Here is a 42,676-nt window from a genome sequence, read left to right on the forward strand (position 1 = left end):
GACTTGGCAAACTGGCACACGGGAGCACCGGATGCGATTCCTGCAGTAGGTGGTGCGATGGATTTAGCTGTGGGTGCTAAGAAAGTATTCATCACTACAGACCATGTGACCAAACAAGGTGAACCGAAGATTGTGGCTGAGCTGAGCTATCCAGTGACAGGCAAGAAATGTGTTGACCGTATTTACACCGACCTGTGTGTGATTGACGTGACTCAAGATGGTTTAAAGGTAATTGAGAAAGTGGAAGGTCTTAGCTTTGATGAGTTACACGCTTTAACGGGTGCAACTTTGATTGATGCGACTCAAGGGTAAGGAAGTAGGGAAATGACATTAAAAACCGCTTATATCATCGATGCCATCCGTACTCCATTCGGCCGTTATGCTGGTGGTCTTGCTCCTGTCCGTGCCGATGACCTGGGTGCTGTGCCGATTAAAGCCCTCATGCAGCGTAACCCGAATGTAGATTGGGAACAGGTCGATGATGTGATCTATGGCTGTGCCAACCAAGCCGGTGAAGACAACCGTAATGTTGGTCGTATGTCAGCACTGCTTGCAGGTTTACCATATCAAGTACCAGCAACCACTATTAACCGTTTGTGTGGTTCATCACTCGATGCGATTGCCATTGCTGCCCGTGCCATTAAAGCAGGTGAAGCGAACTTAGTAATTGCTGGGGGTGTAGAAAGCATGAGCCGTGCACCCTATGTAATGGGTAAGTCAGACAGTGCTTTTGGCCGTAGCCAGAAGATTGAAGACACCACCATGGGCTGGCGTTTCATTAACCCTAAACTTAAAGAATTGTATGGTGTAGATACCATGCCCCAGACTGCCGAAAACGTCGCTGAACAGTTTAACGTCAATCGTGCAGATCAGGACCAGTTTGCCTTGGTGAGCCAACAACGCACCGCAAGCGCGCAAGCCAAAGGCTTTTTTTCTAAAGAAATCGTGGCAGTTGAAATCCCTCAGCGTAAGGGTGATGCTGTTGTGATTGATACCGATGAGCATCCGCGTGCATCGACCACCCTTGAAGGTTTAAGCAAACTTAAACCTGTGGTTAAAGCAGATGGCACAGTAACAGCGGGTAATGCTTCAGGCATTAATGATGGTGCAGCAGCTCTATTGATTGCTTCTGATGATGCAGTTCAGGCTTATAACCTAAAACCACGTGCCAAGATCATTGCTTCAACAGCAGTGGGTGTGGAACCACGTATTATGGGCTTTGCTCCGGCACCAGCAATTAAAAAATTACTTAAACAAGCCAACCTGACTTTAGAGCAGATGGATGTGATTGAGCTCAATGAAGCGTTTGCTGCACAAGCTTTGGCGGTGACCCGTGATTTAGGCTTGCCAGACGATAGCAATAAGGTAAATCCAAACGGTGGTGCCATTGCTTTAGGCCATCCGCTTGGTGCATCAGGTGCACGCCTCGTGACGACAGCCTTGAACCAACTTGAGCAAACAGGTGGCCGTTATGCCTTGTGTTCAATGTGTATTGGTGTGGGCCAAGGCATTGCTTTGATTATTGAGAGAGTCTAATCATGAGCCAGTTATATGCCAGCTTGTTTTATCAAAAAGACGTCACTGACATCTTTAGTGACTCATCTTTAATCAAATATATGATTCAGGTTGAAGTTGCGTTAGCTCAAGCACAGGCAAAAGTTGGTGTGATTCCTCAAAATGCGGCTAATACAATTGCCCAAGTAGCTGAGCAGGCAATAGAAAAGTTTGACTTTTCAGCTTTGGCTGTCGCAACTGGCTTAGCTGGAAATATCGCAATTCCATTTGTAAAACAGCTTACAGCAATTGTTAAAGATGTTGATGAAGATGCTTCGCGTTATGTGCATTGGGGTGCAACGAGTCAGGATATTTTAGACACAGCTTGTATTTTGCAATGTCGTGATGCGTTGAACATTGTGGAAGCTCAACTTCAACAATGCTATGCGACTGCATTACAGCAAGCCAAGCAATATCGCCATCAAGTCATGATTGGGCGTACATGGTTACAGCAAGCTTTACCCATTACTTTGGGGCATAAACTTGCTCGTTGGGCTTCTGCATTTAAACGTGATTTAGACCGTATTCAAGCAATGAAGTCACGTGTACTGACTGCTCAGTTAGGTGGTGCTGTGGGTTCATTAGCTTCTTTACAAGATCAAGGTTCACTTGTGGTTAATGCATTTGCGAAGCAACTGAATCTGACTGTACCGACAAGCACATGGCATGGTGAGCGTGATCGTATTGTAGAAATTGCAAGTGTGCTTGGCATGATTGTCGGGAATACGGGCAAGATGGCACGGGATTGGTCACTCATGATGCAAACTGAAATTGCAGAGTTGTTTGAGCCAACCGCCAAGGGGCGTGGTGGTTCATCAACCATGCCTCATAAGCGTAATCCAGTTGCGGCGGCATCCGTATTAGCCGCGGCGAATCGTGTACCGGCACTTATGTCTAGCATCTATCAAAGTATGGTGCAGGAACATGAGCGTAGCTTAGGTGCATGGCATGCAGAATGGTTAGCAGTTCCAGAAATCTTTCAGCTTTGTGCTGGAGCATTAAGTCGTACTGGTGAAGTCTTACAAGGTTTTGAAGTTAATGCTCAGCATATGCAACAGAATCTTGAATGTACGAATGGATTGATTATGGCAGAAGCTGTAATGATGGCACTTGCTCCTAAAATTGGACGTTTAAATGCTCATCATTTAGTTGAAGCTGCATGTAAAACAGCGGTAGCACAAAACCAGCATTTGTTTAATGTTGTTAGCCAACTAGAAGAAGTGAAAGGACAGTTTAGCCAAGCAGAAATACGGGATATTTTCAAACCGGAAAACTATTTGGGCAATATTCAGCAACAGATTGATGCAGTTTTGCAAGAAGCACAAGGAGAGTCAAAGTGAATCAGACTATTAGCAATCGCCAAGGAAAACAGCTAGCTGTTTATATTGACGGTTTAAAAGATGCTCCTGTGCTTGTGTTCTCTAATTCATTAGGCACAGACCATGGTATGTGGCAGTCACAGGTAAGTGAATTAAAAAGTCATTTTAATGTCATTACATACGACACACGTGGTCATGGTGAAAGTGATGTAATTAGTGACACCACATTGCAAAACTTAGCTGAAGATGTGGTTGATATTTTAGATGCCTTGAGTGTTGAAAAAGCTCATTTTTGTGGCATTTCAATGGGTGGAATTACTGGGCTTTGGTTGGGTATTCATCATCCAGAGCGCTTTTTAAGTATTACTGTTGCGAACTCGGCAGCCAAAATTGGTCAGGCGGAGGCTTGGTTGAGTCGTGCTGACTCGGTAGAACAAAATGGTTTAGCTGAGTTAGTTAAAACCACGCATACCCGCTGGTTCAGTGAAAAATTCGACTATCAACATAATGTTGTTGCGCAGACGACGATTCAAAGTCTTGCAAACACACCAGCACAAGGTTATGCAAATGCATGTCGTGCTTTAGCGTATGCCGATTTAAGAGATGAAATCGCACAAATCCAAATTCCGGTACTGCTGGTTGCGGGAACAGAAGATCCGGTGACTACAGTAGCAGATGCTGAGTTTATGCAGCGCGCTATCAACAATAGTCAGATTGCTAAATTGGAAGCATCTCATCTTTCTAATATTGAGCAACCGCAAAGATTTACTCAGGAATTGACTAGGTTTATTCAGCAAATCTAATAGCTTAGTGATTTAAAAGGAATTGGCCTTAAGGAGGCAAATATGGCGTCTCAGGATTACGCTGCACCAAATAAAAGTATCGATGCTCAAGCATTAATTAATGATGCTCCACTCAGTAAGTATCAATGGATGATCGCAATCATCTGTTTCTTAATTATTTTTACTGATGGTATTGATACTGCTGCAATGGGTTTTATTGCACCAGCTTTGGCACAAGACTGGGGAGTTGATCGCTCTCAGTTAGGACCAGTGATGAGTGCTGCACTTGGTGGAATGATTATTGGAGCTTTGGTTTCTGGTCCGACAGCTGACCGTTTTGGTCGCAAAATCGTACTGGCTTTTTCGATGCTTGTATTTGGTGGCTTCACCTTGGCATCTGCTTATGCAACTAACTTAGATAGCCTTGTCGTTTTACGCTTTTTGACAGGTATTGGACTTGGTGCAGCGATGCCAAATGCTACCACATTATTTTCTGAATACTGCCCAACACGTATTCGTTCATTACTCGTGACCTGTATGTTCTGTGGTTATAACTTAGGTATGGCAACCGGTGGTTTTATCAGTAGTTGGCTGATCCCGACCTATGGTTGGCACAGTCTATTTTTACTTGGTGGCTGGTCACCTTTGATCTTAATGATTTTAGTAATTTTAGTTTTACCTGAGTCTTACCGCTTTTTAATTGTGAAAGGTAAGAATCCTGAAAAAGTACGCAAAATCTTAAATCATATTGCGCCAGCTCAGATCCAAAATGCGACTGCATTTCACGTACCTGAAGAGAAAACCGAGACAGTTCAAAAGAAAAATGTCTTTGGAATTATGTTTTCTAAACCATATGCGAAAGGAACACTTTTACTTTGGTTGACCTATTTCATGGGGCTCGTGGTTGTTTACTTGCTTACAAGCTGGTTACCAACGCTTATGCGTGAAACAGGTGCCTCAATGGAGCGTGCTGCATTTATCGGTGGATTGTTCCAGTTCGGTGGTGTGGTAAGTGCCTTGTTTATTGGTTGGGCGATGGACAAATTCAACCCGAACCGAGTGATTGCTATTTTCTACTTTGCTGCAGGTCTATTTGCGATTGCTGTTGGTCAAAGCTTAGGAAATTCAACATTACTTGCAGTATTGGTGCTTTGTGCGGGTATCGCAATTAACGGTGCGCAATCTTCAATGCCTGCGTTAAGCGCTCGTTTCTATCCAACGCAGTGCCGTGCAACTGGCGTGTCTTGGATGACTGGTATTGGACGCTTCGGTGCGGTATTTGGTGCTTGGATTGGGGCTGTACTACTCGGCAATGATTGGTCGTTTACCGCCATTCTTAGTTTATTACTAATTCCAGCGACTGCTGCGGCTGTTGCTGTATTTGTTAAATCAATTGTTGCGCATACCGATGCAACTTAATAGAGGTCTATCACAATGAATGATGAACAACGCTATAAACAAGGCATTGAGGTGCGGACTGAAGTTTTGGGTGAAAAGCATGTTGGTCGGTCTTTGCAAAATCTGAATGACTTTAACCAAGATTTTCAAAATTTTATTAGCCGTTATGCATGGGGTGAGGTGTGGTCTCGTCCGGGCTTACCGCGTCATACACGTAGTTTAGTCACTATCGCGATTTTATTGGCGCTTGGTCGTGAAGACGAACTACGCATGCATTTACGTGCTTGCTTTAACAATGGTGTAACTAAAGAAGATTTAAAAGAGCTGATCTTACACAGTTCACTCTATGCAGGTTTACCTGCTGCAAACGCTGCAATGCATATGGCTGAAGAAGTCTTTAAAGAGTTGGGCATAGAAGTAAACCCAATTGCAGCGAAACAACAGGATTAAGGAGATAAAGATGTCACAACATAGCTGGGGTGCCTACGCCCAACGTAATACAGATGATCATCCACCAGCGTATACGCCAGGTTATAAAACAAGTGTATTACGTTCGCCAAAAAATGCATTGATCTCAATTAATGAGACTTTAACTGAAGTTACTGCACCACATTTTTCTTCAAATCTGTTTGGCCCAAAAGATAACGATTTGATTTTGAACTATGCCAAAGATGGTTTGCCAATTGGTGAGCGTGTTATTGTTCATGGCTATGTTCGTGACCAATTTGGTCGTCCTGTAAAAAATGCACTTCTAGAAGTATGGCAGGCCAACGCTTCTGGTCGTTACCGTCATCCAAACGACAAGTTTATTGGTGCAATGGATCCTAACTTTGGTGGTTGTGGTCGTACCTTAACTGATGAAAACGGTTTTTATATTTTCCGTACCATTAAACCGGGTCCATACCCATGGCGTAACCGTATTAATGAATGGCGTCCTGCACATATTCATTTCTCTTTAATTGCTGATGGTTGGGCTCAGCGCCTAATTTCGCAGTTTTATTTTGAAGGCGATACGCTCATTGACACTTGCCCAATCTTAAAAACGATTCCTTCTGAAGATCAACGTCGTGCCTTGATTGCACTAGAAGATAAAAACAACTTTATCGAAGCTGATAGCCGTTGTTACCGTTTTGATATCACTTTACGTGGCCGTCGAGCGACTTACTTCGAAAACGAATTGACTTAATCGGGAGCACGAGCATGAATAACTGGAATTTTCAGGAACTAAAAGAAACTCCATCTCAAACAGGTGGACCTTACGTTCACATTGGCTTATTGCCACAACAAGCAAATATTGAAGTGTTTGAAAACAACTTTAATAACCAGTTAGTACAAGATCAGACCAAAGGTGAGCGTATTCGTCTTGAAGGCCAAGTGTTTGACGGATTAGGTTTACCGCTACGCGATGTGCTGATCGAAATTTGGCAAGCCGATGCGAATGGTATTTATCCAAGTCAGGCAGATACGCGTGAGCAAAAAGCTGATCCTGCATTTCAAGGTTGGGGCCGTACAGGTGCAGACTTTGAAACGGGTGTTTGGAGCTTTAATACAATTAAGCCGGGCGCGACAGCAGGCCGTAAAGGTTCAACTCAAGCACCTCATATTGCATTAGTCATTTTCGCTCGCGGTATTAACTTAGGTCTTCATACACGAGTTTATTTTGACGATGAAGCAGAGGCAAATGCCAACGACCCGATTCTAAATAGCATTGAATGGGCACCACGTCGCCAAACACTTATTGCAAAACGTTTTGAAGAAAATGGTGAAGTTGTTTACCGCTTTGATATTCGCATTCAAGGCGATGACGAAACTGTATTTTTTGATATTTAAGAAACACCTAAGGCTACACCTGATTATTCAAGGATGCGTGTAGCCTTTTTAAGGATGAACCATATGAACATGAAAACATTATTAAGCTTAAGTTTGCTTGCACTCCCATTTTTTACAGCACAGGTGAATGCTGAGCCTGTTGCTTTAGCCGCTCAAACACAACCTGCCGCTACAGCCGTTAAAACGATTGTTCCGATTACCGCAAAAACCAAAGAACAAGCTTTGGCACAAGCTCAGGTCATTGCAAATACAGCAGATGCTGATTTGGCAGAGTTTCGTATCGATTTACTCAGTTTTGCGAGTGATACAAAACAAGTGATTGCTTTGGGGCATGAGTTAAAAAAGATTTTAGGCAATAAGCCAATGATCGCCACAATTCGTACCAAAAACGAAGGTGGCCAGCTTGAAATTAGTGATGTGGATTATGGTAAGACTTATCAGGCTTACTTAAAGAATCCGTTCATGGACTGGTTAGATGTTGAAATGTTCCGTGATCAAAAAGTAGTTTCAGAAATTGTTCAAAAAGCACATCAAAAGAAAGTGCTGATTGTCATGTCTAATCATGACTTCCAAAAAACACCAAGCCAAGATGAAATTGAAAAACGCTTGTTAAAACAAGATCAAATGGGCGCAAATATTCTCAAAATTGCTGTAATGCCTAAATCTAAACAAGACGTTTTCACTTTAATGAACGCAACTTTAAAAGTAAGCCAGCAAACCACTAAACCTTTATTGACGATGTCAATGGGGCAACTAGGTACGATTTCTCGTGTTGCGACTGCCAATATGGGCGGAAGTTATAGCTTTGGCATGATTGGTCAGGCTTCTGCACCGGGTCAAATTGATGTGACCAAGCTAAAACAGATTTTACAAACCGTTCAACCAACAAACCCATAAATCATAAGGATATGATGAAATGACTACATTACGTTTAACTACCCTTGCATTAGGTTTGATGGTTTCAGGAGTAGCTGCGGCTCAAACTTATGTGGTTGACCGTTATCAAGACGATAGCAATAAAGGCTCTTTACGCTGGGCCATTGAACAAGCCAATGCAAACCCAAGCGAAGCTAGCGACATTTTGATTCAAGCAGTAGGCAAAGCACCTTATGCGATTAAATTAAACAGCGCACTTCCTGAAATTAAAGCTCCAGTTAAAATCATTGGTACACAGTGGGATAAAACTGGTGAATACATCGCGATAGATGGTTCAAACTATATTAAAGGCGAAGGGGCGAAAGCTTGCCCAGGTGCAAACCCTGAGCAGTATGGCACCAATGTACGTACGATGACTTTACCGGGGTTAATACTACGTGACGTCAACAACGTTACTTTAAAAGGTTTAGACATCCATCGCTTCTGTATTGGTGTATTGATTAACCGCTCGAGTAATAACCTGATTCAACATAACCGTATTAGTAATAACTACGGCGGTGCTGGTGTCATGCTTACTGGTGATGATGGTCAAGGTAACCCAACCGCAACCACCACCAATAACAACAAAGTTTTAGACAATATTTTCCAAGACAATGGTGATGGTCTAGAGCTGACACGTGGTGCTGCGTTTAACTTAATTGCGAATAACCATTTTGTTTCAACCAAAGCAAACCCAGAACCATCACAAGGTATTGAAATTTTGTGGGGTAATGATAATGCGGTAGTTGGTAATAAATTCGAAAACTATTCAGATGGCTTACAGATCAACTGGGGTAAGCGTAACTATATTGCTTACAACGAAATGACCAATAACTCGATTGGTTTCAACATGACGGGTGATGGCAATATTCTTGATAGCAATAAAGTACATGGTAATCGTATTGGTGTAGCCATCCGTTCTGAAAAAGATGCAAATGCAAAAATTACATTGACTAAAAACCTGATTTGGGACAATGGTAAAGATATTAAACGCTGTGAAGCGGGTGGTTCATGTGTACCAGATCAGCGGTTGGGTGCAATTGTATTTGCTGTGCCTGCACTTGAGCATGCCGGATTTGTAGGTTCTCGTGGTGGCGGTGTGGTTGTTGACCCATCTAAACAACAAAAAACATGTACTCAGCCAAATGAACAAGGCTGTAATGCTCAACCTAATCAGGGTATTAAAGCTCCTAAATTAACTGCAAATAAAGGTTCAGTTGCTGTAGAAGTCAATGGCTTGCCAAATCAACGCTATCAAGTTGAATTTTTTGGTAATCAAAATGCGTCATCAAAAGAAGCTGAGCAATATTTAGGAGCAATAACTGTTGCTACAGATGCACAAGGGATCGCAAAAGCGAATTGGAAGCCGTCTGTAAAAGTTGCCTCAATTACAGCGAATATTACTGATCATTTTGGCGCAACTTCTGAGCTTGGTTTTACAAGTGTTAAATAACAATAAGGAAAGCGCCTCATATGAGGCGCAGCATAGAAATATAGAAATGATAAAAGGGACTTGAAATGCCAAATTTAATGAAATTGAGTGTTTTAACGCTCGCTGTATTAGGTAGCCAATTTGCGCTCGCGAATGAACCTTGGTCACAAGACCGTCAATGGTTGCTAGGTGACTGGAATGGAAAACGCCAGCAATTAGAGCAGCAGGGCTATAAATTTACAGCTTCTATTATGAGCCAAAGTGCTACAAATTTAGATGGTGGTTACAACGACAGCAATACTTTTGAAAATGCTGCGCAACTTTCTTTAGGTGCAAACCTAGATTTAGAAAAGATTGCTGGGTGGAAAGATACAACAGCGAGCCTAATCGTGACCAAACGTGATGGTAATGCATTAACTCTCGAGCGTATTAAAGACCCACGTTCTAGCCAATTGGGTAATGCTCAAGAGATTTATGGTCGCGGTAAAATCTGGCGTTTATCTCAAGCATGGGTGAAGAAGGGTTTCATCGATAATACTGTACAGGTCAAATTTGGCCGTATGGGAATGTCAGAGGACTTTAATAGTTCTCAATGTGAATTTCAGAACTTATTGCTTTGCGGTGGACAGCTAGGAAAATCAATCGGTTCAATTTGGTATAACTCACCAGTAGGTGTTTGGGCGACAAATGTTAAATATCAGTTTGCACCTGAGTGGACTTTGGGATTGGGTGTGTATGAAGTCAATCCAGACAATATTAAAACCGAATCAAATAGTGATGGTTTTAATCTGGATATGAACAATGTGAAGGGCGCCACCATACCAGTTGAACTTGCATGGAAACCAAAACTTGCTGCCTTTAATGGCTTGCCGGGTGAATATAAAGTAGGTGCGCTGTATTCAACCGCAGAAGCGAATGATGTTAAGACTGCGGGTAAAGTGCATGACGGGAAACAAAGTTTCTGGATTAATGCACAACAACAACTGACGAATAAAGGCGAAGATCCGAAACGCGGTTTATATGTAAGTTTTAATGGCGTTGTAAATGATAAGGCAACGACTTTTGTTCAAAGTACTCAACAACTTGCTCTTTGGTATAAGGGGCCATTTGATAGCCGTCCAAATGATTCGATTGGTTTTGGTATAGCCAATTATGTAGTTAATGACCGTGCTAAAGATAAACAGATCGCAACAAATGAAAGTCGTGGATATTACAGCTATGATTCGATTGCATCTGACTATATTCCAATTCAAGACGACGAACTAAATGTCGAGTTGAACTATACCTATCAATGGTCTCCGGCCGTCATGTTACGTCCAAACATTCAATATATTCATCAACCTGCTGGTGTAAAAGAGGTTGATGATGCTTGGGTGGCTGGTCTTAGTGTGAAAGTCAATTTTTAACAATATTGATGGCTGGTTAGACATAGTTTAACTGGCCCAAATGCTTGAACTATTCGGGTTCAGTATATGTGGAGTAGGATCTATGTCTGAGTCAGATTCTAAGTTTCATATCTTATTCAAAATATGGTGTTTTATATTAGGTCTAGTTTTATTGGCTACTGGTGTTTTTTACATCGTAGGTGGTGGAAAGCTAGTATCTCTTGGTGGTTCTTGGTATTTCCTTATCTCAGGACTGTTTATAACCATTTCGGCAATTAGTATTTTCCGTAAAAAAGCACTGGGTGTCTGGATTTTTGCGGCTGTTTTTGTTGGTACCGTAATTTGGTCATTTGTTGATGCTGGATGGGAATTTTGGCCGTTATTTTCGCGCTTAATGTTTCCTGCTGGTCTTTTTGCTGCCTTGCTATTTACTTTGCCTTCAATCCGACGTTACCAATTTCAAACGAGCTTGGCATCTTCATCCTATGCGGTAGGTGGATTAGTTGTTGTAGGTATGTTGATTGCGCTCTATCAAATGTTCCAACCGCATCCAACAGTAGCAAGTTCAGGTGAAAAACTACCTTTAGTACCAGTTGATCCTGCAAAAAAACAGGTAAATTGGGAAAATTATGGTAATGATGCAGGTGGTAGCCGCTTTGTTGCGCTCGATCAAATTAACCGAGATAACGTTCATAAACTAAAAGAAGCTTGGCGCTTTAGAACGGGCGACTTTACAACGGGTAGCGGTAATGGTGCCGAAGACCAAATGACTCCGCTACAAGTGGGAAATAAAGTGTTTTTATGTACACCACATAACAACATTTTTGCGATAGATGCCGACTCAGGCAAGCAACTCTGGAAAGCTGAGGTGAACTCTACAGCTGATGCTTGGGAACGTTGCCGTGGTGTTGCATACTTTGATTCAACAAAACCGCTTGTACAACCAACTTTAGCTGGTGCAAATGCAGTAACTGCGGTTGCAACCAATACGGCATGTCCACGCCGTGTATATACCAATACACCTGATGGTCGTTTAATTGCAGTGAATGCAGATAACGGTCAGCGCTGTGCTGATTTTGGTGTAAATGGAACGGTTGATTTGCTAGAAGGTCTTGGCGCTGGAACAAAAGCTCCACGTTTTGAAGTGACTTCTGCACCGACTATTGCTGGAACAACTATTGTGGTGGGTAGCCGTATTGCCGACAATGTAGCCGCAGATATGCCTGGTGGTGTTATCCGTGGTTATGATGTGATTACGGGTAAACTTCGCTGGGCATTTGACCCGCGCAATCCAAACCCTAACTATGTTCTTAAACCGGGTGAAATCTATAAACGTAGTTCAGCAAATTCATGGGCTGCAATGTCATATGATCCACAAATGAATACGGTGTTCTTACCTATGGGCAGTTCATCTGTTGACATTTGGGGTGGAAACCGTAATCCATTAGATCACAAATACAATACTTCTGTGTTAGCACTTGATGCGACAACAGGTAAAGAGAAGTGGGTATATCAAACTGTTCATAACGATTTATGGGACTTTGACTTACCAATGCAACCAAGTCTAGTCGATTTCCCTTTAAAAGATGGTACGACGAAACCTGCTGTTGTGATTGGAACCAAATCAGGCCAATTCTTTGTGCTTGACCGTGTAACAGGTAAACCGTTGACTAAAGTAATTGAACAGCCAGTTAAGCCTGCCAATATTCCGGGTGAGCAATACAGCGCAACTCAACCACGTTCAGTTGAAATGCCTCAAATTGGTAATCAGACTTTAACTGAATCAGATATGTGGGGTGCAACGCCGTTTGATCAACTGATGTGCCGTATTAACTTCAAGTCAATGCGTTATGAAGGTTTATTTACTGCACCGGGTACTGATGTTTCACTAAGCTTCCCAGGCTCTTTGGGTGGCATGAACTGGGGTAGCATCGCTTTTGACCCGACTCATCGTTATATGTTCGTGAACGATATGCGCCTTGGCTTATGGATTCAATTGATGGAGCAAACTCCTGAAGATATTAAGATTCAGGCGAATGGTGGAGAGAAGGTAAATACAGGTATGGGTGCTGTACCAATGAAAGGTACACCATATAAAGTGAATAAAAACCGCTTTATGTCAGCACTAAGTATTCCTTGTCAAAAACCGCCATTTGGTACCATGACTGCGATTGATTTGAAAACTCGTCAGGTTGCATGGCAGGTACCATTAGGTACAGTAGAAGATACTGGGCCTATGGGAATTAAGATGGGTTTAAAAGCACCGATCGGTATGCCAACAATTGGCGGGCCGATGGCAACTCAAGGTGGTTTGGTTTTCTTTGCTGCTACACAAGATTACTACTTACGTGCATTTGATTCATCTACAGGTAAAGAACTGTGGAAATCACGCATGCCAGTAGGTAGCCAAGGAACACCTATAAGCTATGTTTCACCTAAAACAGGTAAACAGTATGTGGTTGTTACCGCAGGTGGAGCACGTCAATCACCTGATCATGGTGATTATGTGATCGCTTATAGTTTAGAACAATAATTAAGTTAGGCAAAAGAGAGTATTTCTCTTTTGCCTTTATATTTAATATATTTTTTGTATAAAACGATAAAAGTAATTTCTATATTTTTAACTATATAGCTTTACCAAATAGTAAAAAAGTGCTTGAAGTTGTTGCTAAACTTAAAATAGCTTTATGGCCATTTCATCCTGAACGCTAGGTGTAGCTTAACTATTGATCAGTTTCTTAGGATGTTTTACCTATAAATAAAAGCTTAACTTTTATTAAGTTTTGTTTAACTTAACATTGTGAATTTTAATTAAAAATAAACATTATTGAGCTTTTAATCTTATAAATCAGGTTTTTTTTGTTGGAAAAACGAGCGTAAATATATACTTATATTATATTTATATAATTTATGGTGTTGCGCTAGAATGGTCGACGCAGGTTATTACTACCCAGTAATAATTTGTATTTCAGGAATTTAAGCTTTTATGGCTTAAGGCTCATCGCAAGATGGGCCTTTTTTTATGTGTTTATATAAAATAGCCTAAGTAAAAATAAGGCCCAAAAAAATCACAAAAAATAGTGTTTAATGACAAGAAGTGTATGATTTGATAAATTAAAGCCACTTGATAATAATAGGTGATGTAATGAGATTTTTGGTACTTGCAACTTTATCTAGTTTAGCTTTGATGGGTTGTGCTTCTGTTCAGCAAGCACCGAATACACAAGAGACAATTCGCTATGCTTCTAGCCCATGCTTTGGTGCATGTCCGATTTATTCTGTGGAAGTAACACCTACAGGTTTAATTCGCTTTGAAGGCAAACAATACACTAAAGCTATAGGTGTTAAAGAAATTCAAGGTAGCGTTAAAGATTATCAAAAACTTGCAGATGATCTAAAAACTTATCGCCCTGAAACAGGTACTCAATCGAAAACTGCTGGTTGTCAGCAAACAGCTACTGACATGTCTAGCTATTACATTACTTGGATTCAACCAAATGGTACTGAAACAAAATTAAGCCATTACACAGGTTGTATCTCTCCAGCAAATAATAGATTGAATAAAGTTATGGAAAAGTTACCTGAACAGTTAGGCATTAAAGATCTAATTTAATGATAAAAGCCCCAAAATCTTGGGGCTTTTTCTTGTTAAGAAGAATTATATACTTAAGAGTTTTATTTTAAGTATTTCTAAAAAAATCAGCGTATAATACATATTATAAAAACATATATTGTTGAGAGTGGTTATATGTCAAATATTGTCTATGCCTTTTTGGGTGGTTTATTACTAGGCATCGCAACGGTTGGGTATTTATATATAAATGGCCGTATAGCCGGAATTAGTGGTTTGCTTGCTCAAGTCATCAATCCTACTAAAGACACCTTTAAGAGTTCGGCATTCTGGTTTATTGCGGGACTCGTGATTACACCTTTCATATATGGTTATTTTTATCAGCCTGAAATTGAAATCAAAGCTAACACATTTGCACTTATTCTAGCAGGTGTACTTGTAGGCTTTGGAACACGGTTAGGGTCGGGTTGTACAAGCGGTCATGGTATTTGTGGTATGAGCAGGTTATCAAAACGCTCGATGATTGCGACAGCAGTTTTTATGTTTGCTGGCATGTTAACGGTTTATATCATTCGTCATGTGTTGGGGTAATCTTATGAAAAATATTTTTGCTTTTTTATTTGGTAGCTTATTTTCATTGGGTTTAATGATCTCTGGCATGTCTAATCCAGAAAAGGTATTAGGTTTTCTAGATATCTTTGGGCAATGGGATATCAGCTTAATGTTTGTAATGTTGGGGGCTATTGCTGTGGCATTTATACCTTTTCAAAAGGCTATAGAAAGCCCTAAAACACTCTTTAATGAACAAATTCAATTACCAACGAATACACAGATTGACCAAAGGTTAATTGTAGGCGCTTTTATTTTTGGTATAGGCTGGGGAATAGCAGGTATATGTCCAGCGCCCGCTTTAACACTTATAGGATTAGGACATTTTGAAGCGCTTTATTTTATTGTCGCAATGTTATTAGGAATGTTTATTTATCGAATTTTAAATAAAGGAAATTAAGCCTATGCAACAACCTCTAGTAAAAGATTTTTTTGATGAAAATACTAATACTTTTAGCTATGTTGTCGCGGATTTAGCGACTCGTCAATGCGCTATTATTGATAGCGTGCTTGACTACGATCCCTCATCGGCCACTACAAAAACAACTCATGCTGATCTGATTATTGATTATATCTTGGCTCAAAACTTCAAAGTACAATGGATTTTAGAAACCCACGTACATGCCGACCATATGACTGCGGCTCAATATTTAAAATCTAAATTGGGCGGTACAATTGCAATTAGTCAAAAAATTTCAGTAGTACAAGAAACATTTTCTGCTATCTATAATTTTGATTTTAAGAAATTTAATGAAAATCAGCCTTTTGATTATTTATTTGAAGATTATGAACAATTCAAAATAGGGGAGATAGAAGCTTATAACATTCCTACACCAGGGCATACACCCGCTTGCTTAAGCTATGTCATTGCTGATGCTGTTTTTGTAGGTGATACTTTATTTATGCCTGATTATGGCTCGGCCAGATGCGACTTTCCTAAAGGTAGTGCTGCTGAGCTGTATGATTCGGTACAAAAACTTTATACACTTCCTGACGACATGCGCATGTTCTTATGCCATGACTATAAACCCGAAGGCCGTGATGAATATATCTGTCAAACAGATATAAAAACTCAAAAGCAAAGCAATATTCATTTAAATCGACGAGTTTCCAAGGACTCATTCATCAAAATGCGTCAAGAAAGAGATACTACTTTGGCAATGCCAAAATTAATTTTGCCTTCAATTCAAATTAATATGAATGGTGGAAATTTTCCGGAACCTGAAGCGAATGGTATCCGTTATTTGAAAATTCCTTTCAATTACTTTTAGAAATAGCCTAAGCATTCATTCGGGATCGTTTAATCTATCCAAATAGCCTAAGCAAACAATAAAATTAACGCTATGAAATAGCCTAAGTAAGATTTAAAGAACTTGTCTCAAATCTCGCGAAGTCTCTTGCAATAGAGGCAGAATATGTTGAATTAAATATTCTTCAGTTGTTTTCATAGTTGGAGAAACAATATTTAAAGCTGCAACCACTTTAAAGTCTTGCCCATAAATCGGTACGGCGAGCGCATGAACGCCTAATTCGTGTTCTTCACGCGAATAACACCAATCTTGTTCTCGAATTTCTTTTAATAACTCTAAAAATTTATCATTTTCCACATGCGTATATTTAGTTAGACGCTGAAGTGGATATTTTTGGAGCCAGTCTAATTGTTCTTCTTGGCTTAAATGTGCCAGCAAAATTTTACCCGCAGATGTCGCATGTGCAGGTAAGCGGTTACCCAAGTGCAAACCATATGGATTTACACGGTCAGTTTGTTGGTGGGCAGCACTACGGGCAATAGTAATAGCTTCATAACCATCAAGTACCATCACCGAATAAATGAGAGAGGTTTGGTTAGTTAACAGATTTAATAAAGGCTGGGACACTTTTGGAAGCTGAGCCGCACCTAAATAAGCTCCTGAAAATTTAAGAACTTTTGGGGTTAAATAATAATAGTGGCCATCTGACTCAAGATATCCTAAATATTCTAATGTTAATAAATGACGTCTTGCTGCCGCTCGGGTGAGCCCGGTTTTTTCGGCTGCCATAGAAATGTTTAAACGATGTTGATTACTACTAAAGCTATCTAAAATCGCCATGCCTTTACCAATGCCAGCAATGTAATCTTCATGACGAATCGTTTTTTTGTTGTCCTGATTCTGGATTATACGTTCATCTTTACTCATTACTGATCCTTGTACGATAGAAGCTTAGTAGATCAATTTGCTTTACTGAAAAAGTTTAATAATTTCATGTCGCAAAAATTGATGCCTTAAATTATCCCTTAAATCCTCATGCCAAAACATACCCATTTTAATATTGGTTATCTCAAAAGGCAGAGAATGTAAGCGAATTGCAGCACTATAAGACAAATGCTGCAAAATCATTCGAGGCATAGTAAGTATTGCGTCGGCTTGAGCTCCCAAAACTTGTAACGCTGTTGAGTAGTTTTGACAGCGCATAAATACATTTCTTGAAATTTTTTGGTGTTGATTTAAATAAATATCTTCAAGCAAAGCGCCCGTACGGCGTGAGGAAACACCAATATGCCGACCACTGATGTAAGTAGATAAATCGACTTCTTTAAGTTGACTGCAAATGACGAACTCGTCTGTTACCAAATGATCAAAGATAATTTTGGGTGATAAATATTGTTCTAGGTCAATCACGAAATCGAGCTGCTGTGTCGCTAAGTCAGTCATAATATGTTTTCGATCTAGCTTCATGCTCACAAACTGCAAATCTAAATTAAGATTTTGAAAATGTTGAGCCAGTCTTGGAAGAATAATCGGCTCAATTTCATCATGCACGGCGATTTTTAAGTTTTTTAAGCTTATTGGATCGAACACATGCTTCTGCTGGCTAATATTTTGAATGGTTAAAAGTGCTTGCTTCACAGTTGGGTAAATCTGCTCCGCAAAAGGAGTAGCAGACATTTTATTGCCTACTCGTATAAATACATCATCTTCAAGTTGCTGACGTAAACGCTGCAAAGCATGACTTGCCGCTGACTGCGTAATATTAAGGCTACTTGCGGCATTCGAAATGCTTTTTTGTTCATAAATCGCGATAAAAAGCGGATATAAATTGATATCAATCCGGTGGAAAAAGCTTAGGTCTAGGCCATGTAAGTTATGAATATTATTCATGAGGTATTATTTAATAAAATCATTTCATTCATATTAAGTTTCAAGTTATGTTGATGTAAAGACCAGATAATGATGTGAAGGAAAAAAGAATGTTTGAACTTTCAAAGAAAGCTCAAGATTTTGCTGAGCGAACAAGAAAATTTATTTTAGAAGAAATAGAACCTGTCGAAGCAAAATTTTGGGAAGAGGTTCATGAGTTAAATCCAGATGGAAACTGGAAAAAATGGCAGTGGCCTGAACTGTTAGAAACTCTGAAAACTAAAGCTAAACAAGCCGGTCTTTGGAATATGTTTTTACCCGATGAAAAGTTGGGTGCTGGGTTAACTGTTCAAGAATATGCGCATATTGCTGAATTGACTGGCCGCAGCTTATTGGCACCTACCGTTTTTAACTGTAATGCACCGGATACGGGAAATATGGAGGTGTTATGGCGTTATGGTAATGAACAGCAAAAACAACAATGGTTACAGCCGTTATTGGACGGAAAAATTCGCTCTGTTTTTTGTATGACTGAACCAGATGTTGCGTCAAGCGATGCAACCAATATGCAAGCGACTGCACTCATCGACGGTAATGAAATTGTTTTAAATGGCAAAAAATGGTGGTCGTCTGGTTTAGGTGATCCAAATGCTAAAGTCATTATTTTTATGGCGCATACCCCAGATGAAACTAAAGACCGCCACCATCAACACTCTATGGTTTTAGTACCGATTGATACCGCAGGTGTTGAAATTCAACGTATGTTACCTGTGTTTGGTGACTACGATGCACCGCATGGTCATGGTGAAGTTCATTTTAATAATGTTCGAGTACCTATTGAAAACTTTATTGGTGGAGCGGGTCAAGGTTTTGAAATTGCACAAGGGCGTTTAGGGCCAGGGCGTATTCATCATTGCATGCGCTGTATCGGGGCTGCTGAAAAAGCACTAGAACTGATGATTGATAGAGGCATGTCTAGAACGGCATTTGGTAAAGAAATTTTAAAACTTGGCGGAAATCTCGAACGTGTAGCTGATGCACGGGTAGCCATAGATCAAGCTAGACTTTTAACCTTGTATGCTGCTTATAAAATGGATACTTTAGGAAATATGGCTGCTTTAACAGAAATATCTGCAATTAAAGTAGTCGCTCCGAGCGTTTTAGAAAAAGTAGTCGATATGGCAATTCAGCTACATGGCGGTGCAGGTGTTTCAAGAGATACGCCATTAACGGGTTTCTTTGCCCAAGCACGCAGTTTACGTTTAGCTGATGGTCCGGATGAAGTGCATAAAGGCATGATTGCCAAATTAGAGTTAGCCAAACGTGGTTATGGTCGTCATAAGAAAGTATAAGTTTAAAGGAAATAAATATGTCGGTAATTGATGTAGGCGGTGAAGTACGTGAAGGTGAAGAACTTGATATTGGGGCAGTTGAAAACTGGTTAAAGAACCAAGGTGTTGAGTTGGTTGGCCCAGCAGTCGTTACTCAATATACGGGCGGGGCGTCGAATTGGACTTATCGTTTAAAATATGAAAATACCGATTTAATTTTGCGACGTCCCCCAAAAGGAACAAAAGCGAAATCGGCCCACGATATGGCCCGTGAATATATGGTGCAGAAAAATCTTGCGCCTTATTATCCGGTGCTTCCTAAAATGGTAGCACTTTGTCAGGATGAGTCGGTCATTGGCTGTGATTTTTATGTAATGGAACGCATTGAAGGAATTATTCCTCGTGCAAAATTACCGCCTGAGCTTGGTTTTAATGAAGAAGATGTTCATCAACTTTGTGTAAACGTTATTGATAAGCTCATTGAGCTGCACCAAGTTCCTTATGAGAACACGCCTTTAGCTGAACTAGGCAAAGGAACAGGATATTGCCGTAGACAAGTTGAAGGTTGGGATAAACGCTATGAAAAAGTCCGTACTATTAACGTTCCTTCATTTAAATATGTTCGAAAATGGCTAAACGATAATATCCCTCAAGACTCTACGACTTGTATTATTCACAATGATTGGCGTTTTGATAATGTGATTTTAGATCCAGAGCATCCAACAGAAGTGATTGGTGTATTGGATTGGGAAATGGCGACTTTGGGTGATCCATTAATGGATTTGGGTAGCGCTTTGGCCTATTGGGTCGAACCTACGGATAATATGATTTTTAGATCGACGCGCCGTCAGCCTACTCATCTAAAGGGAATGTTCTCTCGTAAAGAAGTCGTTGAATATTATTTGAAAAAAACAGGTCTGGAGCCTCAAAACTGGGCTTTTTATGAAGTCTTCGGTGTTTTCCGTTTAGCAGTGATTGCCCAGCAAATCTATTATCGCTATTACCATAAACAAACTCGAAATCCTGCTTTTAAAGATTTCTGGATTGTCATTCATGCGCTACATATTCGAGCTTTAAAACTTATCGCACAGCAAAAATTGCAAGAATCTGAATTTGCTCAGCAATCTCTACAGAAAATACAGGGTATTTTAAGAAAATGACCACAATTTATCTGGTAAGACATGGGCAGGCATCATTTGGTAAAAGTAACTATGATGAACTGTCTGAAAATGGTGAGGCTCAAGCGACGTTATTAGGACAATATTTTAAGCAAATATTGAAAGAACAACCTTATGTGGTTGCAGGAACCATGCAGCGTCATGAACAAACCGCACAACTTGCACTTAATGAATGCTTCCCAGATACAGTAATTCATCATAATAATTTATGGAATGAGTTTAACCACCAACAGGTTTTTGCACGTTATGAGCCACGTTTTGAACAGCCTGAGTTGTTAAAAGCTGACGTAGCACAAGAACAAAACCCACGCGCGTATCTTGCCAAAATATTTGAAGGTGCCATTGGGCGATGGACCGATGGTGATTTTCATCATGAGTATGATGAGTCTTGGCCGCATTTTAAAGAAAGAGTCGAAACAGCATTGCAGCAACTTTGTGATGAGTTAGCAAAAACCAAACCTCGTTATGCAATTGTTTTTACATCTGGTGGTGTGATTTCTGTAGCAATTGGCAAACTGCTTGAACTTAGCCCCAATCGAACTTTTGCCTTGAATTGGGCAATTGCTAATACAAGTCTCACGACTTTGCGGTTGGTTGGAAATGAAGCTCAGGTTTTAAGTTTAAATGAACATCATTTTATAAAAGCTGAGCGTCCAGATTTACTGACATGGATTTAAAAATAAGGATAAAAGCATGGCAAAGACAATTTTAATTACAGGTGCAAGTTCTGGTTTAGGCGCTGGTATGGCGCATGAATTTGCAGCCAAAGGTTATAACTTGGCGATTTGTGCACGCCGTTTAGACAGATTGGAAGATTTAAAAACTGAACTTGAAAATGAGTACGGTATAAAAGTAATTGCAAAAAGTCTGGATGTAACTCATTACGATCAGATTTTTGAAGTATTTCGCGCTTTTGAACAAGAATTTGGCTATTTAGACCGAATTATTGTAAATGCGGGAGTCGGCAATGGCCGCCGTATTGGTAAAGGTAATTTTGAAATTAACAGAGCCACGGCTGAAACAAACTTTATCTCTGCTTTAGCACAGTGTGAAGCAGCAGTTGAAATTTTTAGAGCGCAAAATGCAGGTCATTTGGTGGTGATGTCATCCATGAGTGCGATGCGTGGATTACCAAAACATTTATCGACCTATGCAGCAAGTAAAGCTGCGGTCGCTCACTTGGCCGAAGGTATTCGTGCTGAATTACTGGATACACCAATTAAAGTCTCAACCATTTTCCCAGGTTACATTCGCACTGAAATGAATGAAGGTGCTAAACATTTACCTTTTGAAGTAGATGCCAAAACAGGATGTAAAGCTTTAGTCAAAGCGATCGAAAAGCAACCTGTAAAAGCTTATGTGCCACAGTGGCCGTGGTTACCCATGAGTATTGCCATGAAGGTTTTGCCTTTAAAGTTGGTCAATAAATTAGGATAAAAAATACCCCCTAAAATTAGGGGGTAATATTTATTTAGAACTTTTTGGTGTAATTAACAAATAAACGGTCTTCACCAAAGTCATTGCCGTGTTTAACCTTGTAATCAATACGAATATATTGCAGAGCCACGCCTTTTAAGAATGGCTGTTGAAATGCATAGTTTAAAATCACATTAGACTCGGTTTCATGGTTCTTTTCACCATTGGCTGCTTTAAAGTCATTGCCGTAAACATATTTCACCATCGCATTTAAACCCGGTACATAGTCTTTAAAGTCATAGCCATACATGACGTGGTAAGACTTTTCATCTTCTTTAAAGAAGCCCGTAGCATTCCAGTTAATAAAATAAGTTTCTGGTAAGAAGCCATCTGGTAGCGGGTAAGCCGACTCTCCAATAATTTGTTGGTAACCCAAACCAAAGGTATGGTTTTTTAATTTAACGGTTTCAAGTAATCCAATGTTTTCTGCATCAATATCAAAGGTATTGCCGTCATCTTTTGCACTAAAGTACTTAAACTTAGAGGTGAGTGCAAAACTTGGCTGTTTCCACGTATGTTCCAGACCCACATAGTGTTTGTTGTAGAGGTCTTCCAAATTACCAAAGTAATATTCGCCCTTTAAAGACGGCGTAAATTGATAGCGCAGGTCAATGTAGTTCAAGCCATCAGATTCTTTGGTAATTCCATTTGATGTGAAAGAAAACTTTTTAAAGTCTTCTTCATTTCTTGGCGACACTTTTTCCACTCGGCCAATTTCAGCATAGAGCTGATCTGAAAGTTGTGACTTTAAATTGGTTCCCCAATATGAAGTGAGTAACTGACGACTAGCATCTACAGCCGTTACAGGTAAATCTAGCCAGAGTTCACCGACACTTAAAAGTGTTTTGTCATAACCTAGCTTTAAGGTCGCGCCGTATTTTAGATAGTCAGATGCTTGAGATTGCGTTTCTTTATTAAAAGGCAAAACTGTATCCGCAACATGTTTGTCTGAACTTAAGCGCACGGCGTATTGAACAGAAGCATCTGCCCCAATCGTAATTGGTTTGTTTGCTATGACTAATGGAGTGTCATGCATTTTCGATTTATAAAATAATGATGCTGCCTGAGACCAACTACCAGTATCTTTAAGTACATCATTATCAAAATCACGGTTGATATAGGCATTTTTTAAAGTGAATTTCCATTCATCTTCAGTTTGCTGATTTGGATTTGCGGCCCATGAGTTGCTACACATCAGTAATAAAGTGGCAACAGCTAAAGTGTGTGGTTTAAAACGGTGAAATAATTCCATAATCCATTTTCCAGATGTATGCCAATCCTCGGCACTACGCAATTTTGAGTATTTTGGTACTCTCTAAGCGTTTAGTTAGAGAGTACATTTGGTGAGACCTATTAATTTAATTTTTCAACCTTGATGCTTTCACTAAAGAATTTGCAGCCTTTAAAAAGCAGAATTAGAGCCAGTACACACGACAGACCACCTACAATAGATAAAGAAGAACCCACCATTAACGGACTACCAAAAACTTTATCTGTGATAATGGCCACCAATGTTGTACCAATGCCGAGCCCAATTAAGTTACTCACCAAAAGGAAGAGGGCAGAAAGGCGTGCTCTAAATTGGTTTGGGGCTAACATTTGCAAAGCAGTTGCTGAAATTACTAGAGGGAAAGATGCAAAGAACATTGCAGGAATCAGTAAGCTAACTGAAAGCCAGAGTTGATCTGTTTGGGTAAAAAATGCAATTGGAATAATCAGTCCAACAATACCAATTACACCAGTGAACATCGGTGCATCTTGGCGACCTTTTTTAATAAACCAGTCATTTAGCCAACCTGCACAAAATACGCCTAATGTATTTGCGACTAACAGAATGGTACCAAGCATATAGCCTGTTTCAGTCGGCGCGAGTTGAAACTTACGAATATAAAATGCAGGTGTCCAGCTAGTTAGGCTATAGAGTGCCATTGCATAAAAGGTAAAACCTAAATAATGACAAGCAAATGTTTTCGAATGTTTTTTAATAAACTGAAGGCATTGTGTGAATTTAACTTGGTCAACTTGTCCATTTTGGTTGAGTTGCTGGCCTTTACGTGCAGGGTCTTTAACGGTGAGGATAAAGAGCAAACCAATAATAATGCCGGGTAAACCCACCACTAAAAAGGCAATTTGCCATGCTTTAAGGGCACCTAATAAAGGAACCTCAATGAGTGTCACGCCTTTAAGCAGGTTAATCACATAACCGCCAACTAAAAAGGCGATACCTCCACCTAAGAAAGCGCCAATTGAATAGACCCCAACAGCGCGGCCTAGTTTGTCTTTACTAAACATGTCACTAAACATTGAATAAGCTGCTGGAGATAAAGCCGCTTCACCGACACCTACCGCCATACGGCTTAAGAACAGTTGAATAAAGTTTTTACTTAAACCACAAGTTGCTGTTGCCAGACTCCAAACAATAATCCCGATTGAAATTAGTTTTGGTCGTGAAAAACGGTCGGCAATGTAGGCTAATGGTAAACCCATCACCGCGTAAAACAGTGAGAAGGCGAGGCCATGTAACAAACTAAATTGGGTATCTGAAAGTTGGAGATCTGCTTTGATGGGTTCAATCATCAGTGCCAGAATTTGGCGGTCAATAAATGAAAATATATATGCCACCATACAAAGTATGACCACATACCATGCATATGCATTGCTTTTCTTCTGTGTCCTTTCAACAGCGATATTACTTTGGTTCATACACTTAATCCTTATGTATAAAACGCTTAAAGAAATTGATATCTAACTTTTATTATTCCTCTAAAGTTTTCGATATTTCCCCCTTTTAGATAAGAATAATAAATAGGCTAGAAATGAGTAATTTGGTCTCGTACAGACCGGAAGAGTGCGTCTAAACCCAATTAGGAGTTAATGGGATTTTCAAGATCATGGAATTATTATTTTCTTTTTATATGTAAAATTCCATTACTTATTGAGTATGTTAGAATACCTAAAAAGTATGTTAAGTAATTATATATAGATAAGTTTGCGATATAAAAAATTGATTTTATTTATTTTTATTGTTTTAACGAAAGAGCAGTTATAGAAAAAGAAATTTTTAACTGCTCTAAGAAAGCTAATTTATCATAATGAGAAATATTTAACTGGATGGCATCAGGTCAAATAATTTTTTTAACTGGTGATTTAAATTATGTAGCTCGTCTTCTGAAAAAGCGTTAAGGATGCCTGCCAAGGTAACCACACTAATCTGATTAATCTGTTCAACCAGATCAACACCTTTGGGAGTTAATTTCACCATCGAGATGCGTTCATCGGAAGTAGAAGAGTAGACCTCGACAATTCCATCTTCTACCAAGCGATATACCGCTTTGGTTGCCGTCGTTAACTTTAAAGTAGAAAGATTGGCGATGTCGGTGATACTGGCTTCCCCAAGGGCATTAGTGCTTAAAATAATTTTACGACGCGTATTATCAATACCTAGCTTTTTTATTGATTTTTCAATCAGTTGTGAATACTTTCCATTCACTTGGGAAACCCAAAAAAAAGGGAAATTTTGAATACTCGACGGTTCTTTATTAGGAAGAAATTGTTCTAAATGATCAAGCATAGCTAAGCAATAACTTAGTGAAAAAAGGGTAATCCTATTATAAACAAAATTTTGCATATTTCCTTGAGAACAAATTATAAAAAATACTTGACAATTCCATTAAATTTTCCCATATTTTGATTAATGAATAAAAATACATGGAAAAGTGAATGAATATTGTTAGCCAAAGCGTGCACAAAGGAAGTGGCAAGCTCAAGGTGATGGTCAAGGACACAATTGATATTCAAGGTCTGAAAACCATAGCTGGTAGTCGAGCTTTATTAAATGTTGAACCTGCTCAAGATGATGCTGAGGTGGTTAAAAACATTTTAAAAGCAGACTGTGAAATTCTTGCGAAAACAAATTTGCACGAATTGGCTTTCGGTATTACAGGCATTAACCATGCTTTTGGTACACCCATCAACCCTAAATATCCTGAACTTATTCCAGGTGGCTCTTCGAGTGGTTCGGCTGCGGCAGTTGCTGCTAAACAAGCTGACTTTACTCTAGGTACCGACACTGGCGGCTCTATCCGTATGCCCGCTGCGTGCTGCGGAGTTTTTGGTTTAAAACCAACTTTTGGTCGTGTGAGCAGAAAAGGCGTATATCCGCCGTCAAGTTCTTTAGATTGTGTTGGCCCTTTTGCAAATTCAGTCGAGATGATTGAAAAGGCCATGCAAATTATTGATCCAACTTTCAAACCTATTCAATGTACTAGCGCACCAAAAATTGCTGTTCTCGATGTAAAAGCAGATGAGGTTGTTTGGAACTGTATTCATCAAGCACTTCAAAAAGCCAATTTACAGACCACTTTAGAAAAAGTTGAACATTTTGAAGCTGCTTATGATGCAGGCATGCAGATTATTAATTATGAAAATTGGCAAGCTTTTGGTGAGTTAACTCAAACCGGCTTAATTGGTTCTGATGTAAATGGTCGTTTATTAAAAGCGGCACACACCACTTTAGAGCAAGTAAAACAAGCGGAAGCGGTGAAAGAGCAACTCGTCCAAGAACTCGATGCTTTATTAGAAAAATATGATGCATTGGTTCTACCGACACTTCCACAAATTCCACCGAAAGTTTCTGAAGCTGAAAACACGGTCGCTTTTTTGAATCTTACAGGTTTAGTTCGACCATTTAATTTATCAGGACATCCAGCCATTTCAGTGCCACTTGAAACCAGTGACGGGTTACCCGTGGGTCTACAGATCGTATCAAAGCATCAAAAAGATGAGCAATTATGTGCAATAGCTAAATTTTTTATTGATGCAATGCAATAAATTACAAGGAGTTAGATAATGAATAAGTTGTCTAAAATGGAGTTTGCTTTTCAAGACAAAGCAGTTGACTTAGACGCTTTGTGTCAAGAAATTCGTGAGCGTGCCTGTACAGGTGAATTTGATAATCAGGCATATGTGAGCCAAGACATTATCGAAAAACTTAAACAGATTGGCGTTTACCGTGCATTGGTGCCTAAACGTTTTGGTGGTGACGAATGCTCACCACGTCAGTTTTGTGAGTTGATCGAAACTTTATCTAAAGCTGATGGTTCAGTGGGTTGGGTGGCAAGTTTCGGTATGAGTCCTGCGTATTTAGGAAGTTTGCCTGAAGAAACACTTAAAGAGTTGTACCAAAACGGACCAGATGTCGTATTTGCCGGAGGTATTTTTCCACCTCAACCAGCTGAAATTACCGATGAAGGTGTAGTGGTTCGTGGGCGTTGGAAATTCTCAAGCGGTTGTATGGGAGCGGACATTGTTGGTGTGGGGATTTCACCGCTTAAAAACAATGAAATGCAAGGCTTACCACGCATGGCAGTGATGCCTGCCAAAAAAGCAAAAATCGAAATGACTTGGGACACCGTTGGCCTAAAAGGTACAGGAAGCCATGATTTAGTCGTCGAAGATGTATTGGTCGAAAAGAAATGGACCTTTGTACGTGGTGAACCTTCGAAACTAAGTGAGCCATTTTTTAAATATCCATCACTGTCTTTAGCTACGCAAGTATTAACCGTGGTGGGTATTGGTGTTGCAGCTGCCGCATTAGAAGAATTTGAAAAATTAGCCCCGGGTAAAGCATCGATTACAGGCGGGTCAGAAATTGCAAACCGCCCAGTGACTCAATATGAGTTCGCTCAAGCTGATGCTGAGTTTCAGGCTGCAAAGTCTTGGTTTTATCAAACCATGGATATTGTTTGGAATGAAATTATTGCTGGTCGTGAAGCAACTGCTGAACAAATTAGCGATATGCGTTTGGCATGTACCCATGCAGCGCGAGTTTGCGCCAAAGTGACCCGAAAAATGCAAATGCTCGCGGGTATGACAGCAATTTATACCAACAATCCATTTAGCCGTTTTGTGAATGACACCAACGTGGTCACTCAGCATGCTTTTATGGGCGATGCGACCTTACAAAATGCAGGCTCAATCAGTTTCGGGTTAAAGCCAACCCCAGGTTATTTATAAGTTTAATTTTTAAAAGGATATTGAGATGGAAGCTAAAAAATCATTACGCGTTTTGTTCTGCATGGGTATTAACCAAAACTTTTTTGATGCAGAACCTGCTGAAGCAAAAGCAGTTTGGGCAGCGTTTGGTGAAATGTGGAATGGCATTCATGACTTACCGGGCGTACATGTTTTTGGAAATCTTGATGATGACCAAAGCATGGTTGGCCCAAGTGCTGGCTGGCCTTGGACTACGTACTTGCTTGCAGATGTTCCGGATATTGAAACCGTACACGTGGCTTGTAACTTGTTTAGAACTACTGTGGTGGGTGAAGGGCCATACAAACTTTGGAAATATTGCAAAGTTGAAGCTCGTGTTGGGCGCGAATTGATTATTCAACGTTAAGGCAATGACAATGACTGACAAAGTGAATATTGCAGAAATCATAGAGCGACTAGAACAGTTAGAAGCGCACAACGCTATCCGTAACTGTCTGAACCGTTATATGGAAATCTGCGACGAGCTCAATGCAAATACAGACCTTGACGAGCTGATGAATCTTTTTGATCAAGACTGTATTTGGGAAGGTGTTGGCGAGAAATATGCCAAATCCTTTGGCCGTTATGATTCTTGGCAGTCGACTTACGACATGTTTAAAAGTTATACCCAAAAAGAATCTCACTTTGTTATGAATGCACACTTTGTAAATTCAGAACAAATTTATGTAAATCAAAATGATGCAAATGCTTCATGGCTGATGTTGCAGACTTCAACGTTTAAAGATGGCCGTAGTCATCTGAATACAGCAAAGCTCAATGTGAAGTTTCAAAAGCAAGCAGATGGAACATGGAAAATTAAACATTTCCAAACACAGAATATTTTCAGTCGTCCCGTATCGCATTGGCACAGTGAAGCTGAATTGCCGATACCTTCCCAAGAATGACCTAGGACATATTTAAAAGGACTATTGATATGAACAGTATTATCCCGACGCATAACATTGGCACTGATTACGATGCTTTAGTTCAAAGTGACCGTGCCCATACTTCTCTTTATAAAGATGAACGCATTTTTGATGAAGAAATGGAAAAAATCTTTTATAGCACTTGGGTGTGGGTTGCACATGCGAGTGAAATTCCAGAAGGTGGAAGCTATAAAACCATTAATATCGGTAAACAGCCTGTGGTTGTGGTGCGTGACCGTAAAAAGAAAGTCCATGTACTTTTAAATCGTTGTCGTCACCGTGCAGCAACCGTATGCGAACATAAAAAAGGAAAAACCAACAGTTTTGTATGTCCATACCACGGTTGGAGTTATGCACTTGACGGTAGTTTACGTGGTGTGCCATCTCCGGAAAGCTACGGCGATTGTTTAGATAAATCAGAATTACCACTGGTGAGTCTACGGGTAGAAGAATATAACGGCATGATCTTCGCTTCATTTAAAGAAGACATTCAACCGCTTGAAGAGTTCCTTGGGCCAGCAAAAAAATGGATTGACCTGTTTATGAAACAAGGTGCGGGTTATCCAATTAAAGTGTTGGGTGAACACCGTTTCCGTTTTCCGGGTAACTGGAAAATTCAGCTTGAAAATACCACCGATGCCTATCACTTTCCATTAGTACACAAGTCATTCTTAAGTTCTGTAGATGAAAAAACCGAAGAGCTCTTTAACTTCGAAAACCAACCGGGCTTTGTTGAAGACTTAGGAAACGGTCACAGTGTCATGGTGATGATTCCTGAACTGGTCGATTTAGACGAAGAACTCATGGAACGTCCAATTCAAGAGCGTTTCGAAGACTTGGCTCAAGCTTTGCGCGACGAAGGCCATGAAGAGTTAGAAGTACGCCGTATTGTTCGAGCAGTTGGTGGTTCTGGCTTTAACTTAAATTTATTCCCGAATATTGCATGTTCGATGGCGTTCTTCCGTGTGTTACAGCCAATTTCAGTTGCTGAAACAGAAATTCATCACTCGGTGATTACGATGGATGGTGGCCCGCAAATTGCCAACCAATATCGCTTACGTTTGCATGAACATTTCCAAGGTCCATTTGGTTTTGGTACGCCAGATGACTCAGAAGCTTGGGAGCGCGTACAACACGGTGCCAATGCGGGTAATGATTTATGGATTATGCTCAACCGCGGTTTACCGGGCGAAGTCAAAACCGAAGATGGCTTAAAAAGTGATGTTAGTGCTGAAACAGGTATGCGTGCAGCATATCAGCAGTGGAAAAAGATGATGACGGCTTAAGGAGAGAGCAATGAATATGAATCTGCAATTATTAAATGAAGTCACTGCTTTCATCTGGGCCGAAGCAGATATGTTAGACCACAGCGAGTACCGTGAATGGCTTAATTTATGGAATGAAAAAGGGGTTTATATCATTCCAATTGACCCAAACCTAACGGACTACGAAAACAACTTAAATTATGCCTATGACGATAATCATATGCGTACTTTACGTGTACAGCGTCTTGAAAATGGTGAAGCGATTTCTACCGCGCCTAAAGCAAATACTGTGCGTAGCATTTCTCGTGTACGAGTGATTCAAGATCAAGATGATGAAATCGTTTTACGCTGTGCTCAAAACTTACGTGAATTCCGTAAAGAAAACCTCAAGCATTACACGGCCGATATTACATACCATCTAACCCGTGATGCGACTACAGGTTTTAAGATTAACCGTAAAATCATTAACTTGGTTAACTCAACCGATACCTTAGCTGGTATTAGCTACATTCTTTAGGAGCGGTAACATGAAACAGGTTGTTTTAGTGACAGGTGCTGCTTCTGGACTCGGTAATGTGATTGCTGAATATTTTGCAAGCCAAGGCCATCAAGTGATTTTGTCGGCAAGTACGCTTGAAAAAGCCGAAAATGCCAAGGCTCAAAGTCAATATGCCCAAAATATGTTTCCCTTGAAATTAGATATTTCAGTTGAGGCAGATTTTCATGCAGCGGTGCAATGGATTGAAGAGAAATTTTCTAAACTTGATGTGTTAATTAATAATGCTACCGTCACTAAAGCAACGCCAGTATTAGAAATTACCGCAGCCGATTTTGATTGGGTGACCCAAGTCAACCAACGCGGCACCTTTCAGGCTTGCCAAATTATTGGCCAATATATGGCTAAAAAAGGCTATGGACGCATTATTAATATGGCGTCGTTAGCAGGACAAAACGGTGGTACTGCAACAGGTGCACACTATGCGGCAACCAAAGGCGCGATTGTGACGTTAACCAAAATTTTTGCCAAAGAGTTTGCGGCAAAAGGGGTAACGGTCAATGCAGTTGCTCCGGGACCGATGGAATCACCAATTGTTCATAGCGTGGTGCCAGACGAAAAAATGGAACAGTTCATCCAGAATATTCCGGTTAAAGCCTTAGGAAGTATGCATTTTATTGCTGAAACTTGTGGGTTGCTTGCGAGTCCAAATGCGGAGTTTGTGACTGGTGCAACATGGGATATTAACGGTGGTTTATTCATGCGCTAAGCCACAAGCTTAGGCATGAAAAGGGAGTTAAATCATGACTACACTTTATGATGTTGTCGTTAAAAATCGCCATGTAGAAGGTGGAAATATTGCAGTCATGGAATTTGAATCTGCAACTTCTGCTGCATTACCAAAAGTTGAAGCGGGTGCGCATATTGATGTGCACTTACCAAATGGTATGGTTCGCCAGTATTCACTTTGCCAAAATCCAAATCACGAAGGAAAGTTTCGCCTTGGAATTTTACGTGACCCTGAATCACGTGGGGGATCGATTTCTGCATTTGATGAAATTAAAGATGGCATGCAAATTCAGGTCAGTGAGCCAAAAAATTTATTTCCACTTTTAAAAGCCAAACACAGTGTCTTGATTGGCGGTGGAATCGGGATTACGCCGTTAATAACGATGGCATATCAACTTGCACATGAAGGTGCATCGTTCGAGCTTCACTATTGTGGCGCTAGCCCTGAAAACTGTGCTTTTGTTGATGAAATTAAAAATGGTGAGTTAGCAAAATACACAACCTTCCATTTTAAATCGGAAGGTGCAAGCCACAGAGCATTTTTTGAATCTGCCATTAAAGATATTGACCTTGAGAGCCATATTTATACCTGTGGTCCAGTCGGTTTCATGGACTGGGTGATTAACCTTGCCACGACTCACGATTTTCCTGAACAGCAAATCCACAAAGAATATTTCCAAGTTGAAACAGATACTTCTGGAGATTCATTTGAGGTGGTGGCTGAGCGTAGTGGAAAAATCATTATGGTTGAAGCTGGCGAAACTATTTTGCAGGCTTTGGCTAAAGAAGGCATCGACATTGAAATGTCTTGCGAGCAAGGCGTATGCGGAACCTGTATGTGTGATGTGATTGAAGGCGAACCCGATCATCGAGATGTTTATTTTACTGATGAAGAAAAGGCCAGCAATGAGCAAATATTGGTGTGCTGTTCACGCTCTAAAACATCGAGATTAGTTTTAGATATCTAATGCTCTCGCGATTTATATGGATGTAAGAGAAGGTTTAGGAGAAAGATGATGAATGTATTACAACAAATAGATGAGTTTACGGTCGATCCACTACAGTTCCGACGGGCATTAGGAAATTTTGCAACAGGCGTTACCATTGTTACCGCACAAAATGCACAAGGTGAGAAAGTCGGTGTAACCGCAAATAGTTTTAACTCGGTGTCACTCGATCCACCGCTTATTTTGTGGAGCATTGATAAAAAATCGTCAAGTTTTTCAGTATTTGAAGAAGCGACACATTTTGCAGTCAATATTTTATCAGGCACGCAAATTGAGCTGTCTAATAAGTTTTCGAGACGCAATATTGATAAATTTGCAGACACAAACTTTCAACTTGGTGCAGGAAGCGCTCCCATTTTAGAAAATTGTTCTGCGGTGTTTGAGTGCGAACGTTATCAAGTGATTGAAGGTGGTGACCACTGGATTATTGTTGGCAAAGTGGTTCGTTTCCATGACCAAGGCCGAAGCCCGTTGGTCTACCATCAAGGCGCATATTCTTGTGTCATGCCGCATCCGAGCCTTCAAGTTAAACAAACTGAAGAGAACGGCGTAGATCAAACACATTATGGGCACTTATATAATAATGTCTGCTATTTGATGAGTCGTGCTTTTAAAGCTTATCAAACCGACTATATCCCTAAGCAAATGGCTTCGGGTTTCCGTACCAGTGAATCACGTCTTTTGCTCGTTTTGGCCAGTGGTACTGCTTCAAGTAAGGAAGATTTACCGCGTGATATTGCTATGCCAATGCAAGAAGTTGAAAGGTCGGCTGAAATCTTAAAATTTGAAGGGTTATTGGTTGACCACGATAATTTGTATGCATTGACCGAAAAGGGTAAACAAACAGCGCAGTATTTATTTGATATTGCCGACAGCCACCAAAATGAGGTGTTTAAAAAGTATTCTGAGGAACAAAAGGATATTTTTATTACCATGCTGCGAGACTTTGCAGGAGTAGCATAAGTCCCATTAAGCTGATAAATTAAATTGATTTATCAGCTTCTTTACATCTAGCTGACTATCATCAAAACAATTCCAAGGATAAGGAATTTTTGGCACACAATTTGTTTATCAATAAAACAAGATTGCAAATAAGCCAAGACAGTGCACCACCACAGAAGCAAAAGCTTGAGCGGTTGCACATGTATAGAGAGGTAAGGGATGAACCAATATGTAAGTGATGCATTACTCACATGGACGCACCATATTAAAAGTGTGTGCGGCAATTTTGAAACCGATTTTGACGGAACCCGTAATTTATTCATTGGTGAAGTTCAGTGCTTTTTATTGGGTGATACCGAAATTGCTTTTATCAAAAACAATGCCAATAAAATTGTCCGTAAAGCCGATGAAATTGATCGAGTGAATAACCGTTTTTGTTTTTTGATTTTGCAGTATTCGGGAAAAATGCTGCTCGAGTATAAAAATGAAACTTTAAGCCTAAATGAAGGCGATATTGTGTTGGTCGATCCAGTCGAAACCATTTCGATGTATCCGCAGGGATTAGTCAGCCAGATTTCAGTGCACCTGTCGCGTGAAAAATTACTGAAAGAAAATATTAGTACTGAATATTTTGGAAAGCTCATTACGCAAAATATGAGTGGTTTTTTACTCAAGAATATTTTGAAAAATATGTCTGCTGAAAACATTAAACTTTGGTATGCAACTGAAGATGGCAATGCTTTTGAAGATGCGCTGATCGCCTTAATCAAACCCACAATCAATTATAAAAATATAAATAGCTCCAATAATCTAATGGAAAAAGCTGAGCGATATATTATAGAAAACTTAGCAAAACCAGATTTAACACCTAAATTAATTGCAGAGCACATTGGGGTATCTCTACGTCATCTTTATCGTCTATTTCTTCAAGAAAAATTATCGATTAACAAATATATACAGCTCAAACGCCTAGAAAAAGTCAAAGCAGATTTGCTTGATAAAAGAAATAAACAAAGCTCGATTACCCAAATCGCCTTGAAGTGGGGTTTTTGGGATGGCGCTCATTTCTCAAAAATATTTAAAAAGACCTATGGTATTTCTCCTAAAGAATTTAGAGAGGGTATCTCGGTTTAAAACTTTCATCTCTCAATGTCATTTTTAGACAAGTTCGACGTCATTCTTGAACAAGCTAGCCCTATGTAACTGTGTTGAAATTAAATTCATTAGAGCAGGCTAGATAAGCTTAATAATCATAAAACTATTAAGTTAATCTAATTAATTTCACTCACAGGAAAGTGCATTTTAACTGTCTGATTCAGATAGTTCAGGGATAGATCAAAAGGATGAAACCAATGCGTAAACAACGATTATTGAATGACATACAAAAAATACTGGCACTTAACTTATCAATCGCTGCAAGCTTTTGGGGACTCAATACTCAAGCGTTTGCTCATGGTGGAAAGGCCGAAATGGTCTCACTTTATCAAAATATGAGTGAGCAAGGTGCTAAAGTTGTCAAAGACGATTTTACTAATACTTATATGATCACCAAAGGCTCTATGGTGGTTCGGGCCAAACCCAATTCAGATCAGGTTTTGATAAATGGCAAACCTTTTAAACTCAGTGTCCCTTTATTAGTCAAAGATGGTAAACCAGTTATTGGAAAAGATTTTTTTAATGAAGTTTTCCAGTCTGGGTTAGATCAAACCTTTAAAATTGAAAATACGTTTCATCCACTCAATAGCTTAAATTCCGATGAAATTAAAAAGACATTTGATGTGATTAACCGCTCAAAATATGCCTATAAAAATATGCGTTTTGCTGAGTTAAAACTTAAAGAGCCTGAAAAAGCAAAAGTTTGGGACTACTTCATCAATCACAAAGAATTTAAAGAAGATCGTATTGCCTCATTTATTTTGTTAAAGGGGAGTCAAGCGATTGAAGGTGAAGTTAATCTTAACACTCAACAAGTCACAAAATGGAATGTACTTAAAGACACTCATGGAATGGTGTTGCTCGATAATTTTGAAGCCGTACAGCGTGTAATTGAGACGAGTAAAGAATATCAAGACGCGTTACGCAAACGTGGCATTACCGATGTGAAGAAAGTGATTGCTACTCCACTAACTGTTGGATATTTTGGCGGTAAAGATGGTCTGGATAAACAACTTAATATATTAAAAGTCGTTGCTTACCTAGATGTAGGGGATGGTAACTACTGGGCGCATCCTATTGAAAATTTAGTTGCTGTAGTCGATTTAGATAAAGAAAAAATTATTAAGATTGAAGAAGGTGCCATCATTCCTGTACCAATGGCAAATCGACCTTATATGTCGAATAAGCCAGTACCAAATAAGCTAAAACCACTCAATATTACTGAACCTGAGGGCAAAAACTTTAGCATTACTGGTCAGACTATACATTGGGGGAACTGGTGTTTGCATGTGGCATTAGATTCTCGTGTTGGCTTACAGCTTTCAACGGTGACCTATAAAGATAAAGGCGTTAAACGTAAAGTTATGTATGAAGGTAACCTTGGTGGAATGGTGGTTCCATATGGTGACCCTGATATTGGATGGTACTTCAAATCCTATTTAGACTCTGGCGAATATGGTATGGGAACACTTACCTCATCTATTCTTCCGGGAACAGATGCACCTGACAACGCTGTTTTACTTGATGCTGTGATTGCAGACTACAAAGGCCAGCCACAAGTAATTCCAAATGCCATTGCTGTGTTTGAACGTTATGCTGGACCTGAATATAAACATCACGAAATTTTTGGCAATCAAGATGCCAGTGAAGCCCGCCGTGAACTTGTCATTCGCTGGATTAGTACGGTTGGAAACTACGATTATATGTTTGACTGGGTATTTGCCCAAAATGGTGTAATTGGAATTAATGCAGGTGCTACAGGTATTGAAGCTGTTAAAGGCGTTAAATCACGTACTATGCATGACAGTAGTGCAAAAGAAGACACCAAATATGGCACTTTAATTGACCATAATATTGTGGGTACAACGCATCAGCACATCTATAACTTCCGCTTAGACATGGATGTAGATGGAGAAAACAACAGCTTTATGCATATGGACCCTGTGGTGAAAGCCAATGACAAAGGTGGTGCTCGTACAAGCACAATGCAAATCGATAGTAAAGTCATTACTAATGAACAAAATGCAGCTGAAAAATTTGACCCATCTACCATTCGATTACTCACGAATTTCAACAAGGAAAATAAATTAGGTAATCCGGTTTCTTACCAATTGATTCCATTTGCAGGTGGAACACACCCTGTGGCTAAAGGAGCTAATTTTTCTAAAGATGAATGGTTATTTAAACGTTTGAACTTTATGGATAAGCAAATTTGGGTGACTCAGTACAATCCAGACGAACGCTACCCTGAAGGGAAATATTCAAACCGTTCAACTCATGATACAGGGTTAGGACAATTCATTGGAAACAATGAAAATATCGAAAATAAAGACCTTGTGGTGTGGATGACAACAGGTACAACCCATGTAGCACGTGCTGAAGAGTGGCCAATCATGCCAACAGAATGGGTGAATACACTCATCAAACCTTGGAACTTCTTTGACAGCACCCCGACTTTAAATTTGGGTGAACAAGAGCAAAACACACAGCACGACCATCACTAAACGAGTAAATGATCTAGAGTGGGTAATGAATCGGTTACCCACACTTGAGCACGGTTAGGCCGTTCGCAAAAAAGGAATTTCTCAATGAAAAATTTATTTTCTCAGGTTGTGAGAGGGACTCTCTTTGTCTCATTTTTTTCAACTGTGCATGCCGGTGAGCTTGAAATTAAGCCAACTTTTGAAGCAACTTTTGGAGCTTTTAGTAGTGGTAAAAGCTATAACGGCGAAAATCTAGAGGATGAAAGAATTAATTGGCAAGAAGGTCATCTTAAATATGGTGCTAAAGGACAATACACCTTTAAAAACAATCAGCTCTATGCAAGTTTGAGCGGTATTAGCTCGGCAACATTTGGTGATGGTGACGCAGGTCAAAATAGTAATGGCAAAGAACGTAAAACAGATGTAAATGAATGGATCATTGGTTTTAAAGATGGCGCCAATAAAGATGAGTTGATGACCTATGATTTAAGTATCGGTCGACAAAATATCATGATTGGTGATGGGTTCTTTATTGCGGGTGATGCATTAAATCTCGGTAAAGCACCTGCGGAGGGCACACTAGATCGGGGCGGGGCATATTATCTGGCAGCTCGTCGAAGCTTTGATTTTACAAGTTTGCTTCAATACAAACCGCAGGAAAATACAACGCTAAAGCTGGCTTATTTAAAGTCCGACAATAAAGCACAATTTTCACCTGAACTGTTTGTGACTGATCTGATGTATCAGCTTAAAGATAAGGGCATTGGGTTTACCTATTTAAATGTATTAGATCTTAAAGATGCTGAAAAGGTTTCAGGGCGTGAAGATCTTAAAAACTATGCTTTACGTTTGAATTATCAACCTTTACCAGAATTACAGCTCAAAACTGAGTTTGTGGTGCAAGATAAAAAAGATAGCCAAGAAAATGCTGGCTACTTGGCACTGAACTATAACTTTTTATCTTCAAAATATACACCTTCATTAGGCTACCGTTTTAGCCATTTTTCAGACCAATACGACCCTATGTTTTATGGAAATACTGTCGGCTTTGGCACGTGGTTTCAAGGCGAAGTTGCCGGAAACTATGCAGGGCCATTCAATAAAAATGCCGATATTCATCAAATTTCTTACAGTATGAATCTAAAAGAAAATTTTATGTTGGGTGCTTTGGCTTATAAGTTCAAAACAGTAAATAAGTTTTTAAATAATGTAGATGGACATGAACTGGATGTCTTTTCGGTCTGGTCAGTCAATAAAAAACTCAATGTTATTCCTTTAGTGGGACTCTATAAACCGAAACACGATATCCATAGTGGTGGTACACAAAACTACGATGACAAAACCAATGTCTATGCGCAGTTAATTTTGCAATACATCTATTAATAGATCCTTTTAAATGAATTGAGAGAAATAAAAATGAGTGAAGTTCAGATTTTACAAAGCGTGCAACAATTTATGGCACGTCAACATGGACATTTTATTGATGGAAAGTTAGTTGCTGCCGAGCATTTAGATAAAGTGGATATTGTGAATCCATCGACTGAACAAGTGGTTGCTCAAATTAGTATTGGTAGTCAACAAGATGTCGAAAGCGCCGTTAAAAGTGCTGAACATGCTTTTCAAAATGCTTGGGCTGAAACTACGCCATATGAACGTGGCGTTAAACTAAATAAGCTAGCCGATTTAATTGAGCAACATGGTGAAGAACTTGCACAGCTTGAGTCGTTGTCTACTGGAAAACTTATCAATATTTCAAGACATCTTGAAGTCGCACAATCTGTTATTTTCTTAAGATATTTTGCAGGGTGGGCAACCAAAATTAATGGTCAAACCATGCAGCCTTCTATTCCTTCTATGCAAGGTGAAAAATATACAGCTTTTACTTTAAGACAACCAGTGGGTGTGGTTGCAGGGATTGTGCCATGGAATTTCTCACTGATGATTGGCGTTTGGAAAATCGGTTCAGCTTTAACAACGGGCTGTACCATTGTGCTTAAGCCAAGTGAGTTTGCCAGCTTATCTTTATTACGTTTGGCTGAACTTGCCATCGAGGCAGGTATTCCAGCTGGCGTAATTAATGTAGTGACAGGCAAGGGGGAGACTGGACAATATTTAATTGAATCGCCGCTCGTGAAGAAAGTCTCATTTACAGGTTCAGTACCAACTGGGATTGCCATTGGTAAGCTCGCGATGAGCAGCGATTTAACCCGTGTAAGTCTAGAATTGGGCGGTAAAAATGCCATAGCTGTTTTGGCTGATGCAAATATTGATGAGATTTTACCGACTTTATTACAAGCAACTTTTGTGCATCAGGGTCAAGTTTGTGCATCCCCAGAGCGTTTTTTTGTACACCGTACAAAATATGATGAACTTGTCGGGAAACTCTCGAAAGCACTCTCTGATTTCAAAATTGGATCGGCTATGGATGAGGGAAGTATGTTTGGTCCACTCTCGAATCAGCCACATTTTTATAAAGTAAAACATTATTTAGATATGGCTAAAGCCAACAACCAGATTATTGCAGGGGGTGAGGCTCTAGATCAGACAGGATATTTTGTACAGCCGACTTTAATTTCCTTTAAAAATACAGATGATCCTTTATTTTCTGAGGAAACCTTTGGTCCGGTAGTTGGTGTAATGCCGTTCGACACTGACGAAGAACTTATTCAACTTATGAATCAGTCGCGCTTTGGTTTAACCGCAAGTATTTGGACAAATGATTTATCTAAAGCATTGCGTTTAATTCCTAAAATTGAAGCAGGGACTTTGTGGGTCAATATGCATACGTTCTTAGATCCCTCAGTTCCATTTGGCGGAGTAAAAGCTTCGGGAATTGGCAGAGAGTTTTCAGATGCATTTATTGAAGATTACACTGAATTAAAATCGGTGATGATTCGGTATTAAGTTCAAAGATTCTATGAGATATAAAAATGGCCTATAAAGGCCATTTTTTTGAATCATTAAATTAACCTAATAAAAAATCTTTTAGGATTTTATTAAAAGCTTCTGGTTGCTCTACATTGGAAATATGAGAGGCATCTATTTCTGCAAGTTGTGATTGTGGAATGCGTTGCTGCATAAATTCACCATCTGCTATAGTCGTTACAGGGTCTTGAGTTCCAGCAATCACCAATACAGAAATTTTAATGTCTTTTAACTGCTCACGGACATCCGCTTTAGCCAAAGCCTCACAACAATTGGCATAACCCATTGCGCTGCCAGCACTTAAGTCGTTACATAGGTTGTTGACGATTGAAGCATGACTTTGGATAAAGGGATCTGTAAACCATCGCGAGGCTGCTGTAGCTGCGATCGGTTGTAAACCTTGCTCACGTACTAATTTTGCACGGTCAAGCCATGCCTGTTCTTGTCCAATTTTAGCGGCAGTATTTGCCACAACTACATGACTAAAACGGTCAGGATAATGGATCGCCAGCCATTGACCGGTTAAACCACCCATAGAAATACCACAAAAAGCAGCTTTGCTAATATTCAGATGATCCAGTAAACGAACAACATCTTCACCTAATTGCTCTACAGTGTATGGGCCGTCAGGGGTAGATGACGAACCGTGACCACGAGTGTCATAGCAGATCACAAAAAATTGATCTTTTAACTCATTAAACTGTTTTTGCCACATGCCATAGTTGGTGCCCAAAGAGTTGGAAAATACCAAAGCAGGGGAAGATGACTCACCAAAAGTTTGATAGTTAATTTGTGCATCGGCAGATTGAAAAGATGGCATTTGTTTCTCCTTAAAGTGCTTCAACACGTTCAATAATCAAAGCAATGCCTTGGCCCACACCAATACACATTGAACACAAGGCATAACGGCCACCTGTTTGCTCAAGTTGGTTCAAGGCTGTCGTCACGAGGCGTGCACCCGACGCACCAAGTGGATGGCCCAATGCAATGGCACCACCGTTTGGATTTACCTTGTTGCTATCATCTGGCAAACCTAAATCACGGGTCACTGCCAAAGCTTGTGCAGCAAAAGCTTCATTGAGCTCAATCACATCCATCTGCTCTAAAGTCAGGTTGGCTTGTTTAAGTAATTTTTTAATCGCTGGTGCCGGAGCAAAGCCCATAATACGTGGTTCTACACCCACTGCTGTTGAAGCAATGATCTTGGCACGTGGTTTTAGGTTATAAGCCTGAACTGCATCATCAGAAGCAATCAGTAGAGCTGCTGCACCATCGTTAATGCCTGAAGCATTACCCGCAGTGACCGTGCCATCTGCTTTAACCACAGGTTTAAGTTTGCTCAAACCTTCAAGGGTGGTTGATGCACGAGGATGTTCATCGGTATCAATCACAACAGCATCACCTTTACGCTGAGGGATTTCAACTGCCACGATTTCTTTAGAAAAAAAGCCTTTGGCTTGCGCGCTTGCGGTGCGTTGTTGGCTCACCAAGGCAAACTGGTCCTGATCTGCACGATTGACGTTAAACTGTTCAGCAATGTTTTCGGCAGTCTGGGGCATGGTATCTACACCATACAATTCTTTAAGTTTAGGGTTAATGAAACGCCATCCCATGGTGGTGTCTTCAATCTTCTGGCTACGGCCAAAAGCACTGTCTGACTTACCCATCACATAGGGTGCACGGCTCATGCTTTCTACACCACCGGCAATCACCAAATTCGCTTCACCTGCCTTGATGGCACGGGCAGCAATGGCAATGGCATCGAGTGAAGAACCGCACAAACGGTTAATAGTCGTTGCTGGTACTTGGTATGGTAAACCTGCAAGCAGTGCTGACATACGACCAACATTACGGTTATCTTCACCGGCTTGGTTGGCACAGCCGTAGATCACATCATCGACCTGTTCCCAATCTACATTCGGGTTACGTTGGATTAAAGCTTTAATCGGCACAGCCCCCAGGTCATCGGCACGGACAGGAGCAAGGCCACCGGCATAACGGCCGAATGGAGTACGGATCGCATCGATGATATAAGCGGTTTTCATTCTAACTTTTGTCCTTTACTTCAGGCCTTTTAGCCATTCTCCGTAGGTATTTCGCGGTGGCGACATGGATGTCGCCTCGTTGCTCAGCACAACAGGGATGTTGTGTCTGAGTAACAAAGGTTTTTGGTTACTTTTTTAAAAAAGTGACACGAATTAGCTGGTGGTATCTGGCTTAAACAGGTAAGCCTCCGTTGTGATGATTTATAAATTTTCATATCAACGGATAACATCACGGCTGTAATTTACTGTGATATCCATAGGTCTATTGCATAAGCGATACCTTACTTTTGAAAGGTCAAAAGTAACAAAAACTTTTGTTGAACAGAGGAGGCTTCCTTGCCTCCCTGTCCAACGGGCGACATCCATGTCGCCTGTCACGATAGTTACTGCTGTTTAAACTTACCCTTGAGTCGCATCAATCAAAGTTGCACCCGTTAAAGCCTGTAACTCATCAAAGCTAAGACCTTCAACTTTCTCAATTACCTTTAAACCATCTTTGGTCACGTCAATCACACACAGGTCGGTGTAAATTCGGTCAACACATTTTTTGCCTGTCACCGGATAGCTCAGCTCAGCCACAATCTTCGGTTCACCTTGTTTGGTCACATGGTCTGTAGTGATAAATACTTTCTTGGCACCCACAGCTAAATCCATCGCACCACCTACTGCAGGAATCGCATCCGGTGCTCCCGTGTGCCAGTTTGCCAAGTC

At 40.1% G+C, this 42,676-nt stretch carries 41 protein-coding genes; 33 read left to right on the top strand and 8 right to left on the bottom strand.

Annotation, left to right across the window (positions count from 1 at the left end; all coding sequences use genetic code 11):
- The 16 genes from KTJ10_RS16565 to KTJ10_RS16640 form a co-directional block, all read left to right on the top strand.
- On the top strand, positions 1-312 hold a 312-nt coding region (locus tag KTJ10_RS16565), incomplete at its 5' end, for a CoA-transferase (RefSeq protein ID WP_316249917.1).
- Between the two features lie 12 nt (positions 313-324).
- Positions 325-1,536, top strand: coding sequence for a 3-oxoadipyl-CoA thiolase (pcaF, locus tag KTJ10_RS16570; protein WP_262442456.1), 1,212 nt, complete (start codon positions 325-327; stop codon positions 1,534-1,536).
- A gap of 2 nt (positions 1,537-1,538) precedes the next feature.
- A complete protein-coding gene (locus KTJ10_RS16575; RefSeq protein WP_032006320.1) occupies positions 1,539-2,894 on the top strand; it encodes a 3-carboxy-cis,cis-muconate cycloisomerase in 1,356 nt (451 codons plus the stop codon).
- On the top strand, positions 2,891-3,676 hold the full coding sequence (pcaD, locus tag KTJ10_RS16580) for a 3-oxoadipate enol-lactonase (protein WP_068557072.1): 786 nt from the start codon (positions 2,891-2,893) through the stop codon (positions 3,674-3,676). The genes KTJ10_RS16575 and pcaD (KTJ10_RS16580) overlap by 4 nt, the downstream gene beginning before the upstream one ends.
- A 42-nt stretch (positions 3,677-3,718) precedes the next feature.
- Positions 3,719-5,074 (top strand): MFS transporter, encoded by a 1,356-nt coding sequence (locus KTJ10_RS16585; protein WP_262442457.1) that lies wholly within the window; start codon positions 3,719-3,721, stop codon positions 5,072-5,074.
- A gap of 15 nt (positions 5,075-5,089) precedes the next feature.
- Positions 5,090-5,503: a 4-carboxymuconolactone decarboxylase gene (pcaC, locus tag KTJ10_RS16590; protein WP_262442458.1), complete on the top strand. Its 414-nt coding sequence runs from the start codon at positions 5,090-5,092 to the stop codon at positions 5,501-5,503.
- 10 nt (positions 5,504-5,513) lie between these two features.
- Positions 5,514-6,239, top strand: coding sequence for a protocatechuate 3,4-dioxygenase subunit beta (gene pcaH / locus KTJ10_RS16595; RefSeq protein WP_000077913.1), 726 nt, complete (start codon positions 5,514-5,516; stop codon positions 6,237-6,239).
- A gap of 14 nt (positions 6,240-6,253) precedes the next feature.
- Entirely contained in the window at positions 6,254-6,883 is a 630-nt protein-coding gene (pcaG, locus tag KTJ10_RS16600; protein ID WP_002121089.1) for a protocatechuate 3,4-dioxygenase subunit alpha, read from the top strand.
- 69 nt (positions 6,884-6,952) lie between these two features.
- Positions 6,953-7,780, top strand: a complete 828-nt coding sequence (gene aroD, locus KTJ10_RS16605; protein WP_262442474.1) for a type I 3-dehydroquinate dehydratase — start codon at positions 6,953-6,955, stop codon at positions 7,778-7,780.
- Between the two features lie 19 nt (positions 7,781-7,799).
- Positions 7,800-9,251: a right-handed parallel beta-helix repeat-containing protein gene (locus tag KTJ10_RS16610; RefSeq protein ID WP_262442459.1), complete on the top strand. Its 1,452-nt coding sequence runs from the start codon at positions 7,800-7,802 to the stop codon at positions 9,249-9,251.
- Positions 9,252-9,316: 65 nt separating this feature from the next.
- The gene (locus KTJ10_RS16615; protein WP_262442460.1) at positions 9,317-10,636 is read left to right on the top strand and encodes a carbohydrate porin; all 1,320 of its coding nucleotides are present in this window, start codon (positions 9,317-9,319) and stop codon (positions 10,634-10,636) included.
- Between the two features lie 82 nt (positions 10,637-10,718).
- Positions 10,719-13,148 carry a glucose/quinate/shikimate family membrane-bound PQQ-dependent dehydrogenase gene (locus KTJ10_RS16620; protein WP_262442461.1) on the top strand — a complete coding sequence of 810 codons (2,430 nt, stop codon included), beginning with the start codon at positions 10,719-10,721 and terminating at the stop codon, positions 13,146-13,148.
- 621 nt (positions 13,149-13,769) lie between these two features.
- Positions 13,770-14,228, top strand: a complete 459-nt coding sequence (locus KTJ10_RS16625; protein WP_262442475.1) for a DUF6438 domain-containing protein — start codon at positions 13,770-13,772, stop codon at positions 14,226-14,228.
- 135 nt (positions 14,229-14,363) lie between these two features.
- Positions 14,364-14,777 carry a YeeE/YedE family protein gene (locus tag KTJ10_RS16630; protein ID WP_039762334.1) on the top strand — a complete coding sequence of 138 codons (414 nt, stop codon included), beginning with the start codon at positions 14,364-14,366 and terminating at the stop codon, positions 14,775-14,777.
- Positions 14,778-14,781: 4 nt separating this feature from the next.
- Positions 14,782-15,195 (top strand): YeeE/YedE family protein, encoded by a 414-nt coding sequence (locus tag KTJ10_RS16635; RefSeq protein WP_262442462.1) that lies wholly within the window; start codon positions 14,782-14,784, stop codon positions 15,193-15,195.
- A 4-nt stretch (positions 15,196-15,199) separates the two neighbouring features.
- Positions 15,200-16,066 carry an MBL fold metallo-hydrolase gene (locus KTJ10_RS16640; RefSeq protein ID WP_262442463.1) on the top strand — a complete coding sequence of 289 codons (867 nt, stop codon included), beginning with the start codon at positions 15,200-15,202 and terminating at the stop codon, positions 16,064-16,066.
- A gap of 93 nt (positions 16,067-16,159) precedes the next feature.
- Here KTJ10_RS16640 and pcaU read toward each other — a convergent pair whose 3' ends face one another.
- Both pcaU and KTJ10_RS16650 read right to left on the bottom strand, forming a co-directional pair.
- Positions 16,160-16,972: an IclR family transcriptional regulator PcaU gene (gene pcaU, locus KTJ10_RS16645; RefSeq protein WP_019458809.1), complete on the bottom strand. Its 813-nt coding sequence runs from the start codon at positions 16,970-16,972 to the stop codon at positions 16,160-16,162.
- A gap of 42 nt (positions 16,973-17,014) precedes the next feature.
- The gene (locus tag KTJ10_RS16650; protein WP_017481013.1) at positions 17,015-17,935 is read right to left on the bottom strand and encodes a LysR family transcriptional regulator; all 921 of its coding nucleotides are present in this window, start codon (positions 17,933-17,935) and stop codon (positions 17,015-17,017) included.
- Between the two features lie 89 nt (positions 17,936-18,024).
- Here KTJ10_RS16650 and KTJ10_RS16655 point away from each other — a divergent pair, with 89 nt between their 5' ends.
- The 4 genes from KTJ10_RS16655 to KTJ10_RS16670 are packed head-to-tail and all read left to right on the top strand — an operon-like array spanning position 18,025 to position 21,860.
- Positions 18,025-19,266, top strand: coding sequence for an acyl-CoA dehydrogenase family protein (locus KTJ10_RS16655; protein WP_262442464.1), 1,242 nt, complete (start codon positions 18,025-18,027; stop codon positions 19,264-19,266).
- A gap of 17 nt (positions 19,267-19,283) precedes the next feature.
- Positions 19,284-20,405, top strand: coding sequence for a phosphotransferase family protein (locus tag KTJ10_RS16660; protein ID WP_199977614.1), 1,122 nt, complete (start codon positions 19,284-19,286; stop codon positions 20,403-20,405).
- Positions 20,402-21,100, top strand: a complete 699-nt coding sequence (locus KTJ10_RS16665; protein WP_017481016.1) for a histidine phosphatase family protein — start codon at positions 20,402-20,404, stop codon at positions 21,098-21,100. Before KTJ10_RS16660 ends, KTJ10_RS16665 begins: the two co-directional genes overlap by 4 nt.
- A 16-nt stretch (positions 21,101-21,116) precedes the next feature.
- Positions 21,117-21,860 (top strand): SDR family oxidoreductase, encoded by a 744-nt coding sequence (locus KTJ10_RS16670; protein WP_262442465.1) that lies wholly within the window; start codon positions 21,117-21,119, stop codon positions 21,858-21,860.
- 34 nt (positions 21,861-21,894) lie between these two features.
- Here the strand turns inward: KTJ10_RS16670 and KTJ10_RS16675 are convergent, their stop codons facing one another.
- The 3 genes from KTJ10_RS16675 to KTJ10_RS16685 form a co-directional block, all read right to left on the bottom strand.
- Positions 21,895-23,151: an OprD family porin gene (locus KTJ10_RS16675; protein ID WP_262442466.1), complete on the bottom strand. Its 1,257-nt coding sequence runs from the start codon at positions 23,149-23,151 to the stop codon at positions 21,895-21,897.
- Between the two features lie 101 nt (positions 23,152-23,252).
- Entirely contained in the window at positions 23,253-24,602 is a 1,350-nt protein-coding gene (locus KTJ10_RS16680) for a spinster family MFS transporter (RefSeq protein WP_262442467.1), read from the bottom strand.
- Positions 24,603-25,002: 400 nt separating this feature from the next.
- On the bottom strand, positions 25,003-25,470 hold the full coding sequence (locus tag KTJ10_RS16685; protein WP_262442476.1) for a MarR family winged helix-turn-helix transcriptional regulator: 468 nt from the start codon (positions 25,468-25,470) through the stop codon (positions 25,003-25,005).
- Positions 25,471-25,619: 149 nt separating this feature from the next.
- On the opposite strand from KTJ10_RS16685, the gene KTJ10_RS16690 reads away from it, so the two are divergent.
- The 13 genes from KTJ10_RS16690 (at position 25,620) to KTJ10_RS16750 (ending at position 39,899) form a co-directional block, all read left to right on the top strand.
- Positions 25,620-26,729 carry an amidase gene (locus KTJ10_RS16690; protein ID WP_262442468.1) on the top strand — a complete coding sequence of 370 codons (1,110 nt, stop codon included), beginning with the start codon at positions 25,620-25,622 and terminating at the stop codon, positions 26,727-26,729.
- Positions 26,730-26,765: 36 nt separating this feature from the next.
- Entirely contained in the window at positions 26,766-27,914 is a 1,149-nt protein-coding gene (locus KTJ10_RS16695; RefSeq protein WP_262442477.1) for an acyl-CoA dehydrogenase family protein, read from the top strand.
- Positions 27,915-27,939: 25 nt separating this feature from the next.
- Positions 27,940-28,299, top strand: a complete 360-nt coding sequence (locus tag KTJ10_RS16700) for an IacB protein (protein WP_191109358.1) — start codon at positions 27,940-27,942, stop codon at positions 28,297-28,299.
- 4 nt (positions 28,300-28,303) lie between these two features.
- Positions 28,304-28,837 carry a nuclear transport factor 2 family protein gene (locus KTJ10_RS16705; RefSeq protein ID WP_262442469.1) on the top strand — a complete coding sequence of 178 codons (534 nt, stop codon included), beginning with the start codon at positions 28,304-28,306 and terminating at the stop codon, positions 28,835-28,837.
- Between the two features lie 29 nt (positions 28,838-28,866).
- Entirely contained in the window at positions 28,867-30,144 is a 1,278-nt protein-coding gene (locus KTJ10_RS16710; protein ID WP_033847177.1) for an aromatic ring-hydroxylating oxygenase subunit alpha, read from the top strand.
- Positions 30,145-30,154: 10 nt separating this feature from the next.
- A complete protein-coding gene (locus KTJ10_RS16715; protein ID WP_087088245.1) occupies positions 30,155-30,640 on the top strand; it encodes an aromatic-ring-hydroxylating dioxygenase subunit beta in 486 nt (161 codons plus the stop codon).
- Between the two features lie 10 nt (positions 30,641-30,650).
- Positions 30,651-31,388, top strand: a complete 738-nt coding sequence (locus KTJ10_RS16720; RefSeq protein WP_262442470.1) for an SDR family NAD(P)-dependent oxidoreductase — start codon at positions 30,651-30,653, stop codon at positions 31,386-31,388.
- A 34-nt stretch (positions 31,389-31,422) separates the two neighbouring features.
- Entirely contained in the window at positions 31,423-32,376 is a 954-nt protein-coding gene (locus tag KTJ10_RS16725) for a PDR/VanB family oxidoreductase (protein WP_262442471.1), read from the top strand.
- A gap of 45 nt (positions 32,377-32,421) precedes the next feature.
- Positions 32,422-33,378 (top strand): p-hydroxyphenylacetate 3-hydroxylase reductase component, encoded by a 957-nt coding sequence (locus KTJ10_RS16730; protein WP_081033373.1) that lies wholly within the window; start codon positions 32,422-32,424, stop codon positions 33,376-33,378.
- Positions 33,379-33,576: 198 nt separating this feature from the next.
- Complete coding sequence (gene feaR, locus KTJ10_RS16735) at positions 33,577-34,491, top strand: transcriptional regulator FeaR (protein WP_005305971.1); 915 nt, start codon at positions 33,577-33,579, stop codon at positions 34,489-34,491.
- Between the two features lie 209 nt (positions 34,492-34,700).
- Entirely contained in the window at positions 34,701-37,016 is a 2,316-nt protein-coding gene (tynA, locus tag KTJ10_RS16740; protein ID WP_262440753.1) for a primary-amine oxidase, read from the top strand.
- Between the two features lie 144 nt (positions 37,017-37,160).
- Complete coding sequence (locus KTJ10_RS16745; protein WP_262442478.1) at positions 37,161-38,378, top strand: hypothetical protein; 1,218 nt, start codon at positions 37,161-37,163, stop codon at positions 38,376-38,378.
- 33 nt (positions 38,379-38,411) lie between these two features.
- Entirely contained in the window at positions 38,412-39,899 is a 1,488-nt protein-coding gene (locus tag KTJ10_RS16750) for an NAD-dependent phenylacetaldehyde dehydrogenase (RefSeq protein WP_262442472.1), read from the top strand.
- Between the two features lie 61 nt (positions 39,900-39,960).
- On the opposite strand, the gene pcaD (KTJ10_RS16755) is transcribed toward KTJ10_RS16750, so the two are convergent.
- From pcaD (KTJ10_RS16755) to KTJ10_RS16765, 3 genes are all read right to left on the bottom strand, one after another.
- Positions 39,961-40,740, bottom strand: a complete 780-nt coding sequence (pcaD, locus tag KTJ10_RS16755) for a 3-oxoadipate enol-lactonase (protein WP_199993452.1) — start codon at positions 40,738-40,740, stop codon at positions 39,961-39,963.
- A 10-nt stretch (positions 40,741-40,750) separates the two neighbouring features.
- Positions 40,751-41,965, bottom strand: coding sequence for a 3-oxoadipyl-CoA thiolase (gene pcaF, locus KTJ10_RS16760; protein ID WP_262442473.1), 1,215 nt, complete (start codon positions 41,963-41,965; stop codon positions 40,751-40,753).
- A 399-nt stretch (positions 41,966-42,364) separates the two neighbouring features.
- Positions 42,365-42,676, bottom strand: a 312-nt coding sequence (locus KTJ10_RS16765) for a CoA-transferase (RefSeq protein ID WP_316249918.1), incomplete at its 5' end; no start/stop codon positions are given.

Source organism: Acinetobacter sp. WU_MDCI_Abxc222, assembly GCF_025514755.1.
Taxonomy (GTDB): Bacteria; Pseudomonadota; Gammaproteobacteria; order Pseudomonadales; family Moraxellaceae; genus Acinetobacter; species Acinetobacter geminorum.

Excerpts from the sequence above, each read along its gene's own strand:
- pcaF (WP_262442456.1), top strand. The coding sequence starts at position 325 with ATGACATTAAAAACCGCTTATATCATCGATGCCATCCGTACTCCATTC.
- KTJ10_RS16575 (WP_032006320.1), top strand. The coding sequence starts at position 1,539 with ATGAGCCAGTTATATGCCAGCTTGTTTTATCAAAAAGACGTCACTGAC.
- KTJ10_RS16585 (WP_262442457.1), top strand. The coding sequence starts at position 3,719 with ATGGCGTCTCAGGATTACGCTGCACCAAATAAAAGTATCGATGCTCAA.
- pcaC (WP_262442458.1), top strand. The coding sequence starts at position 5,090 with ATGAATGATGAACAACGCTATAAACAAGGCATTGAGGTGCGGACTGAA.
- pcaH (WP_000077913.1), top strand. The coding sequence starts at position 5,514 with ATGTCACAACATAGCTGGGGTGCCTACGCCCAACGTAATACAGATGAT.
- pcaG (WP_002121089.1), top strand. The coding sequence starts at position 6,254 with ATGAATAACTGGAATTTTCAGGAACTAAAAGAAACTCCATCTCAAACA.
- aroD (WP_262442474.1), top strand. The coding sequence starts at position 6,953 with ATGAAAACATTATTAAGCTTAAGTTTGCTTGCACTCCCATTTTTTACA.
- KTJ10_RS16610 (WP_262442459.1), top strand. The coding sequence starts at position 7,800 with ATGACTACATTACGTTTAACTACCCTTGCATTAGGTTTGATGGTTTCA.
- KTJ10_RS16615 (WP_262442460.1), top strand. The coding sequence starts at position 9,317 with ATGCCAAATTTAATGAAATTGAGTGTTTTAACGCTCGCTGTATTAGGT.
- KTJ10_RS16620 (WP_262442461.1), top strand. The coding sequence starts at position 10,719 with ATGTCTGAGTCAGATTCTAAGTTTCATATCTTATTCAAAATATGGTGT.
- KTJ10_RS16630 (WP_039762334.1), top strand. The coding sequence starts at position 14,364 with ATGTCAAATATTGTCTATGCCTTTTTGGGTGGTTTATTACTAGGCATC.
- KTJ10_RS16635 (WP_262442462.1), top strand. The coding sequence starts at position 14,782 with ATGAAAAATATTTTTGCTTTTTTATTTGGTAGCTTATTTTCATTGGGT.
- KTJ10_RS16640 (WP_262442463.1), top strand. The coding sequence starts at position 15,200 with ATGCAACAACCTCTAGTAAAAGATTTTTTTGATGAAAATACTAATACT.
- pcaU (WP_019458809.1), bottom strand. The coding sequence starts at position 16,972 with ATGAGTAAAGATGAACGTATAATCCAGAATCAGGACAACAAAAAAACG.
- KTJ10_RS16650 (WP_017481013.1), bottom strand. The coding sequence starts at position 17,935 with ATGAATAATATTCATAACTTACATGGCCTAGACCTAAGCTTTTTCCAC.
- KTJ10_RS16655 (WP_262442464.1), top strand. The coding sequence starts at position 18,025 with ATGTTTGAACTTTCAAAGAAAGCTCAAGATTTTGCTGAGCGAACAAGA.
- KTJ10_RS16660 (WP_199977614.1), top strand. The coding sequence starts at position 19,284 with ATGTCGGTAATTGATGTAGGCGGTGAAGTACGTGAAGGTGAAGAACTT.
- KTJ10_RS16665 (WP_017481016.1), top strand. The coding sequence starts at position 20,402 with ATGACCACAATTTATCTGGTAAGACATGGGCAGGCATCATTTGGTAAA.
- KTJ10_RS16670 (WP_262442465.1), top strand. The coding sequence starts at position 21,117 with ATGGCAAAGACAATTTTAATTACAGGTGCAAGTTCTGGTTTAGGCGCT.
- KTJ10_RS16675 (WP_262442466.1), bottom strand. The coding sequence starts at position 23,151 with ATGGAATTATTTCACCGTTTTAAACCACACACTTTAGCTGTTGCCACT.
- KTJ10_RS16680 (WP_262442467.1), bottom strand. The coding sequence starts at position 24,602 with ATGAACCAAAGTAATATCGCTGTTGAAAGGACACAGAAGAAAAGCAAT.
- KTJ10_RS16685 (WP_262442476.1), bottom strand. The coding sequence starts at position 25,470 with ATGCTTGATCATTTAGAACAATTTCTTCCTAATAAAGAACCGTCGAGT.
- KTJ10_RS16690 (WP_262442468.1), top strand. The coding sequence starts at position 25,620 with ATGAATATTGTTAGCCAAAGCGTGCACAAAGGAAGTGGCAAGCTCAAG.
- KTJ10_RS16695 (WP_262442477.1), top strand. The coding sequence starts at position 26,766 with ATGGAGTTTGCTTTTCAAGACAAAGCAGTTGACTTAGACGCTTTGTGT.
- KTJ10_RS16700 (WP_191109358.1), top strand. The coding sequence starts at position 27,940 with ATGGAAGCTAAAAAATCATTACGCGTTTTGTTCTGCATGGGTATTAAC.
- KTJ10_RS16705 (WP_262442469.1), top strand. The coding sequence starts at position 28,304 with ATGACAATGACTGACAAAGTGAATATTGCAGAAATCATAGAGCGACTA.
- KTJ10_RS16710 (WP_033847177.1), top strand. The coding sequence starts at position 28,867 with ATGAACAGTATTATCCCGACGCATAACATTGGCACTGATTACGATGCT.
- KTJ10_RS16715 (WP_087088245.1), top strand. The coding sequence starts at position 30,155 with ATGAATATGAATCTGCAATTATTAAATGAAGTCACTGCTTTCATCTGG.
- KTJ10_RS16720 (WP_262442470.1), top strand. The coding sequence starts at position 30,651 with ATGAAACAGGTTGTTTTAGTGACAGGTGCTGCTTCTGGACTCGGTAAT.
- KTJ10_RS16725 (WP_262442471.1), top strand. The coding sequence starts at position 31,423 with ATGACTACACTTTATGATGTTGTCGTTAAAAATCGCCATGTAGAAGGT.
- KTJ10_RS16730 (WP_081033373.1), top strand. The coding sequence starts at position 32,422 with ATGATGAATGTATTACAACAAATAGATGAGTTTACGGTCGATCCACTA.
- feaR (WP_005305971.1), top strand. The coding sequence starts at position 33,577 with ATGAACCAATATGTAAGTGATGCATTACTCACATGGACGCACCATATT.
- tynA (WP_262440753.1), top strand. The coding sequence starts at position 34,701 with ATGAAACCAATGCGTAAACAACGATTATTGAATGACATACAAAAAATA.
- KTJ10_RS16750 (WP_262442472.1), top strand. The coding sequence starts at position 38,412 with ATGAGTGAAGTTCAGATTTTACAAAGCGTGCAACAATTTATGGCACGT.
- pcaD (WP_199993452.1), bottom strand. The coding sequence starts at position 40,740 with ATGCCATCTTTTCAATCTGCCGATGCACAAATTAACTATCAAACTTTT.
- pcaF (WP_262442473.1), bottom strand. The coding sequence starts at position 41,965 with ATGAAAACCGCTTATATCATCGATGCGATCCGTACTCCATTCGGCCGT.